This is a genomic window from Streptomyces albidoflavus, from assembly GCF_000719955.1.
GTDB lineage: Bacteria > Actinomycetota > Actinomycetes > Streptomycetales > Streptomycetaceae > Streptomyces > Streptomyces albidoflavus.
Genome location: NZ_JOII01000022.1, coordinates 114,775 through 156,715 on the forward strand (window position 1 = coordinate 114,775; position 41,941 = coordinate 156,715).

At 73.5% G+C, this 41,941-nt stretch carries 37 protein-coding genes and 3 tRNA genes (1 of these 40 cut by a window edge); 22 read left to right on the forward strand and 18 right to left on the reverse strand.

The features are described 5' to 3' along the window. From IF45_RS0121555 to IF45_RS0121580, 6 genes are all read right to left on the reverse strand, one after another. Window positions 1-58 carry the 5' end (the start) of an ATP-binding protein gene (locus IF45_RS0121555; RefSeq protein WP_030308997.1) on the reverse strand. 350 nt of this gene lie to the left of the window's left edge, so only the first 58 of its 408 coding nucleotides appear in the window; its start codon is at window positions 56-58; its stop codon lies off the left edge, out of view. Between the two features lie 225 nt (window positions 59-283). Then, a complete protein-coding gene (locus IF45_RS0121560; RefSeq protein WP_008405728.1) occupies window positions 284-721 on the reverse strand; it encodes a (deoxy)nucleoside triphosphate pyrophosphohydrolase in 438 nt (145 codons plus the stop codon). 38 nt (window positions 722-759) lie between these two features. Beyond that, window positions 760-927: a hypothetical protein gene (locus IF45_RS33145; protein WP_008405731.1), complete on the reverse strand. Its 168-nt coding sequence runs from the start codon at window positions 925-927 to the stop codon at window positions 760-762. A gap of 303 nt (window positions 928-1,230) precedes the next feature. After that, on the reverse strand, window positions 1,231-1,983 hold the full coding sequence (locus IF45_RS0121570) for a GntR family transcriptional regulator (RefSeq protein WP_030308999.1): 753 nt from the start codon (window positions 1,981-1,983) through the stop codon (window positions 1,231-1,233). Window positions 1,984-2,125: 142 nt separating this feature from the next. Continuing rightward, window positions 2,126-3,040 (reverse strand): DUF4190 domain-containing protein, encoded by a 915-nt coding sequence (locus IF45_RS0121575; RefSeq protein ID WP_226660239.1) that lies wholly within the window; start codon window positions 3,038-3,040, stop codon window positions 2,126-2,128. 208 nt (window positions 3,041-3,248) lie between these two features. After that, window positions 3,249-4,832, reverse strand: a complete 1,584-nt coding sequence (locus tag IF45_RS0121580; protein WP_030309002.1) for a S8 family peptidase — start codon at window positions 4,830-4,832, stop codon at window positions 3,249-3,251. 347 nt (window positions 4,833-5,179) lie between these two features. On the opposite strand from IF45_RS0121580, the gene IF45_RS0121585 reads away from it, so the two are divergent. Next, window positions 5,180-7,945 carry a discoidin domain-containing protein gene (locus IF45_RS0121585; protein WP_030309004.1) on the forward strand — a complete coding sequence of 922 codons (2,766 nt, stop codon included), beginning with the start codon at window positions 5,180-5,182 and terminating at the stop codon, window positions 7,943-7,945. On the opposite strand, the gene IF45_RS0121590 is transcribed toward IF45_RS0121585, so the two are convergent. Further along, window positions 7,883-8,680, reverse strand: a complete 798-nt coding sequence (locus IF45_RS0121590) for a ribonuclease FAU-1 family protein (protein ID WP_256671088.1) — start codon at window positions 8,678-8,680, stop codon at window positions 7,883-7,885. The two genes, IF45_RS0121585 and IF45_RS0121590, sit on opposite strands and share 63 nt — an antisense overlap. A gap of 355 nt (window positions 8,681-9,035) precedes the next feature. Here IF45_RS0121590 and IF45_RS0121595 point away from each other — a divergent pair, with 355 nt between their 5' ends. From IF45_RS0121595 to IF45_RS0121625, 7 genes are all read left to right on the forward strand, one after another. Continuing rightward, window positions 9,036-9,551 carry an SUKH-4 family immunity protein gene (locus IF45_RS0121595; protein WP_003950631.1) on the forward strand — a complete coding sequence of 172 codons (516 nt, stop codon included), beginning with the start codon at window positions 9,036-9,038 and terminating at the stop codon, window positions 9,549-9,551. A gap of 77 nt (window positions 9,552-9,628) precedes the next feature. After that, on the forward strand, window positions 9,629-10,822 hold the full coding sequence (locus IF45_RS0121600; protein ID WP_030309007.1) for a hypothetical protein: 1,194 nt from the start codon (window positions 9,629-9,631) through the stop codon (window positions 10,820-10,822). Next, window positions 10,813-12,492, forward strand: a complete 1,680-nt coding sequence (locus IF45_RS0121605) for a hypothetical protein (RefSeq protein WP_030309008.1) — start codon at window positions 10,813-10,815, stop codon at window positions 12,490-12,492. The genes IF45_RS0121600 and IF45_RS0121605 overlap by 10 nt, the downstream gene beginning before the upstream one ends. 115 nt (window positions 12,493-12,607) lie before the next feature. Beyond that, window positions 12,608-13,984, forward strand: coding sequence for an AAA domain-containing protein (locus IF45_RS0121610; protein ID WP_008405749.1), 1,377 nt, complete (start codon window positions 12,608-12,610; stop codon window positions 13,982-13,984). Window positions 13,985-14,253: 269 nt separating this feature from the next. Further along, the gene (locus tag IF45_RS0121615) at window positions 14,254-14,598 is read left to right on the forward strand and encodes a DUF8844 domain-containing protein (protein ID WP_010642606.1); all 345 of its coding nucleotides are present in this window, start codon (window positions 14,254-14,256) and stop codon (window positions 14,596-14,598) included. 228 nt (window positions 14,599-14,826) lie between these two features. Beyond that, complete coding sequence (locus IF45_RS32520) at window positions 14,827-15,450, forward strand: hypothetical protein (RefSeq protein ID WP_078842911.1); 624 nt, start codon at window positions 14,827-14,829, stop codon at window positions 15,448-15,450. Continuing rightward, window positions 15,441-15,514 (forward strand) — tRNA-Lys (locus IF45_RS0121625). Before IF45_RS32520 ends, IF45_RS0121625 begins: the two co-directional genes overlap by 10 nt. Before the next feature lie 68 nt (window positions 15,515-15,582). Here the strand turns inward: IF45_RS0121625 and IF45_RS0121630 are convergent. Next, entirely contained in the window at window positions 15,583-16,893 is a 1,311-nt protein-coding gene (locus IF45_RS0121630) for a M6 family metalloprotease domain-containing protein (RefSeq protein WP_010642610.1), read from the reverse strand. A 364-nt stretch (window positions 16,894-17,257) separates the two neighbouring features. Between IF45_RS0121630 and IF45_RS0121635 the strand changes: the two genes are divergently transcribed. After that, on the forward strand, window positions 17,258-19,195 hold the full coding sequence (locus IF45_RS0121635) for a putative bifunctional diguanylate cyclase/phosphodiesterase (protein WP_015507158.1): 1,938 nt from the start codon (window positions 17,258-17,260) through the stop codon (window positions 19,193-19,195). A 9-nt stretch (window positions 19,196-19,204) separates the two neighbouring features. On the opposite strand, the gene IF45_RS0121640 is transcribed toward IF45_RS0121635, so the two are convergent. Next, window positions 19,205-19,816 (reverse strand): TetR/AcrR family transcriptional regulator, encoded by a 612-nt coding sequence (locus tag IF45_RS0121640; protein WP_003950623.1) that lies wholly within the window; start codon window positions 19,814-19,816, stop codon window positions 19,205-19,207. Between the two features lie 65 nt (window positions 19,817-19,881). On the opposite strand from IF45_RS0121640, the gene IF45_RS0121645 reads away from it, so the two are divergent. Then, complete coding sequence (locus IF45_RS0121645; RefSeq protein ID WP_030309011.1) at window positions 19,882-20,715, forward strand: SDR family oxidoreductase; 834 nt, start codon at window positions 19,882-19,884, stop codon at window positions 20,713-20,715. A 100-nt stretch (window positions 20,716-20,815) separates the two neighbouring features. Here the strand turns inward: IF45_RS0121645 and IF45_RS0121650 are convergent, their stop codons facing one another. The 3 genes from IF45_RS0121650 to IF45_RS0121660 all read right to left on the reverse strand — a co-directional run bounded on the left by IF45_RS0121650 (window position 20,816) and on the right by IF45_RS0121660 (window position 23,742). Beyond that, entirely contained in the window at window positions 20,816-21,901 is a 1,086-nt protein-coding gene (locus IF45_RS0121650) for an LLM class flavin-dependent oxidoreductase (protein ID WP_003950621.1), read from the reverse strand. 99 nt (window positions 21,902-22,000) lie between these two features. Then, the gene (locus tag IF45_RS0121655) at window positions 22,001-22,732 is read right to left on the reverse strand and encodes a maleate cis-trans isomerase family protein (RefSeq protein WP_003950620.1); all 732 of its coding nucleotides are present in this window, start codon (window positions 22,730-22,732) and stop codon (window positions 22,001-22,003) included. A 170-nt stretch (window positions 22,733-22,902) separates the two neighbouring features. After that, window positions 22,903-23,742 carry a maleate cis-trans isomerase family protein gene (locus IF45_RS0121660; RefSeq protein WP_003950619.1) on the reverse strand — a complete coding sequence of 280 codons (840 nt, stop codon included), beginning with the start codon at window positions 23,740-23,742 and terminating at the stop codon, window positions 22,903-22,905. A 273-nt stretch (window positions 23,743-24,015) separates the two neighbouring features. Here IF45_RS0121660 and IF45_RS0121665 point away from each other — a divergent pair, with 273 nt between their 5' ends. Continuing rightward, on the forward strand, window positions 24,016-25,020 hold the full coding sequence (locus tag IF45_RS0121665) for a D-2-hydroxyacid dehydrogenase (RefSeq protein WP_003950618.1): 1,005 nt from the start codon (window positions 24,016-24,018) through the stop codon (window positions 25,018-25,020). A 118-nt stretch (window positions 25,021-25,138) separates the two neighbouring features. After that, window positions 25,139-26,626, forward strand: coding sequence for an amidase (locus tag IF45_RS0121670; protein ID WP_030309013.1), 1,488 nt, complete (start codon window positions 25,139-25,141; stop codon window positions 26,624-26,626). Between the two features lie 90 nt (window positions 26,627-26,716). Here the strand turns inward: IF45_RS0121670 and IF45_RS0121675 are convergent, their stop codons facing one another. Continuing rightward, window positions 26,717-27,220, reverse strand: a complete 504-nt coding sequence (locus tag IF45_RS0121675; RefSeq protein WP_003950616.1) for a DUF3830 family protein — start codon at window positions 27,218-27,220, stop codon at window positions 26,717-26,719. 96 nt (window positions 27,221-27,316) lie between these two features. Here IF45_RS0121675 and ehuB point away from each other — a divergent pair, with 96 nt between their 5' ends. From ehuB to IF45_RS0121700, 5 genes are all read left to right on the forward strand, one after another. Beyond that, window positions 27,317-28,198 (forward strand): ectoine/hydroxyectoine ABC transporter substrate-binding protein EhuB, encoded by an 882-nt coding sequence (gene ehuB / locus IF45_RS0121680; protein ID WP_003950615.1) that lies wholly within the window; start codon window positions 27,317-27,319, stop codon window positions 28,196-28,198. Next, a complete protein-coding gene (gene ehuC / locus IF45_RS0121685) occupies window positions 28,195-28,932 on the forward strand; it encodes an ectoine/hydroxyectoine ABC transporter permease subunit EhuC (RefSeq protein ID WP_003950614.1) in 738 nt (245 codons plus the stop codon). The genes ehuB and ehuC overlap by 4 nt, the downstream gene beginning before the upstream one ends. Beyond that, window positions 28,929-29,579 carry an ectoine/hydroxyectoine ABC transporter permease subunit EhuD gene (gene ehuD, locus IF45_RS0121690; protein WP_030309016.1) on the forward strand — a complete coding sequence of 217 codons (651 nt, stop codon included), beginning with the start codon at window positions 28,929-28,931 and terminating at the stop codon, window positions 29,577-29,579. The genes ehuC and ehuD overlap by 4 nt, the downstream gene beginning before the upstream one ends. Then, window positions 29,569-30,384, forward strand: a complete 816-nt coding sequence (gene ehuA, locus IF45_RS0121695; RefSeq protein WP_010642626.1) for an ectoine/hydroxyectoine ABC transporter ATP-binding protein EhuA — start codon at window positions 29,569-29,571, stop codon at window positions 30,382-30,384. Before ehuD ends, ehuA begins: the two co-directional genes overlap by 11 nt. Before the next feature lie 220 nt (window positions 30,385-30,604). Then, window positions 30,605-31,348, forward strand: a complete 744-nt coding sequence (locus IF45_RS0121700) for an IclR family transcriptional regulator domain-containing protein (protein WP_030309019.1) — start codon at window positions 30,605-30,607, stop codon at window positions 31,346-31,348. A gap of 12 nt (window positions 31,349-31,360) precedes the next feature. On the opposite strand, the gene IF45_RS0121705 is transcribed toward IF45_RS0121700, so the two are convergent. After that, window positions 31,361-32,353, reverse strand: a complete 993-nt coding sequence (locus IF45_RS0121705; RefSeq protein WP_030309024.1) for a GlxA family transcriptional regulator — start codon at window positions 32,351-32,353, stop codon at window positions 31,361-31,363. 52 nt (window positions 32,354-32,405) lie between these two features. On the opposite strand from IF45_RS0121705, the gene IF45_RS0121710 reads away from it, so the two are divergent. Beyond that, a complete protein-coding gene (locus IF45_RS0121710; protein WP_030309027.1) occupies window positions 32,406-32,801 on the forward strand; it encodes a cupin domain-containing protein in 396 nt (131 codons plus the stop codon). Between the two features lie 305 nt (window positions 32,802-33,106). Here IF45_RS0121710 and IF45_RS0121715 read toward each other — a convergent pair whose 3' ends face one another. Then, window positions 33,107-33,541, reverse strand: a complete 435-nt coding sequence (locus IF45_RS0121715) for a pyridoxamine 5'-phosphate oxidase family protein (RefSeq protein WP_003950608.1) — start codon at window positions 33,539-33,541, stop codon at window positions 33,107-33,109. 184 nt (window positions 33,542-33,725) lie between these two features. Here IF45_RS0121715 and IF45_RS0121720 point away from each other — a divergent pair. Then, window positions 33,726-33,799, forward strand: a tRNA-Lys gene (locus tag IF45_RS0121720). 215 nt (window positions 33,800-34,014) lie between these two features. Here IF45_RS0121720 and IF45_RS0121725 read toward each other — a convergent pair. From IF45_RS0121725 to IF45_RS0121735, 3 genes are all read right to left on the reverse strand, one after another. After that, on the reverse strand, window positions 34,015-34,617 hold the full coding sequence (locus IF45_RS0121725) for a lytic polysaccharide monooxygenase auxiliary activity family 9 protein (protein WP_003950607.1): 603 nt from the start codon (window positions 34,615-34,617) through the stop codon (window positions 34,015-34,017). Window positions 34,618-34,964: 347 nt separating this feature from the next. Further along, window positions 34,965-36,335: an SPFH domain-containing protein gene (locus IF45_RS0121730; RefSeq protein ID WP_030309029.1), complete on the reverse strand. Its 1,371-nt coding sequence runs from the start codon at window positions 36,333-36,335 to the stop codon at window positions 34,965-34,967. Window positions 36,336-36,346: 11 nt separating this feature from the next. Then, the gene (locus IF45_RS0121735; protein ID WP_242534276.1) at window positions 36,347-37,159 is read right to left on the reverse strand and encodes an NlpC/P60 family protein; all 813 of its coding nucleotides are present in this window, start codon (window positions 37,157-37,159) and stop codon (window positions 36,347-36,349) included. A gap of 236 nt (window positions 37,160-37,395) precedes the next feature. On the opposite strand from IF45_RS0121735, the gene IF45_RS0121740 reads away from it, so the two are divergent. The 3 genes from IF45_RS0121740 (at window position 37,396) to glxA (ending at window position 41,798) form a co-directional block, all read left to right on the forward strand. Then, window positions 37,396-37,469 (forward strand) — tRNA-Lys (locus IF45_RS0121740). A gap of 439 nt (window positions 37,470-37,908) precedes the next feature. Continuing rightward, window positions 37,909-39,858 carry a glycosyltransferase family 2 protein gene (locus IF45_RS0121745; RefSeq protein WP_030309032.1) on the forward strand — a complete coding sequence of 650 codons (1,950 nt, stop codon included), beginning with the start codon at window positions 37,909-37,911 and terminating at the stop codon, window positions 39,856-39,858. Then, complete coding sequence (glxA, locus tag IF45_RS0121750) at window positions 39,855-41,798, forward strand: radical copper oxidase GlxA (RefSeq protein ID WP_030309034.1); 1,944 nt, start codon at window positions 39,855-39,857, stop codon at window positions 41,796-41,798. The genes IF45_RS0121745 and glxA overlap by 4 nt, the downstream gene beginning before the upstream one ends. The last annotated feature ends 143 nt before the right edge of the window (window positions 41,799-41,941 follow it).

Sequence of the window (41,941 nt, forward strand, 5' to 3'; positions counted from 1 at the left end):
GGTCGGCGGGGAAGGTCCACGCGGCACAGTCGCCACGGGTGTCGATCACACCGATCACTTCCAAACACCGGCAGCCCTCTCCGCTGCCCGCGCGGAATGCCGCCGGGCGTGGGCGGGGGACGACTGCGGGACGAAGGGACGACGGACACGCCGGCACTTCCCGGACGAGGAGCACCGGGCGATTGCCGTGACTATTGCCCGATCGCTCCTCGTTCATAGCGATACGTCCGCTATTCGCGCCCCGGTGTCGCCCCGTCGGCCCAGCGGAACTCCCCGGCCCGGCTCAGTCCAGCGCCGGGCTCTCCATCCGCCGGGCGGTCTCCATCACGGCGGGCCGGTCCTGGGGCAGCCAGTCGACGTCCCAGATCTCCTCGGCGGAGAGCCAGCGCAGCTCGTCGTGGTCCTCCAGCGGCTCGGGCTCGCCCTCCACGAGGCGGGCGGTCCACACCTTCAGGACGTATCCGGGCTTCAGCTCCCAGGTGCCGGGGATGCGCTCCACCGGTTCCGCCCGTACGCCGAGTTCCTCGCGGAGTTCCCTCACGAGGGCCGCCTCGGGCTGTTCGCCGGGCTCGATCTTGCCGCCCGGCAGCTCCCAGCGGCCCGCAAGTTCCGGCGGGGCGCTACGGCGGGCCGCGAGCAGGCGCTCGGTCACGGGTCCGCCCCGGCCGTCGGCTCGCGCGTCCCGCAGTGCGGCGGCGACCACCACGATCTGTTCCGTCATGCGCGGGAGCCTACGCGGCGTCCGGCCCCCGGAGGAGGTCAGGCGGACTGCCGCTCGACCCAGTAGTGCTGTTCGTCGCGCGAGCCCAGCGACTCGACGACCTTCTGGGCCTCGGCGCGCGTGGCACAGGCGGCCACCCGGTACCGGTTGCCGTTGGCCTCCTGCCGTATGACGTGCCAGGGGAGCGCGGTACCGCCCTCACCCATCGCACGCCTCGCTTCCTGCACCCGGCTCACTTCTCGCTCCGTTCGTCGAGGAAACCGCACTCCGCATATGCCGGAGCCTACGCCCGACCTTCACTCAACGGATACGGAATGGCACAAAGAGGTAAGCAACCAGCCAAGCCGGAGGGGGCGCATCCGGATGGACGCGCCCCCTCGGGAACGAGTTGAGCCTTCAACCAGCAGCAGGGAAGCCCACGTTGACGACACGGAAGCAGTTCATCCGTCAGCCCCGGCGCACGCCCCCGGCATACGCGCGCCCCCTGAGGTCCCGCCGCGGCCCGGCGCTCACTTGACCGGAAGGTGGTACGCCACCCGGTAGCGGTCGGCCGGGACGACCACGTCGGCGGTCTCCACCGGACGGCCCGAGGCGTAGTAGGTGCGCCGGATGGTGAGGACGGTGTGGCCGGGGACGCCGCCGAGGGCGAGGAGTTCCTCGGCGAGGCCGGGGCGGCAGCCGACCTCCTCCGCCATGTTGTCCACGACGATGTCGATGGCGGCCATCCGCTCGACCACCCCCGAGCCGCCGAGCGGGCCCTCCTCGGGGAGCATCACCGGGGTGCGGCCGGTGAGCGCCAGCGGCTCCCAGGAGGTGGAGAGCATCATCGCCTCGCCGGCCTCGCGGAAGACGTACCGGGTGCGCATCACGCGGTCGCCGGGCTCGATGCCGAGCCGCTCGGCGACCTCGACCGAGGCGCCCTCCTGCTCGCTGCGCGACTCCCAGGTGCCGCGCACCCCGCTCAGCGCCTGCTCCTGCCGGAACGGCGTGGAGCCGCCGGGGTCGCGGTACCCGGTGCGGGCGATCCGGCGCGGCTCGGGCCGCTCGCGCACGTACGTCCCCGAGCCCGAGCGGCCCTCGACCAGCCCCTCGGCCATCAGGACCTTGCGCGCCTCCAGCGCGACCGTGTCCGAGACGCCGTACTCCTGCCGGATGCGGGCCTGCGAGGGGAGGCGGGTGTTCGGCAGAAGGGCACCGTCGACGATCTTCTTGCGGAGGTCGTCCGCCACGCGCAGATACGCAGGCCGCTCACCGAACGTCACTGGCCACTCCCATCAGGTTGACAGACAGCGACAGCCTGACAACCGTAGGTTGCCGCCCGCAACCTTGGGCCAGAGATTCACCTGAAGTGACGAATTCGCGGGTGGCCGGGAACTTCGCGCCGCGTCCCCCCGCTCACCCCGCTCATCCCGCGAGCGGGCGCGGCAGACCCACCGGAGAGATCTCCCCCGGCGGCTCCTCCTCCCCCGCACCGGCGCCGCCGTCCCCGCCCTGGCCGGACCCCGAGCCGGACCCGGCGAGGCTGCCGGTGAGCTTCCCGCCGTCCTTGCCGAAGAGACAGCTGACCTCGCGGTCGCCGAGGGCCCAGCTCTCGGCGGTCGGCAGGTAGTAGAAGACGAAGACGTCCGGGGGCAGTTCCTCGACGGACCGGCCGGCGTAGGCGTCGACCTTGGCCGTGCAGCGGCGGTCGGCCAGGGAGTCGATCCGGTCCTCGCCCGGGTACGTCCTCGCGTCGGCCAGCTGGAAGGCCCCGAAAACCTCGCCGTCGTGCGGACGGGCGCAGTCGACCTTGTCGACGTCGTACGCCTCGCCCTCCAGTTCCCCCTCGGGGGCGTTGAAACACTCGCCGACGCGCAGTGTGAAGGCGCTGTTGCCGGACTCGCGCATCCCCTCGCGGAAACCGTCCATGAAGGAGGAGAAGCCGCCGGTGGCGAGCATCAGCGTCCACAGGGCCAGCCCGCAGGAGGAGAGGATCATGCCCGCCACCGCCATCCCCTTGCCGCGCTCCCCGCGCCGCTTGAGGCTGGGCAGCGCGAAGAGGCCGAGGATCAGGCCGACGGCCGGAACGAAGAACAGGATGCCGGTCACCAGGGAGCCGACGGCCAGACCACTGACCGGCGGCTGCGGAGCCGGGTAGCCGTATCCGTAGCCGTACCCCTGCCCCGGCTGCCCCGGATACCCGCCGTACGGGCCCGGCTGCGGCTGCTGGTACGGCCCCGGGCCGCCCTGCGGCGGTACGTACGGCGGGGGCGGCGGCGCCCCCGGTCCCGGCTGCTGGGGCTGGCCCGGCGGCATCCCCGGGGTCGGCGGTGTGGACACGCTCGCTCGCTCCTTCGGTCCCCTCCCGCGGGCCGCGCGCCACCGGCGGCGAGGCGTGGCCCGCACGGCGCGCGGTGCGCGCGTCCGTGGAGCGCATCGTATGCGGCGGGAGGGACGAAGCCCGGGGGCCAGGGGCGGATTCCGCCCCTGGCCCCCGGTCGGTACCTGTCGGTGCCGGTCAGTGCCTGTCAGTGCCCGTCAGCGCCGGTCAGAACTGCAGACCCCAGGAGTTGATGCGCCCGGTGTCGTACGTGGCGTTGTCGGTGACGCGCAGCTTCCAGACGCCGTTGGCGGTCTGGCCGGAGGCGTTGACCGTGTAGGTGGTCTTGATGTCGTCCGCGCTGCCGCCGGTGCCGAAGGCCTTCAGCGTGTAGACGGTGCCCGAGGGGGCGACCAGCTGGACGCGGAGGTCACCGATGTAGGTGTGCGAGATGTCGACCTTGACGCCCAGGGTGGAGGGCGCCGCGCCGGAGACGCCGCTGACGGTCACCGGGGACTCGACGGTGGTGTTGTCCGGCAGGGTGTAGCCGGTCTTGTTCTCGAAGAGCGGGCCGGCGGGCGGGGTGGTGCCGCCGGAGCCGACGCGCAGGAGCAGGTTGGGCGAGCCGGTGCCCGGACCGGTGACGACGCCGCTGGTGGCGTTGGCCTTCAGCGCGGCCTGGACCTGGGCCGGGGTCGCCGAGGGGTTCTCCGCCGCGTAGAGGGCGGCGGCGCCGACCACGTGCGGGGTCGCCATCGAGGTGCCGGAGATGGTGTTGGTCGCCGAGTCGCTGGTGTTCCACGAGGAGGTGATCGAGGAACCGGGGGCGAAGATGTCGACGACCGTGCCCCAGTTGGAGAACGAGGAACGCGCGTCGGTGTTGGTGGTGGAGCCCACCGTGATCGCCTCGGTGACCCGGGCCGGGGAGACGTTGCCGGCGTTCTGGTTCTCGTTGCCCGCCGCGACGCCGTAGGTGACGCCGGAGGCGATGGAGTTGCGGACCGCCTGGTCGAGGGCGGCGTCGGCGCCGCCGCCGAGGCTCATGTTGGCGACGGCCGGCTTCACGGCGTTCTGGGTCACCCAGTCGATACCGGCGACGACCTGCGCGGTCGTCCCGGAACCGGCGTTGTTGAGGACGCGGACGCCGACGATCTTCGCCTTCTTGGCGACGCCGTAGGCGCTGCCCGCGACGGTGCCCGCGACGTGGGTGCCGTGGCCGTTGCCGTCCTGGGCGACGTTGTCGTTGTCGACGGCGTCGTAGCCGTTGGCCGCGCGGCCGCCGAAGTCGCTGTGGCTGATCCGGACACCGGTGTCGATGATGTAGGCGGTGACGCCCTCACCGGCCTTGTCCGGGTAGGTGTACTTGCTGTCCAGCGGCAGCGACGCCTGGTCGATGCGGTCCAGGCCCCACGACGGCGGGTTGGTCTGGGTGGCGTCGATGGTGAAGGTGCGGTTCTGGATGACCGACTCGACGGCCGGGTCCGCCGCGAACTTCTCCGCCTCGGCGCGGCTCAGCTCCACGGCGTACCCGTTGAGCGCGGCCTTGTACGTCCGCTCGATGGTGGCGCCGTACTCCTTGGCGAGCGCCTTGCTCTTCGCCGAGGTCGCCTTGCCGACCTGGTCGGCGTCGAGCGTGACGATGTAGCTGTCCTTGACGCGGTCGGGGGCGTCCGCGTTGATGATCAGGCCCGCGCCCGAGGGGTCGGGCGCGGCGCTCGCGGGGAGCGCGGCGACGCCGCCGAGGGCGAGAGCGGCCACGGCCGTCGCACTGATGGCGGCCATTCTTCGGCGGTTGTGACGGGTCACTGCCATCTGAGGGGTCCTCCTCGTCGATGGTGCACAGGTGGGGGCGGTGCGCGGCGGGTGCTTTGGGGCGCACCGGCCGCAGCAACGGTCAGGGTCATGACAACCCGGAGGGCGGAGTGCTGCCCGCGTCGCCGTCGAAAGATTGACCGATCCATAGGAATCCCACAAGAGGGCGACCACAGGGTTAACACTCCAGCCACACAAGGAAGTTGGCGTCCGGTCACGCTTTCTCCGCATCCTGGTGGCCGAAAGCCGGTACCCCCGCCGGGCCGCCCGCGCGCCGCTCCCCCATCCGTGGGAACCACCGCCGCGCCCACCCCGGCGGCCCGCGCCGGGCCCGCATCGTCTCCTGGGTGAGGATCACCCGCGCGACCCGCCTGACGACGGCCCCGCTCCTCGCGGCGGCCCTCCTGACCCCCGCTCATCCCGCGGCGGCCGCCCCCGGACCCGGCCCGTCCGAGCCCGCCGCCCGGCCCCGGTGCGCCCCCTCCCCCGGCTGGACCCCGACGGCCGGCAGCCGCGCGGAGGCCACGCCCCACGCGTACGTCGGCAACGGCTACCTCGCCACGCGTGTCCCCGCCGCCGGTGCCGGATTCCGGCCACCGGGCGAGGGCGGCGAGCCGGAGGTGAGGACGGGCTGGCCCCTCTTCACCCCGCGCTACGACGGCGCGTTCGTCTCCGGCCTCTACGCCCGGGGCCCGGAGAACACCACGGGCCGCCAGGCGGTCGCGGCCCTCCCGAACTGGACCGGCCTGGAGGTCACGGCGGGCGGCGAGACCTACGGCCCCGCCTCCCGCGTCACCGGCTACCGCCAGACCCTCCTCCTCCGCTGCGGCCTGGTCCGCACCGCCCTCACCTGGACCGGCTCCGACGGCCGCCGCACCGACCTGGTGTACGAGGTCCTCGCCGACCGGAACGCCCCGCACGGAGCGGCCGTCCGGCTGCGGATCACGCCGCACTGGTCGGGGACGGCCACCGTCACCGACCGGATCGACGGCCGGGCCGCGCGCCGCGTGACACAGACCGGGGGCGGCGCGGAACCCGGCGCGCCCGGCGCCATGGCGGTCTCCTTCCGCACCGAGGGCACCGGGGTGAAGGGCGCCGTCGCCTCGGTGCTGCGCACGCCCGACGGCACCGCCCGCCCCGCCGACGGGGCCCGCTCGCTGGGCGCCACCCAGTCCGCCTCCTTCCCGGTCCGCTCCGGCCGCACCTACGAGGCCGTCAAGTACGTCGGCGTGGACACCTCGCTGACCTCACGCGACCCGCGCGCCGGCGCCGTCTCCGCCGCCCGGGCCGGGGCGCGGCGGGGGTGGCGGGCCCTGTACGAGGCGCACGCCGGCGCCTGGCGCACCCTGTGGGAGTCCGGCGCCGACCTGGACACCGCCCCCGCCGACCCGCCCGGCCGGGGCGCGGCCCCCCAGCCGACCGCCCGCCAGGAGGAACTGCGGCTCTGGCTCCGCTCGGCCCGCTACGGCCTGCTCTCCTCCACCCGCCCCGGCGCCCGCGACTCCCTCGGCCCCACCGGCCTGACCAGCGACAACTACGCCGGGATGATCTTCTGGGACGCCGAGACCTGGATGTTCCCCTCCCTGCTCGCCACCGACCCCGACCTCGCCAGAACCGTCCTGGATTACCGGGTGCGCACCTCCCCCGCCGCCCGCGACAACGCCCGCAAACTCGGCTTCGAGGGCCTCTTCTTCCCCTGGACCAGCGCCTCCTCGGGCGACCTGTGGGGCGAGTGCCAGAGCTGGAACCCGCCGCACTGCGTCACCCAGAACCACCTCCAGGGCGACATCGCGCTCGCCGCCTGGCAGTACTGGCTCGCCACCGGCGACCGGGGCTGGCTGCGCCGCGACGGGGAGCCGCTGCTGCGCGGCCTCGCGGAGTTCTGGGCCTCCCGGGTCACCGCCAACCCCGACGGCAGCTACTCGGTGAAGGGCGTCGCCGGCCCCGACGAGTACAGCAACGGCGTGGACGACGGCGTCTACACCAACGCCGTGGCCGCCACCGCCCTGCGCCACGCGGCGAGCGCCGCCGAGGAGACCGGCGCCAACGCCCCTCCCGAGTGGCGCCGCATCGCCGACGGCCTGCGCATCCCCTACGACGCCGGCCGCAAGGTCTTCCTCCAGTACGACGGCTACGAGGGCTCCCGCATCAAGCAGGCCGACGCGGTCCTCCTCGCCTACCCCCTGGACTGGCCCATGCCGGACGGCGCGGCCGCCGCCACCCTCGACTACTACGCCGCCCGCACCGACCCGGACGGGCCCGCCATGACCGACTCGGTCCACTCGGTGATCGCGGCCGGCGCCGGCGAGCCGGGCTGCGCCGCCTACACCTACCTGGAGCGCTCGGTCCGGCCCTTCACCCGCGGCCCGTACGCCCTCTTCGCCGAGGCACGGGGCGACAAGGCGGGGGCCGACGACCCGCTCTCCGGCACCCCGGCCGAGGACTTCCTCACCGGCAAGGGCGGGTTCCTCCAGTCCTTCACGCACGGCCTGACCGGGATGCGGCTGCGCGCGGCCGACCGGCTCCACCTCGACCCGGTGCTTCCGCCGCAGCTGGCGCGGGGCGCCGACGGGGCCGAGTCGGGCGGGGTGGCCGTGCGCGGGCTGCGATGGCGCGGGCGCGCCTTCGACGTGGTGATCGGTCCCGGGACCACCGAGGTGCGGCTCACCTCGGGTGCGCCCTTCACGGTCGAGACCCCCGAAGGGCGCTCCGTCCTCTCCCCCGGTACGCCTCTCACCCTCAAGACCCGGCGCCCTGACCTGGCTCCCACCTCGGATCCGGCGCGCTGCGCCCCCGTGCGGGCCTCCTCCGAGGAGCCGGGCCTCTACGCGGAGGCGGCCGTCGACGGGGCCGGGGCCACCGTCTGGTCGCCTGCCGCCGACGCCACCAGGGCGACCCTCACCGCCGAACTGGGCTCGCCCACGCGGGTCGCCTCGGTCACCCCGGACTGGGCGGCCGAGCCCGCCTCGTACCAGGTGGAGGTCTCGGCCGATGGCCGTAGTTGGCAGGGGGTTGGCACTGGGGTGCCGGCGCGTCAGGTGCGGCTGACCTTACGTAAGGAGCCGGGTGGGGAGCTGCCCGCGCTGCGGGAGTTGGGGGTGCGGGTGGAGTAGGGGCCTTCGGCCGGGCTGTCCTTGTGGCTGGGCTTCGTTCTGGCCGTACCGGTTCAAGATGGCCTCAAACGCCGGCCGGGCTGGGGGTTCGCGGTGCGTTCGCCGTCTGGGGCGGGCGGGGCCGCACCGGGGTACCTCCTCACAAACTGCATGGTGCGGGGTCAGTCGCTTCAAGGCGGCCGTGTGTGCAGTTTGCTGCGGGGGCACCCCGGTCTCGGCCTCCTCGGCGGTCCAGAAGCGGGGGTGGCCGGTCCTGACCGCGAAGGACTCCTCGTCCTTCCAGCGCCAGTGGCGGTCTGGGCTCACCGTCAGGTCCAGCTCCAGGTCGTCCACGACGATGTCCGTGCCCTCCTCGTTGACCGCGCCCTGCTCGTCGTACCGCGTGCGCCGTTCGAAGTTGACGTACCAGCCGCCGAAAGTGCCGTCGCGGGAGAAGAACCACCAGACCGCGTACCCGGCGCCGGGCGGCTGGAGGATGAGCGCGCTCCCGTTGCGCCAGCGGTCGGGGCGCAACGGGAAGCCGCCGGGCGGCCACCGCTCGGGGTCCAGGTCCCGCAGGTGCGCCCGTCGCCCGCCCGGCAACCGGGCCCGCCACCCGGGCGAACCCGCCGCAAGCCAGAGCCACACCCCTTCCGGCCCGCGCCCGGCCACCCGCACCGGGCACCCCACGCTGACCTGCCCACCGATCCGCAGCCACCACCACAGCACCCGGCCCCAGCGGTCCATCCGGTCCATCCGCAAGCTCCCCTCCCGCACCGATCACTCGTGCGGCCAAGCATGGCGGACGCCACTGACAATCCGTAGACCATGCCTCACTCAGGGTGATGCGCGGTCGGCTCTGGCGGGTGTTTCTCTTGGCCATCGACGGAGCCCGGACGTGGGTTGGGTCCCGGACGCGTTCTCCGGGCCGCCCCCGCACAGACCGGGGATGCAGCCGCTCTCCGGAGCTGGAGACCCCGAAGCCGACCGCGCGCTGCGGACCTTAGGTCCGGGTACTGACAACGGGGAGGTGCGGAGGGCGTGTTCGGATGTTCCGCGCCGGTCGGGGAGGATCGGGGCCGGTGAGGAGTGGAGAGCTGGAGGTTGCCTGATGGTGGAAGAGTCGTGGCTGCCCTATGACGGCGTCGCCCTCGCGCGTCTGGTGCCGGCGGGTGGCGAGGTGGTGGACGCGCTGGTCGGGCGGGGGTTGCCGGTGGACTGCTGCCGGGTGTTCGTGCGGGATCGTGGGCGGGAGTTGGAGGTTCGGGAGCTTCCGGCGGGGCGGGCTGTGTTTCTCGGGGCGTTCGAGGACGGGGTGAACTCGTACTGGCTGGTTCTGGGGAGTGGGGCGGTCTGGATGGTGCGCGGGTACGACGACGGGGGCGGGGAGCAGGGGTACGAGCTGGTCAACTCGTCGGTTCTCGGACTGCAAAGGGTGCTGGCGGTGTGGGAGGAGTTCGTGCGGTCGGGGTGGAGTGATGAGGACGACGGTTACGAGGAGTACGTCGAGGGGGTGGTCGGGCGGGCGCGGGACGGTGATCCGGAGGCGTTCGGGGACGAGGAGGCGTGGTGGGCGCGGCATTTCGAGGAGGTGGAGTTGGGGGTGCTGGTGCCCGAGGGGGCGTAGGGGGGAATGGGGCAGGTCAGGGGGTACGGGGCGGGCGGGTCCCGTCGGTTGTCGGTGGGGGATGCCAGACTTTCCGGGTGAGCGAAGACCCGAACGGCGCCGCCTCCGCGGCTCCCGCACTCCGGCAGCGGCTGGCCCAGGTGCGGGGCGTCTCCGTACCGCCCCGGCCGCTCGACGCCCGTGCCCTGGCGGCGCTCGCCGCCAATCCGGGGTGCCACCGGCGTGCCCTGCTCGACGGTGCGGGGGTGGACAAGCCCAGACTCGCCGAGGCGCTGGGGGTGCCTTCGGGGTTCGGGCAGTCGCAGTTCGCGTTCATGCGCGGGCACGCCTTCGAGGCGCGGGTGAAGGCCGACGGGGGCGCTGAGCTGCTGCGGCTCGCCCATGCCTGCCTCGGCGGCGGGCCCGCGCCGGACGGCGGTGGCGAGGTGCCCCGCCTCGCGGCCCCCGGGCAGGCCGAGCGGGTCGCCCGGACCGAGGAGGCGCTGCGGGAGGCGGCCGGGCGGCGGGGTGGCTGGACGCTGCTGGACCACCCGATGCTCGCCCTGGAGGTGGCCGGGTCGGACGCCTTCCTGGAGCCGGACGCGATCGTGGTTCATCCCGACGGCGGCTGGTCGGTGGTGGAGATCAAGTCCTTCCCGATGCTGGACGGTTCGGCGGACGCCGCCAAGGTCGGGGCGGCCGCCCGGCAGGCCGCGGTGTACGTGCTGGCGCTGGAGGAGGCCGCCGGCCGGCTCGCGGAGCGGCTGGGCGGGACTCCGGCCGTCCGCCACCAGGTGCTGCTGGTCTGTCCCAAGGACTTCTCCAACCTCCCCACCGGCGCCGCCGTCGACGTGCGCAAGCAGCGGGCGGTGACGCGGCGCCAGCTCTCCCGGCTCACCCGGGTCGAGGACGTGGCCGCCGCGCTGCCGCCCGGCGTCTGCTTCGACCCCGACCGGCCCCCGGACGAACTCCTGCGCGCCGTCGAGTCGGTCCCCGCCTCCTACGCCCCGGAGTGCCTCTCCGCCTGTGAACTGGCCTTCCACTGCCGTGAGCGGGCCCGCGCGGCGGGTGACGTGACCGCGCTGGGCCGCTCGGTCCGGGGTGAGCTGGGCGGGCTGACCTCGGTCGAGGAGGTCCTGACGGCCGCCGCCTCCCCGGACGGGGCCGGGGACGGGGGCGACCCGGGTACGGACGCGACGGTGGCGGCGCTGCGGAGGGCCGCCCGGCTGCGCGCCGAGGCGCTGGCCACCGCGGGCGCCGGGGCGCCGGATCGGGGGCCGGGATGCCGCTGATCAGCACCCTCGCCCGGCTGGAGGCGGTGCGTACGGGCCGGGCGCAGCCCGCCGCGACCGTGCTCCACCGCCACCTCTCCGCCCGCCCGCTGGTCCTCGTCCCGCTCACCACGGCCGGTGAGGCCGGAGCCCCGCTCGGCGCCCTCGTCGGCACCGACCGGGACGCGCCCCGCCTGCTGGTGGTCCCGCAACCGGCCGACCGGGAGCTGCGCTTCGCCTTCCTCGCCCGCCTCGCCTCGGTGGTCCTGCCGCACATCGAGGAGTACGCGGCCCAGGTGGAGCCCGCCGAGCGCACCGAGGCCGACCCGGAGACGGGCAAGCGCGTCAAGGTCGTCACCGAGCTGTGCGCCGACGCCCCGCAGCTCGTCGTGCCGGGGCGGGCCGGGATCGAGCTGGTGCGGCTGCTGGGGCGGGCCAACCGCTTCCGCCGCACCGCCGAGGAGGACCCGGAGGGCCCGTATCCGGCGCCGGAGCAGGTGCCGCTGCTGGGCCGCTGGTTGACCCATCTCGGCGAGCGGGCCCGGGTGCCGGGCTCCTCGATGCTGGTCGCCATGACGGACCTGCTGGCCCGGCACTGGGCCACCGGCCAGAGCGCGCTGGAGGACCAGCACCTCGGGGCGCTGCTCGCCTGGATCGACCCGCCGTCCGGGGACGACGGCGACCGGGCCGCGCGCCACGCCGAGCTGGCCCGGGACGAGGAGGGCCAGTTGCTCTGCCCGCCCGCCGGTCCCGCCACCGACCCCGCCTTCGACAACAAGCTGCTGGCGCCCGCCGTCGAGCGGTACGACCGGGCCCGCCGCGCCCTGGCCGACGCGCAGGACGGCGAGAGCGCCGACCGGCTGCTGGTCGCGACCACGGCGGCCGAGCGGGAGCTGCGCGCCCTGGTGGAGAGCCGCACCCGGCCGACCTGGGACGCGGTCTGGCGCGGCATCGACCTGCTGCGGGAGCTGCCCGAGGGCGCCCACGTCACCGACCGCTGGACCCGCGACCGCTGGTCCTTCACCGCGCACCGCGACCGGCTGGCCGCCGGGGAGCCGCCGCAGCCGCGCCGCGACGACGCGGTGACCGCCGCCCAGAAGCTCGCCACGCGCGAGCGGGAGCAGGCCCGGCTCGACGCCCAGGAGGCGCTGGACGATCCGCTGGTGATGGCCGGGCGGCGGCTGGCCGGGGAGGCGTTCACCGCCGAGGTGCTGGACGTACGGATGACGTACACCGAGAGCAAGCGGCCCAGTCCGCGTCCGGTGCTCACGGTCCGCACGGAGGACGCCCCGCACGCGGCGCCCGGCGCCAAGGTCTACCGCGAGCTGGACGGCCGCCCGCAGTCCGCCGAGGTGCTGGCGCCTGAGGAGGCGGCGGAGGCCCACCCGGAGGCCGGGGCGGAGTGCGCCGCCGGGGACGGCACCGGGGACGGCGCCGGGCCCGGGGAGCGGCTGCTCCTGCTGCGGGTGCTGGACCGGATGGGCCGGGGCCGCGAGCCGGAGGAGGGGTCGGTCCCGGAGAAGGGTGACCGGATCTGCTGGACCCTCTTCGAGCACGACCAGCGGGGCGGCCCCAAGCTGCCCGACCCCGAGGAGACACCGTGGACCCACGGCGGCCCGCCGGAGCCACCGGGCGCCCTGCCCGGCCCAGCGACCGCCCCCGACCCGGTGACCCCGGAGGACCTGCTGTGACACGCCGGCCGGCGGAGACGGGGGCGGGGGCGGGGCCGGGCCAGGACGCCCCGGACGGAACGACAGGGACGACGGGAACGACAGGTACGACGAGCGTGACGAGGAAGAGCGGCGGATGACGGCGGTGGACGAGGCGGCGGGTGCGGGACCGGGCGGCCGGGAGCTGTCCCCGGGCGAACAGGCGACCCTGGCCACCGAGGAGATCCTGGCGCAGACGCTGCACGGCACGGCCCGTGGGGTCGTGGTGGACTCGCCGCCGGGTGCCGGGAAGTCGACGCTGGTGGTGCGGGCGGCCCGGGAACTGGCCGCGGCGGGGCGCCCGTTGATGATCATCGCGCAGACCAACGCGCAGGTGGACGACCTGGTGCTGCGGCTGGCGGAGAAGGACCCCGAACTGCCGGTGGGGCGGCTGCACAGCAGCGACCGGGACGCCTACGACAAGGCCCTCGACCCACTGCCCTCGGTGCGGACCTCCACCAAGGTGAAGGAGCTGGCGGGGCTGGACGTCGTGGTCTCCACGGCGGCGAAGTGGGCACACGTCAAGGACGTCGAGCCGTGGCGGCACGCCATCGTGGACGAGGCGTACCAGATGCGCTCCGACGCGCTGCTGGCCGTCGCCGGGCTCTTCGAGCGGGCGCTGTTCGTGGGCGACCCGGGGCAGCTCGACCCGTTCGCCCTGGTCGGCGCCGAGCAGTGGGCCGGGCTCTCCTACGATCCCTCGGCGAGCGCGGTGGCGACGCTGCTGGCCCACAATCCGGAGCTGCCCCAGTTGCGGCTGCCGGTCTCCTGGCGGCTGCCCGCGTCGGCGGCCCCGCTGGTCTCCGACGCGTTCTACCCGTTCACACCGTTCCGCAGCGGCACCGGGCCCGGGGACCGCGGCCTCAGCTTCCAGGTGGCCTCGGCCGGGACGCCGTACGACGAGGTGATCGACGAGGCGGCGCGCAGCGGCTGGGGGCTGCTGGAGCTGCCCGCGCGGCACACGCCCCGGACCGACCCGGAGGCGGTGCGGGCGGTGGCCATGGTGGTGCGGCGGCTCCTCGACCGGGAGGGGGCGGCCGTCTCGGAGACCGGGCCGGAGCCGGTGCCGCTCGGGGCGCGGCGGATCGCCGTGGGGACCGCCCACCGGGACCAGGCCGCGGCGGTGCGGGCCGAACTGGCGGCGCTCGGGGTCGAGGGGGTGGCGGTGGACACCGCCAACCGGCTCCAGGGGCGGGAGTTCGATGTGACCGTGGTGCTGCATCCGCTGTCCGGGCGGCCGGACGCCACCGCCTTCCATCTGGAGACCGGGCGGTTGTGCGTGCTGGCCTCGCGGCACCGGCACGCGTGCGTGGTGGTGTGCCGGGAGGGGGTGCAGGAGGTGCTGGACGCGCATCCCTCCACCGAGCCGGTGATGCTGGGGGTGGGGGTGCGGTTCCCTGACGGGTGGGAGGCCCATCACTCCGTGCTCGGAGTGCTGGGCGGGCACCGGGTTCGGCTGCCGGCCGGGGGGTGACCTGCGGTCGGCTTCGGGGGCTGGGCCGGTCTTCCGGGTTCCGCCGTCCACCGTGGCGGTCACTGATGGCCTCAAGCGCCGGCCGGGCTGGGACGTGGCCTCAGGCGCCGGCCGGGCTGGATTTCGGCCGGGCTGGATGTGTGACGCAGCGAGCGGATCGGTGCTGGGGGACGGCTCGGTAAGTGATCAGTGGTGGGGATGGACGGTCCGGTGGGTGGGGACAATGGAAGGTGGTTCTGGGGCGTGGGTCCTGGGTTTGGAGGCATGTGATGGCGGAGTCCGAGCGGGACGCGCCGAGGCTGCGGCCTGCGCCGTTGTTGTTCGAGCCGGCGGAGGCGGTGGGGGACCCGGAGCACTTCTTCGATCTGGAGTCGATGGAGGACCCGGGGGCCCTGCTGGACCGGGCGACCGAGCTGACGGTGGCGTTCCGGGCGGCGGCCGACCGGTCGGTGGAGTTCCAGGCGATGGCGGCGGCGCAGCTCGCGGACCCGCGGCGGTTCGACCGGCTGAGCGCGGAGGCGATCGGGGAGCGGGCGCAGTGGACCGAGGCGTACGCGCAGAAGATGATCGAGTTCGGGCGTGACCTGCTGCGGGCGCGGCCCGCCGGGGGCTGAGCGGGACTGTGGCATATGCCGACGGCGTATGTGAGGGGGCAAGGTACCTCATGGATGTCGCCGATGTCCCGCCTTTCGGCAACTCTGTGATACCGCTTGCTCACCACCGGTAGATCTGTCGACATGAGCAGCCGACATGTCACCGCCACCACGACCGCCCGCCACCGCCTCTCCGCCCCCGGGGGCCGGGTCTCCGGAATCCAGGACGGCCAGGACCAGTCGGCCCGCGTGACGGCGGAGGGAGCCGCGTGGCTCGCCTCGGCCGGGGCGTACCCGGGGGCGGCGGGGCCGGCGGTGCTGCGGTGCGGGATCACCTTCGACGTGGTGAACGTCCCGCCCGTCTTCGGCCACCGGATACTGGACCGCCTCTGGGAGGAGGGTCCGGGTTCGGGCCCGGCGGCGGTGCAGCGGGGCCGGTTACTCCTCTTCGCGGCGCCGGGCACGGCCCAGCGACTGCCCGCCCTGCTGCGCTGGGAGGAGTGCGGGAGCACCGTCCCGCCCCTGCTCTGCCACGGGGCGGGCGACGCGGTGACGGTGCCCGGACCCGACCCGGCGGGGGCGCCCGGGGCTCCCGTACCGGCGCTGCGGGCTGCGGTGGGGCATCCGCGGGACGGGGAGCGGGGGCGGGAGCACGCGGCGGGGGCGGGTGGCCCCGGCGAGTGCTCTGAGCTGCGGGGAGCCGGCGCCGGGGACCGGTGGCTGGTGGCGCCGGGGGCGCGGTACCCGTGGCTGCCGGGGGCGGACGTGCTGCGCTGGGCGTGCGTGCGGGCGGCGCGCGGTACGCGCCCGGTATCGATTTTTCCTCCGGTCCGTCCGGGTGCTAAGGTCTACGACGTCAGCAGGCGCCGCTAGCTCAGTTGGTTAGAGCAGCTGACTCTTAATCAGCGGGTCCGGGGTTCGAGTCCCTGGCGGCGCACAGACGATGAGAAAGCCCCTCGCGGAAGCGGGGGGCTTTCTCATGTCTCCGAGGGCTTTCGGTGCTGGTCAGAGCCGTGTGGTGAGGTTGACGGTCCAGCTGCCCGAGGGGGTGCGGTCCTCCACCTCGACGCGTACGCCCTCGCCGGGGGCGGTGCCGGGGACGGTGAAGGTCTCGCCCTCCTGGACGGGGGCGTCGGCGAGGTCGGGGTAGACCGAGCGGCCCCAGCAGGCAGCGGTGTCCGGGTGGGCGTCGAGGACCTCGACGGGGCCGGCGCCGGAGGGCAGGTCGGTGCGGACACGGTAGACGAGGATGCCTTCGCGGCAGACGTCCACGTCGTTGCCCTCGGCGGTACGCGCCTCCACGGCGATGACGGTGCCGGGCCCCTCGGGGACGACCGCGAGGCGGGTGCCGGAGCCGGGCAGGGGCGCGTCGGCGGCCACGGGCTCCAGGGAGAGGCGGTGCGAGCCCTCGCCCTGGACGCAGGTGATCTGCTGGTGGCCGAGCCAGCCGAGCTTCCACTTGTGCCAGGCGAAGAGGTCCGGGCCGAGTCCGAACTGGCTGCCCATGAGGTCCCAGTCGCCGACGTGGGTGTCCCAGTCGCCCTTGTTGTCGGTGGGCCGGTGGTAGAGGTCGGGCAGGTCGAAGACGTGGCCGGTCTCGTGGGCGAGGACGTTGCGGTCGGGCGGGTGGCGTTCGAAGAGGGTGACGACGCGCCGGATCGGGGTGCCGTCGGCCTCCAGGGGGCGGCTGAAGTTGACCACCTTGGTGGCGTCGGAGTCCACGCCGGGGGCGTCCGGGTCGGCGACGAAGTACACGATGTCGTAGCGCGAGAAGTCGACGACCGGGTCGGCGGCCTTCAGGGCGTCGCGGAGGTAGGCGGAGCGGCTCGCGGCGTTCCAGTCGCGCCGTATCTCGTAGGCCGTGGAGGGCTGCGGCATGGTCAGCCACTCCTTCTGCGGGTGCGGGCGCAGGGTGAAGCGGCCGTACGAGGAGCGGTCGAAGAAGTTGGTGGCGTCGGGGAAGTAGTCGGCGGTCAGCTCGGCGGGGGTGGTGCGCGGGGTGGCGTCGGGGAACGAGAGGAAGACGAGGACGGCGTCGAGGCTGCCGAGCGGGCGCGGGTAGGCGCCGTTCCAGGTGTCGAGCCCCTCGGAGTGGTGGGCCGGGGTGCGCGGCAGGGCGCACGGGCCGCCCGGGGGCGCGGCCGAGGCGGGGCCCGCCACCAGAGAGGTCGCCACCAGGGCGAGGAGCGCCACCGCGCCGGCGCCCAGCGCACGCGGCGTGACGCGCTCCGCGCCCGCGGCCCGTGCGGCCGGCGCGTGTTCCCGCGGGTCCTCCTGACGCGGCAAGGCGGCCTCCGGGTCGGTCGGGGACGGCACATCCCGGCCAGCCTGGTCGCTTTTCTGCCGCAACGCCTCGTTTGTCTCGCCCGGAGGAGTGATCTCCGCTCGAACTGGGCAACCCCTCGCGGGACTCGTTCGGGTGGAGGTGGTGTCCGGTGGGTGCGGCAGCCGTGCCTCGAAGGACCGCGCGGTGGTCGTTCTGCGCACCCCCGGCGCAGGCGTGATGCGCCTGAGCGCCGGGCGCGCGCCCCCACGCGCCGTGCTGGATGCCCTCTCCACGCGGCCTCTATGATCGGCACACTTCCCCTACGAGGACGCCGGAACGCCGACGCCAGCGCGGCCGGGCCCAAGGGCCGCGCACCCGGCCGGACGCGTCCCCCTCACGGAACGGGAGCGAGTGGTGAGCGGAACGACCGAAGGCCCGTCAGCCGCGACCGGGCAGGCACCGGCTGCGCCCCAGGAACACCGGCTCCACGAGACCAGGCCCCAGGAGCGGCCGCCGCACGACTCCCCGCCGTTCGACCCACCGGTCGCGGCCACGGGGTGCGAGCCGCGGCCGCCGGTGCCGGGCGCCCGCGCCCACTCCCCCGCCGACGTCCGCGCGGACGCCTTCCGGCGCGCCCCGATGGCGCTGGCGGTGCTGGACCGGGCGGGGCGGGTGGTGGAGGCCAACGACGCGTTCGCGGCGCTGCTGGGCACCGGTCCCGGCGCGGGCGCGCTGAGCAGGGTGGCGGCCGAGCTGCTGGGCCGGCCCGGCGACGAGACCGTACGGGCGGTGCTGGAAGGCCGGCGGGCCGGGCTCCGGCGCACCCGGCGGGTGCGGGACGCCGAGGGGCGCGCCCGGTGGTTACTGGTGGCCGTGGAGCCACCCCGGGCCGACGGGCCCGGGGGCGCGCTGCTGTCGGTGACCGACATCAGCGCCCGGCGGGAGCTGGAGGCGCGCGTGCGCGACCTGCGGATGCACGATCCGGTGACCCGGCTGCCCAACCGCGCGCTCTTCTTCGAACGGCTCGCCTCGGTCGCGGGGCCGTCCGGACCGGAGGGCGCGGCCGAGCACGGGGAGCACCCCGAGGACCGCTGGCCGCCGGAGGCCGGGCAGGCCAGGACGGGGCGGATCGGCGTCTGCTATCTCGACCTGGACGGCTTCAAGGCGGTCAACGACACCTTCGGCCACCGCACCGGCGACCTGCTGCTGACCGCGGTCGCCGAGCGGCTGAGCCGGGTCGCCGTCGCCGGGGCGCGGGGCGGGCGTACGCCGCTGGTGGCGCGGCTCGGCGGCGACGAGTTCGCCCTGCTCGTGCCGGACTCCTCGGGGACCGAGCAGCTCACCGCGCTGGCGGCGGCGGCGCTGGTCGCGCTGGAGGAGCCGTTCGACGCGGACGGGGAGCGGCTCTCCGTGTCGGCCTCGGTCGGCGTGGTGGAGCGGCCCGCCTCCGCGACCACCGCGACCGAGCTGATGCAGGACGCCGACACCACGCTGTACTGGGCCAAGGCCGACGGCGGCGGGCGGTGGACCCTCTTCGACCCCGAGCGCAACGCCCACCGGATGACCCGCCAGGTCCTCGCGGCCGAGCTGCGGCCCGCGATCGGGCGCGGCGAGTTCGTCCTCGACTACCAGCCGCTGGTGGACCTGGCGGACGGGACGACCAGCGGGGTGGAGGCGCTGGTGCGCTGGCGCCACCCGCAGTTCGGGACGCTGCCGCCGAGCCGCTTCATCGGGCAGGCCGAGGAGGACGGCTCCGTCGTCCAGCTGGGCCGGTGGGTGCTGCGCACGGCGTGCGCGCAGGCGCGGGCCTGGCAGGTGGCGCGCCCCGGCCGCCGGGCGATCTTCGTCAGCGTCAACGTGGCCGTGCGCCAGGTCTGGGACTCCGACCTGGTGGCGGACGTGGCGGCGGCGCTGGAGGCGACCGGGCTGCCGCCCGAACTGCTCCAGCTGGAGCTGACCGAGTCGGCGCTGATGGGCTCGGCCGGGCGGCCGCTGCGGGTCCTCCAGGCGCTCAGCGCGATGGGGGTGCGGATCGCCATCGACGACTTCGGCACGGGGTACTCCAACCTCTCGTACCTGAGCCGGCTGCCGGTCTCCGTGCTGAAGCTCGACGGGTCGTTCGTCCGCAGTTTCCGGGACGACGTGCCGCCGGGGGCGGCGGACGAGGTGGTGGTCGAGGCGATGGTCTCGCTCGCCCACCGTCTGGGGCTGACCGTCACCGCCGAGTGCGTGGAGACGGCCCAGCAGGCGCGCCGGCTGCGCGGGATCGGGTGCGACACCGGGCAGGGGTGGCTGTGGTCGCGGCCGGTCGGGCCGGAGCGGATCGCCGGGTTGCTGCGGCAGCAGGGGTGAGCCGGGCGTTCAGCCCGGCCTGCCGGGGGCGCGCAGCCCGGCCAGGAGGAGCTGGAGCAGGTGCTCGGCCCGCGCGGGCGCGGCCTGTTCCGTGCGGGTGAGCAACTGGTAGAGGACGGAGCCGATCAGGGCGTCGGCGACCGCCTCCAGGTCGGCGTCGGCGCGGAACTCGCCGCTCGCCACCCCGGCCCGGAGGTGGCCGACGAGGCTCTCGTACTGCCCGCGGGTGTGCTGCCGGTAGAGGCTCTCGGCGGCGTGCGGGCTCTCGGCGGCGGCCGCGGTCAGGGCGAGGACCATCGCGGCGTGGTGCGGGTCGCCCACCGAGGCGGCGTAGGCGCGGAACCAGTCGGCGAGCCGCTGGGAGCCGGTGGCGTGCGGGCCGGGCGCCGGCGAGCCGGGCACCGAGGCGAGGAAGCTGTGGAGCACCGCGTCGGCGACCAGGGCCGCCCTGGAGGGCCAGCGGCGGTAGAGCGTCGGTTTGCCGACCCCGGCGAGGGTGGCCACCTTCTCCATCGACAGCCCGGCGTACCCGTCCCGCAGGAGGACCTGCCGGGCGGCGTCCAGCAGGGCGTCGTCCCGCGCCGCGTCCCTGGGCCGCCCGGGCCGTCGTACCTCGTCCATGGCGCGATCCTACGAGTAGGCTGGCGTTACGGAACGTACCGTAACGTTATTGAGGGGTGTGTCGTATGGGCCGGAACGTGGTCGTCGTCATCGGTGTCGGAGGGATGGGCGAGGCCATCGCCCGGCGGCAGGGGCCGGGGAACAGGCTGCTGCTCGCCGACTTCGACGAGGCGACGCTCGCCGCCGTCGCGGAGCGGCTGCGCGGGCAGGGGCACGAGGTCGTCACCCAGGCGGTGGACGTCTCCTCGGCGTCCTCGGTCACGGCGCTCGCCGAGGCGGCCGCCGGGCTGGGGCCGGTGACCCAGGTGGTGCACACGGCCGGGCTCTCCCCCGTCCAGGCGTCGCCCGCCGCCGTCCTGCGGGTGGACCTGCTCGGGACGGCGCTGGTCGTCGAGGAGTTCGGGCACGTCGTCGCCCCCGGCGGCGCCGGGGTGGTGATCGCCAGCATGGCCGGGCACATGCTGCGGACCCCGCTCACCGCCGAGCAGGAGAGCGCGCTCGCCCACACCCCGGCCGGGGAGCTGCTGCGCCTGCCCTTCGCCGACCCCGAGGCGCTGGGGCAGGGCGCCTACGGGCTGGCGAAGTACGGGAACCGGCTGCGCGTCCAGGCGGCGAGCGCCGCCTGGGGAGCGCGGGGTGCGCGGATCAACTCCGTCAGCCCGGGCGTGATCGCCACCCCGATGGGACAGCAGGAGCTGGACGGCGTCAGCGGCCGGACCATGCGCGCCATGGTCGCCGCCTCGGGCACCGGCCGGCTGGGCACGCCCGAGGACATCGCGGAGGCCGCCGCCTTCCTGCTCGGCCCCGGCGCGTCCTTCATCACCGGGAACGACCTGCTGGTCGACGGCGGCGTCGTGGCGGCCCTGCGCTCGGGGCACCTGACCCCGGCCGGCGCTTGAGCCACCCTCCGAGCCCGGCCGGCGGTTGAGGCCCCCCGGGAGGGGCAGCCGGAACCGCGCAGGCCCCGTCGGGAGTTCGCCCCGCGAAGCGGGGCCGGGCTCAGCCCAGGTCGGGCATCCCGTAGGCGTCCGCGATGAGTTCGTAGGAGCGGACGCGGGCGTCCTGGGTGTGGGCGTTGGCGGTGAGCATGAGTTCGTCGGCGCCGGTGCGCTTCTGGAGGTCGTCGAGGCCGGCGCGGACCTCGTCGGGGGTGCCGTGGACGACGTTGGAGAGCCAGTCGTCGATGAAGTCCTGCTCGACGGCGGAGAAGGAGTGCGCCTCGGCCTCCTCGGGCGTCGGTACGAGCCCGGGGGCGCCCCGGCGCAGGCGGACCATGTTGAGGGCGCCGGTGAGCACCTGGCGCCGGGCCTCCTTCGCCTCGTCGGCGGCGAACGCGGAGACGCCGATCATGGCGTAGGGCGCGTCGAGGACGGCCGAGGGGCGGAACGACTCGCGGTAGAGGTCGAGCGCCGGGATGGTGTTGCGGGCCGAGAAGTGGTGGGCGAAGGAGAAGGGCAGGCCCATCATCCCGGCGAGGCGGGCGGAGAAGCCGGAGGAGCCCAGCAGCCAGATCTGCGGCCGGTGCGGGGACTGGACGCCGCCCGCGGTGGTGGCCTGCACCGGACCGGGCACCGCGTGGATACGCCGGTAGGGGTGACCGTCCGGGAAGTCGTCGTCGAGGAAGCGGATCAGCTCGGCGAGCTGCTCGGGGAAGTCGTCGGCGCCCTCGTGCAGCCGGTCGGTGCGGCGCAGGGCGGCGGCGGTGGCTCCGTCGGTACCGGGGGCGCGCCCGAGTCCGAGGTCGACGCGGCCCGGCGCCAGCGCCTCCAGGGTGCCGAACTGCTCGGCGATGACGAGCGGGGCGTGGTTGGGCAGCATCACGCCGCCGGAGCCGAGGCGTACCCGCTCGGTGTGGGCGGCGAGGTGGGCGAGGATCACCGCTGGGGAGGAGGAGGCGACGCCGGGCATGGAGTGGTGCTCGGCCACCCAGTGGCGGGTGAAGCCCCGGCGGTCGGCGGTCCGGGCGATCCGGACCGCCGCGTGCAGGGCGTCCGTGGACGTCTGGCCGGCGCCGACGGTGGCCAGGTCCAGTACGGAGAGGGGGGTCGGGGCGGTGCCCTGGACCTTTCCTCGGATGTCGTCCACGGGGGTGCCTCCTGTTGCTGGGGGTGCGAACCCCCGCTTAACGGGAGGGTGGCTCCGTTTTATTCCCGGGCCCGCTCTCCCAGGAGACCACCGGCCCGCTCAGGAGACCACCTGGGGCTTCTGGAGGAAGAGGGTGCCCAGGGCGGGCTCGCGGACCCGGCGCCCCGCCAGCCGCAGCCCCTCCCAGACCGTGACCTGGTTGGCGGTGAGGACGGGCTTGCCCAGCTCCTCCTCCAGCTCCGTGAGGTACGCGGCGGTGTGCAGGGCGGTGTCCGGCAGCAGGACCGCCTCGGCGTCGGGGTGGTCGCCGGAGCGGGCCAGTTCCAGGACCTCGTCCCGGCCCCAGGTGCCGACCTCGGCGGCGGTGATGATGCCGCTCGCCTTCTCCTGGACGACCTCGGTGCCGGAGGCCTTGAGGAAGTCGGAGAAGCGGCCCGCGACGTCGTCGGGGTAGGTCGCGGCGACCGCGACCCGGCTCGCCCCGATCTCCTTGACGGCGTGCGCGAAGGCGAAGGAGGTGCTGGAGGCGGGGAGTCCGGCGGCCTGGGCGAGGGCGCGGACCTGGTCGTGGGCGCCGTCCCAGCCGTAGACGAAGCTGCCGCTGGTGCAGGCCCAGACGACCGCCTCGGCGCCGGAGTGGCGCAGTTCCTCGACGCCCGCGCCGAGCCGGGCCGGGGAACCCATCTCCAGCAGGGCGTCGACGCGGTGGGCGTCCTCGCCGATGTCGGTGTGGATGACGTGCAGCCGGACGCTGCCGCCCATCAGCACCTCGATGCGCGGGTAGTCGTCCTCGGCGGAGTGCCCCGGGTAGAGAAAGCCGAGCGCTGTCATGTGTGCCCTTTCCCTTTCGACGTCGTCTCCGGGACCGCTGACGGTCCTCCGGTCCCCCAGACGGGCTTAACTGCTCCGATTCCCGCACATCGGGCCGCCATGTCCCGCGAGGCCCGCCCGGACGGGCCCGGTTTTTCCCGGCACGCCCGGCGGGCCTCCTTCCCCCCGCCCTACAGGAGCGGGGTGTCCGGCAGCACCGGGTGGTCGCTGCCGCCCTTGCGGGGAGCGGCCGGGCCGGGTGCCGTCGTGCCGAACTCGCTCGCGCCGGGGCGGGCGGACGGGTTGAGCAGCGCCTGGTACGGGCCGACCGCGCCGATGCCGAGATGGCGCAGGGCGGACCAGATGGTGACCTGGTTGGCGGAGAGCACGGGGATGCGCAGCTCCGCCTCCAGCTGGGGGATGACGTCGTAGGTGGGCAGGTTGGTGCAGCTGATGAAGAGGGCGTCGACCGGCTTGCGGCGGACGGCGCGGTGGGCCATGGCGGAGACGGACCGGTAGGGGACCTGCCAGATGTGGTGGGTCAGGCCCAGGTTGGCGCGGGCGGTGACCTCGATGCCGCCCCGGGCCAGGTACCGCTCCAGGGAGCGGGTGACCGACCGGGTGTAGGGGGTGACCAGGGCTATCCGCCGGGCGCCGAGTTCCGCGAGGGCTTCGAGGAGGGCGCCGGAGGTGGTGACGGAGGGGACCCCGCCGGCCTGGGTCATCGCCGCGCACATGGCGCGTTCACCGGTGTGGCCGCCGACGAAGCTGCCCGAGGTGCAGGCGTAGGCGAGGACCTGGGGCTCGGCGGCGCTGAGGGCGCGGACCGCCTCGTGGAGCGTGGCGTGTTCGCTGACCAGCCGGGCGAGGTCGAGGCTGACCTCGACGGGGACGTAGGGCGTCCGGGTGAGATGGAGCGAGACCTCGTCGGGTACCCATCGCCAGAGTTCCCGGTCGAGTGCGAAATCGAAGGGTGCGACCACACCGACACCGTGCTGCGGGTGCGGTCCGCCCAGAAAGGAGACGTCCATGAGCAGGCCCCAATTTTCGAAAATGGTGCTCGCGGAACCGGCCGGAGCCGGGAGGGGGGTGCGGATGCCGGCACGTGCGCCGGGACGTCGGGACAGAGCCTGAAGCGCGTGACCGGCCGAGAACTCTCCGTGACTTCGGCGATTCCCCGTGGCGAAGGGCTTCTGTTGACGACGGTAGTTTCGGGTGCCAGCGTGGTCAATCCGCACGTCCCGGACAGCTTCGGACCGGCTTTTCCGGCCGGTACCCACCACGGAAGCGGAAGCACGTTGCCCATGGGTTTCCCGCACGTATCCGACGAGGCACTTTCGCCTCACCCGACGCAGGGCCGGCCCTTCGAGCCGACCCTCCTGGTCCTCGACGCCGACCCGCCGCCACGGCTGGAATCACTCGCCGGACGGGCCCGCGTCCTGCACGCCGACGCCGCCTCGCTGGCCTCGCTGCTGCCCGAGGCGGACGTCCTGCTGGTGTGGGACTTCCTCTCCGACGCGGTCCGCGAGGCGTGGCCCGGACCGGGCGCCCGGCCCGGCTGGGTGCACACCGCGAGCGCCGGCGCGGACCGGCTGATCTGCCCGGAACTGGTCGCCTCGGACACCGTGGTGACCAACGCGCGGGGCGTCTTCGACCAGCCGATCGCCGAGTACGTGGCCGCGCTGGTGCTGGCCTTCGCCAAGGATCTGCCGCGCACGCTGGAGCTGGGGGCGGCCCGGGAGTGGCGCCACCGGGAGACCCGGCGGGTGGCCGGAACACGCGCCTGCGTCGTCGGTTCCGGCCCGATCGGCCGGGCGATCTCCCGGGTACTGACCGCGCTCGGGGTGCACGTCTCGGTGGTCGGCCGGACGGCCCGTAACGGAATCCACGGGCAGGACGAGCTGGACGGTCTGCTCGCCGCCTCGGACTGGGTGGTCTGCGCGGCCCCGCTCACCGACGAGACGCGCGGCCTCTTCGACGCCGGCCGGTTCGCCCGGATGAGGGAGTCGGCCTGCTTCGTCAACATCGGGCGGGGCGCCCACGTCGTCGAGCCGGACCTCGCCGAGGCGCTCGCCGCCGGGCGGATCGCGGGCGCGGCGCTCGACGTCTTCGCCGAGGAACCGCTCCCCGCGACCAGCCCCCTGTGGGAGGCGCCCGGCCTGGTCGTCTCCCCGCACATGAGCGGCGACACCGTCGGCTGGCGCGACGAACTGGGCGAGCAGTTCCTGGAGCTGTACGCCCTGTGGGAGGCGGGCCGGCCACTGCGGAACGTGGTCGACAAGGAGCGCGGGTATGTCCCGGGCGCCTGACGGGGAGAGCTTGCGGGACGGCCACCGCGCGACCGCCGCACGGACGCGCGGGACCGCCGTACGGAACTGATCGGCTGCACCCGGTCCCGCGCGGACCGGCGAACCCCAGGAGGGGCGGATGACCGACCGCATCGCACCGACCGACACCGAGGGCAACGCCGCCGCACCGTCCGCGCCCGGGGCGCAGATCCCGGCCCCCGGGACCGGGGCCTCCCCCGCCCCGGTGACCGCCACCGCCCTGCTGGCCGCCTACCGGGCGGGCACGCTCAGCCCGGTCGACGCCACCCGGGACGCCCTGGCCCGGATCGAGGCGACCGAGCCCGCGGTCAACGCCTTCGTGCGGGTGGACGCGGAGGCGGCGCTCGCCCAGGCGGAGGAGTCGGCGCGGCGCTGGGAGCGCGGGGAGCCGGCCGGGCTGCTGGACGGGGTGCCGGTGACGGTGAAGGACATCCTGCTCCAGCGCGGCGGCCCCACCTTCAAGGGGTCGCGGACCGTCCGGGCCGCGGGGCCGTGGGAGGAGGACGCGCCCTCGGTGGCGCGGCTGCGGGAGCACGGGGCGGTCTTCCTCGGCAAGACGACGACGCCGGAGTTCGGCTGGAAGGGCGTGACCGACTCCCCGCTGAGCGGCGCGACCCGCAACCCGTACGACCCGGCGCTCACCTCCGGCGGCTCCAGCGGCGGCGGGGCCGCGGCGGTGGCGCTCGGCGCGGGCCCTCTCGCGCTCGGCACGGACGGCGGCGGGTCGGTGCGCATCCCGGCCGCCTTCTGCGGGGTCTTCGCGCTCAAGCCGACCTACGGGCGGGTCCCGCTCTACCCGGCGAGCGCCTTCGGCACGCTCGCGCACATCGGGCCGATGACGCTGGACGCGCGGGACGCGGCGCTGATGATGGACGTGATCAGCGGGTCCGACGCACGTGACTGGTCGCAGCTGGGCCCGGTCGCGGAGAGCTTCCGCACCGGCCTGGACGAGGGGGTGCGCGGCCTGCGCGTCGCCTACTCCCCCACCTTCGGCGGCCAGGTCGCCGTCGACCCGGCGGTGGCGGCGGCGGTACGGGCCGGGGTGGAGCGGCTGGCCGCGCTGGGCGCCTGGGTGAGCGAGGACGACCCGGACTTCACCGACCCGGTCGACGCCTTCCACACCCTGTGGTTCAGCGGGGCGGCGCGGGTGGTGCAGCCGCTGGGGCCCGAGGCACGGGCGCTGCTCGACCCGGGGCTGCGGGAGGTCTGCGGGCAGGGGGCGCGGTACAGCGCGCTCGACTACCTGGCGGCGGTCGACACCCGGATGGAGCTGGGCCGCCGGATGGGCCGCTTCCACGAACGGTACGACCTGCTGGTCACGCCGACGCTGCCGATCACGGCGTTCGAGGCGGGCCTGGAGGCGCCGAAGGGCTCGGGCCACCGCCGGTGGACCGGGTGGACGCCGTTCACCTACCCGTTCAACCTCACCCAGCAGCCCGCCGCCTCGGTCCCGGTCGGCACCGACGCCCGCGGCCTGCCGGTCGGCCTCCAGATCGTCGGCCCGCGCCACGCCGACGCCCTGGTCCTGCGGGCGGCGCACGCCCTGTACGCGGCGGGCGCGGCCGGAATCGCACCCCCGGCGCTCTGACCAGGCGTACGCCCCCGGCGAGCCGGACACTCCGTAACGCCCCTGGGCCCGGCGGAGTCTCCGGCTCCCGGGGCGCGTCCCCGGGCGCGCTCAGGCGCGGCGGAAGCTCAGGGCTTCACCTAGCGCCCCCGCGCGCCAGAGGTCGTTGCAGGCGGCGGCCATCTCCTCCAGGCCGTCGACGACCGTGCCCCAGACGATGCCGGGGATCCAGCCCATGTCGCCGTTGATGAGCAGGTTGTTGCGCTCGTAGAAGAGGGCGAGGTCGACGAGGGTCGCCCCGGCCCGCACATCCGCCCCGGTGGTGTCGTAGCCGTAGGCGCGGTTGCCGAGCTGGGTGCCGTTGAAGGTGAAGTAGCAGAGGTCCCCGGGGATGGGGGTGACCGTGGGGTTCTCCAGCGGGGGTTCCTGGGCGGCGAAGGGTTCGAAGAGGGCGTAGATCTCGTTGCGGGCGTACTTCGCGTGGTAGACGTCGCCGCTCAGGGGCAGTGCCTCCCACACCGCCGCGCAGGTGACCGGGGCCTTGTCGTCGAGGAGCCGTGCGGTGCAGTGGACGCCCCGCTTGGGCAGGGAGATGTCGATGAAGCGTTCGGTCATGCACCCATGGTGCCCACTGGTCCCCGCTGCTATCTCCCGCGACATGGGCGCAAATTCATCCGCATACCTCGCTTGAGTTCGGGTAGCCGCGCGCCCATGGTTCCGAGTAGACGACGAGGCATACGACGAAGGTCGCTCCTCGCCGGCGCGGCCGTGCTGGGCACGGCCGGGGCGGTGGGGGCGACGGGCTGCTCACGGGTGCCGGAGGGCAGCACGCTGGAGCGGCTGCGCTCCGCGGGCACGGTCCGCCTGGGCATCGCGGGCGAGGTGCCCTTCGGGTACATCGACGAGAGCGGCGAGTTCACCGGGGAGGCCCCGGAACTCGCCAAGGTGATCTTCAAACGGCTGGGAATAGCCAACGTCCAGCCGGTGGCGACCGAGTTCGGCTCGCTCATACCGGGGCTGGGCTCCCAGCAGTTCGACGTGGTGTCGGCCGGCATGTACATCAACAAGGAACGGTGCGGCCAGGTCCTCTTCGCCGACCCGGAGTACCAGATGCTGGACGCCTTCATCGTCCGCAAGGGCAACCCGAAGAACCTCCGGAACTACGAGGACGTCGTCAAGTCCAAGGCCAAGTTCGCCACCGGCGCCGGCTACGCCGAGATCGGCTACGCCATGGAGGCGGGGATCGCCGAGAGGGACATCGTGATCCTCCAGGACCAGGTCGCCGGCCTCAACGCCGTCGAGTCCGGCCGCGTCGACGTCTTCGCGGGGACCGCGCTGACCACCCGCTCGGTGGTGACCAAGAGCCGCAAGGCCGAGACCACGGAGCCCTTCCCGCCGAAGGTCGGCGGCAAGGAGAAGATCGACGGCGGCGGCTTCGCCTTCCGCCTCAACGACACCGAGCTGCGGGACGCGGTCAACAAGGAGCTCCACAAGATGAAGAAGAGCGGTGAGCTCTTCCGCATCCTGCGCCCCTTCGGGTTCACCAAGGACGAGATGACCACCATGACGGCGAAGGAGCTCTGCGCCGTATGACGACCGGTCTGTGGGAAAACTGGGTCCTGCCCGGCATCTGGGTCACCGTCCAGCTGACGTTCTACAGCGCCGCCCTCGCCACCGTGGTGGCCTTCGGGGTCGGCATGGCGCGGACGCACCGCTCGAAGTTCGTGCGCTTCCTCGCCGGCTTCTACACGGAGATCTTCCGGGGCACCTCGGCACTGGTGCTGATGTTCTGGCTCTTCTTCGTGGTGCCGCCGCTCTTCGGCTGGCAGTTCGTGCCCATGTACGCCGCCGTGCTGGCCCTCGGTCTCTCCTACGGCGCGTACGGCGCCGAGGTGGTGCGGGGCGCGCTCAACTCGGTCACACCGGCTCAGCGCGAGGCGGGGGTCGCGCTCAGCTTCACGCCCTGGCAGCGGATGCGTCTCATCCTGCTGCCGCAGGCCGTGCCCGAGATGATCCCGCCCTTCAACAACCTCCTGATCGAGCTGCTCAAGGGCACCGCGATCGTCTCGCTGCTCGGCGTGGGTGACGTCTCCTTCGCCGCCTACCTGGTGCGGCTGGCCACCCAGGAGAGCGCACAGATCTACACGATCTCGCTGCTCATCTACTTCGTCATCGCCTTCGTGCTGACCCGGGGCATGCGCGCCCTGGAGGCCAAGACCAAGGCCGGCATCGGGCAGAAGCCCGAGAAGGGGCCGGGCCTCATGGCCAAGCTGGGCCTTCGGCAGCAGACCGAGCTTTCCGACAAGCCCGGGGGTGCCGGCATATGAACTGGGACTGGTCCGCTGTCACGGACTTCATGCCGCGCTTCTGGGACGGGGTGCTCGTCACCCTCCAGGCCACGGTGATCGGCTCGCTCATCTCCTTCACCCTCGGGCTCGTCTGGGCCATCGCCTTCCGGGCGCCCACGCGGTTCGTCCGCTGGCCTGTCACGATCGTCACCGAGTTCATCCGGAACACGCCGCTGCTGGTGCAGCTGTTCTTCCTCTTCTTCGTGCTGCCCGAGTGGGGCATCCAGTTCTCCGCCCTCACCACCGGCATCATCGCCATCGGCCTGCACTACTCGACGTACACCGCGCAGGTCTACCGCGCGGGCATCGACGCCGTCCCCGTCGGCCAGTGGGAGGCGGCGACCGCGCTGAGCCTGCCCGCCCGCCGCACCTGGACCGCGGTGATCCTGCCGCAGGCGATCCGCCGTGTCGTCCCGGCCCTCGGCAACTACGTCGTGTCGATGCTGAAGGACACGCCGCTGCTGGCCGGTATCGGTGTGCTGGAGATGCTCCAGCAGTCCCGTCTGGAGGGCGCCGCGACGTTCCAGTACACGGAACCGCTGACCGTCGTCGGTATCGCCTTCATCCTCATCGCCTACCCGGCGTCTCTTCTTCTGCGAGCCCTGGAGCGTCGTCTTGTCCGCTGACACCACCCCCAGCAACCAGGAAGCCAACCCCCCGGTGGACGGGAAGGAGCTGATCCGCTTCGACAAGGTCACCAAGCGGTTCGGCAGCAACACCGTCCTCGACGACCTGACCTTCGGCGTCGACTCCGGCAAGCACGTCACCCTGATCGGGCCCTCCGGTTCGGGCAAGACGACCATCCTCAGACTGCTGATGACCCTGCTCAAGCCCGACGAGGGCACGATCAGGGTCAACGGCGACTACCTCACCCACGAGGAGCGGGGCGGCAAGCTCGTCCCGGCCGGGGAGAAGCACATCCGCGAGGTGCGCAAGAACATCGGCATGGTGTTCCAGCAGTTCAACCTCTTCCCCAACATGAAGGTGCTGCGGAACATCACCGAGGCGCCCGTCACCGTGCTCGGCCTCTCCAAGGACGAGGCGGAGTCCCGCGCCCGCGACCTGCTGGAACTGGTCGGGCTCACCGAGCACCTCGACAAGTACCCCTCGCAGCTCTCCGGCGGCCAGCAGCAGCGCGTCGCCATCGCCCGCGCGCTGGCCATGCGGCCGCAGGTGCTCCTCCTCGACGAGGTCACCTCGGCGCTCGACCCCGAGCTGGTCGCGGGCGTCCTCGACGTGCTGCGCGACATCGCGCGCAGCACCGACATCACCATGCTCTGCGTGACCCACGAGATGAACTTCGCCCGGGACATCTCGGACCAGGTGATGATGTTCGACGAGGGCCACATCATCGAGACCGGCAGCGCCGAGAAGATCTTCGGCGACCCGGACCACGCCCGGACCCGCGAGTTCCTCAGCGCGGTCCTCTGACACCCCGCACCCCCCGAAGGGCCGGTACGCCACCACGGCGCACCGGCCCTTCGCCGTGCGCCCCCGTGCGCGCACGGGTATGCCCCTGGCAAGTGCCAGGGTGGCGCGTTCCTGACCAGCGGGACGGCCGATCGGCCAACACCCCGGCGCACAGGGGAGCTTGGCGGCTATCGTGACGACGAGCCCAGCGATCCGCGTCCGGTCCATGCAGGGGGAATCCGTGGCACTGACGTACGAGTCCGCCGCCCCGTACCGCTCCGTACGCAAGGCGCTGCGTGTCCTGGAGACCGTCTCCCGCCACTCCTCGGGCGTCACCGAACCGGCCATCGCCGCCGCCACCCGCCTCCCCCGCACCGAGGTCGCCGCCCTGCTGCGGATGCTCCGCGCGGAGGAGTACGTACGCCGGCTGCCCGACGGCGGGTATGTCGCCGGGGCCTACGGCGGGGAGCCGGGGCGGGTCGTGGTGCGCGGACGGCTCCAGCGGCAGCTGGAGCGACTGCGGGACACCATCGGCGCGGCCGTCTACGTCAGCCGGTACGTCGACGGGGAGATCCGGGTCACCGACGTCGCGGACGGACCCGGGGTACCGCGCGTCAACGAGTGGGTCGACTTCCGGTCGGCGGCGCACGCGAGCGCCATCGGCAAGAGCCTGCTGAGCCAGCTCGACGTCAACGGACGGCGCGACCACCTCGCCCGCCACCGTCCGGCCCGGCTCACCTCGCGGACCATCACCAGCGAACGCGCCCTCTTCACCCGCCTGGAGGCGCACGTCCCGAGCGTGCCCGTCCTCGACCTCCAGGAGTACGCCGTCGGCACCGTCTGCGCGGCCGTCCCGCTCACCGCCGGCGCCTCCGCCAACTGCCTCGCCCTCTCCCTCCCGGTCGAGCACGCCCACCGCCTCCACGACGCCGCCCTCGCGCTCAACCGCAACGCCACCCCCGTCCTGCTCTCCCTGGCCCTGTGAGGCGTCGGCGGGTCACGCGGCCTCCGGCCCGAACCGGCTCCGGTACGCCGACGGCGTGATGCCGGTCTCGCGCCGCATCAGGGTGCGCAGATGGGCGGCGGTGCCGATCCCGCTGCGCCGGGCGACCATCTCGAAGCGGGACTCGCCCCGCTCGATCAGCCGGCACGCCAGGGCGAGCCGCTCCCGGGTGAGCCAGGTCAGCGGGGTCGTGCCCAGCTGCGCCTGGAAGCGCCGGTGCAGCGTCGCCGGGCTGACCGCCGCCCGCGCCGCGAGACCGGCGACGGTGAGCGGCGCGTCCAGCCGTTCCTGGGCCCAGGCCAGCACCGGCGCCAGGGACTCGTCCGGCAGGTCGGGCATGGGGCGCTCCACGAACTGGCGCTGCCCGCCCTCCCGGTGGGCCGCGAAGACCAGCCGCCGGCTCACCGCGTTGGCGACCTCCGCGCCGTGGTCGCGGCGGACCAGGTGCAGCCCCAGATCGAGCGCGGCGGCGCTCCCCGCCGCCGTGAGGATGTCCCCGTCGTCCACGAAGAGCACCTCCGGTTCGAGCCGGACGGAGGGGAAACGGGCCCGGAAGTCGTCCGCCCACTGCCAGTGCGCGGTGGCCCGGCGTCCGTCGAGGACCCCGGCCTCGGCCAGCGTGAAGGCCCCGCTGCAGAAGCCGACCAGCCGGGCGCCCCGGGCGTGCGCCCGGCGGACGGCGTCCAGCACGGCGGGCCGCCGGGGCACCTCGGTGTCCGGACGGTTGGGGACGATCAAGGTGTCCGCCGCGTCGGCCGCCTCCAGCCCCGCGACCCCGGTGAGGGTGAAGAAGCCGTCCCGCATCAGCGTGCGGGGCTCCGGCGAGCAGAGCCGGAAGTCGTAGAGCTGCCGCCCCAGCTCCGGCCGGCGCAGCCCGAAGACCTCGGTCGCGCAGCCCAGCTCGAACGGATTCGAGTGCTCGTCCACCACCACGACGACCCGATGCGGCTCCGCCCCTTGCCGCTCCTGCGAGGATTCTTTCGCCATGTGCGATTCCTAGCACTCACGACGCCCCGGCGGAACGCCCCAGGATGACCCCATGAGCAACGACCCCGTCGCCCTCGCCCAGGCCCTGGCCTCCTTCGACGCCCTGTGGAGCCCCCGCATCGTCACCCGCGTCAACGACTACGACGTCCGCGTCGCCAAGGTCAAGGGCGAACACCTCTGGCACGCCCACGACGACACCGACGAGTTCTTCCTCGTCCTCACCGGCGACCTCCACATCTCCCTGCGCGAGCCCGCCGGAGAACGCACCGTCCACCTCCCCCAGGGCTCCGTCTTCACCGTCCCCCGAGGCACCGCACACAAGCCCCACGCCCCCACCGGCGCCACCATCCTCCTCTTCGAACCCACCGGCACCCCCACCGTCGGCACCCACCACGACCCCGTCCCCACCCACGTCGACGCCACCACCGGCCACCCCCTGAACCTCTGAGCCGCCCGACATAGGCCCGACCGGCCCTTGAGGCCATCAATGACCGGCACGGCACAACGAACCCCGGCCAAAACCAGCCCGGCCGGCGCTTGAGGCCATCAGTGACCGGCACGGCACAACGAACCCCGGCCAAAAACAGCCCGGCCGGCGCTTGAGGCCATCCGTGACGGGCACCGCACAACGAAGCCCGGCCAAAAACAGCCCGGCCGGCGCTTGAGGCCACCCCACCGGGACCGGGGAACGGCCCGCACCCCGAAAAGAACAGCCCGGCCGGCGCTTGAGGCCCCGGCTGCGGCCCGGCCCCGCTACCCCCAGCCGAGATCGGCGGAAAGCCAGTGCTCGGGCCGCATGGCCAGAGTGAGCAGCCCGGCCGAGTCGCTCTCGGTGACCCCGCTCCCGGACACGTAGTCACCGACCCCCTCGGGGTCGAGATACCGCGACGCCTCGGTGACCATGTCGGTCACGGTGGTCGGCGTGGCCGACACGACAGGCCCGTCCACACTGACGTACAGATACGTGGGCGCCGTCTGCTGCACCAGCAGACTGAACCGCCCCGCGGCCGAGATGAACCGGGCCTTGACGGAGTCGGCCCCCGTGATCACCCGGACCTCCCCACCGGGCACGTACCAGTACCAGAGGGGCACCGTCAGCGGCGCCCGCCCGTCCCCCCGCTCCACCGCGAGGGCGGCCACATGCCGGCCGGCGAGGAATTCCTCGCGCTCCTGTACGCCGAGTGCCATGGGGAGGGCTCCTTTCCTCGCGCCGCCCGGTGCGCCGCCTCCCAGGGTTGATGCCAGGCGGGGCAGCCGCTCTCGCGCCCGGACGCCGCCTCTCCCCCGATCGGACCACCGGTCCCTGTGAGGCGGACCACGGCCGCGTGGTCGGGAGCACCCCTGGGGCCAGGTATTATTTTGTTGTCAGCAGGCGCCGCTAGCTCAGTTGGTTAGAGCAGCTGACTCTTAATCAGCGGGTCCGGGGTTCGAGTCCCTGGCGGCGCACAGACAAGGAGAAGCCCCTCGCGCGAGCGGGGGGCTTCTTCCGTGTCCGGACAGCGGTGTGGCCCCGGAGAGGGCCGTCTCCGGGGCCACACCCGATCCGCGGTCCGGCCTGCTCACGGGGCGCGGCCGGGCGGCGGGGCGGGTGGCGGCGGAATGCCGCGAGAGTGGGGGGTCACCGCCGGGGTACGGCGGTGCCGACCGCTACGGGCGTCGGATCAGAACTTGACGTCGGCGCAGGAGTAGAAGGCGTTGGCGGTGTCGTGGACGTCCCAGACGGCCAGGATCACGTGCTTCCCGGACTTCTGGGTGGGCATGGTGCCCTGGTGGGCGAGGGTGGCCGGGGGCTGCTGGCCGCCGTAGGGCAGGGTCAGGAAGGGCTGCGACTCCAGGGAGGCCCTGGTCAGCGGCTTGCTGGAGTCCCAGCCGTCCTTGGTGATGTAGTAGCGGAAGTCCGTGGTGCGGTGGCGGGCGGTGAACTGCCACTGGAAGGTGTAGCCCTGCCCGCCGCTGACCTGGGTGGCGGGCCAGTCGGACCCGTTCGGCGCCTTGGCGGCGTCGAGCTGCTTGAAGCCGGCGTTGCCGGCGGAGCAGAGCGAGCCGTCGGCGGGGCCGGCCGCCGGGAAGCCCTTCGGGCCCTCGACGCTCTGCGGCTCCCACTGGATCGAGCCGCAGTTGCTGACGGTGCCGTTGGCACAGAGCTTCGCGCGGCTGATGGGCTTGTCGACGTAGCCGTGGCTGCTGGCGCCGCCGGTGGAGAAGGCGAGCGCGCCGAGCGTGGCAGCGCCGACGAGGGCCGCGTATGTCTTCTTGTTTCGCATGGTGCCGCTCCCTGGGGGACGTGGGGGAACTCCGGTGAGGCGTGCGCACTGCGGTCTAGACCAACGCCGAGATTAGAGGCGCCACATCACCATGTCCATACCAATCGCGGAACTGGGACAGCAGCACCTCTGACGTGGTATTACCTTCCGGCCACCGCCTCACCGGCCAGTGGTCTCTACCTCCGGATCTCACCCGCCCCAGGAGTAAGCGCAGGTCAACGGGGGTCCCCCGAAATCCCCTCGCCGGGCAGCTCCCTCACAGGTACAGGGACCGGTATCGAGCGCTTTCGCCCGATCCGGCCCCTTGACGCGAACCGCCCCCCGGTTTCCGGGAGTTGCCCGTCCGCTCACCCTCCGGCGGTCCGCCCGGCGCAGAACGCCACGGTCAGGTCGCGCACCAGCGCCTTGTGCTCGCGGGCGTCCAGCTCGACCAGACCGCGCGCCGTCAGCCGCCGGACCGTCTCCTCCACCGCGTCGACCGCCTCCGCGAGGAGCGCGTCCCGGTGGAGGGCGTCGAGCGCGGCCAGCCGCCGCCGCCCCATCGCCTCCGCCACCTCGGGCGCGTAGGCGATCCGCACCGGCTGCACCGCGAACACCTCCAGCCCGGCCACGGCCGCCGCCCCCGCCACCAGCCCGGTCAGCTCCTCGGCCACCGCCTCGGTGTGCCGCAGCGTCGGCACCCCTGGGCGGAAGGCGTCCACCGGCCGGCGCGAGACCACCCGGGCCAGCGCCGCCTCCGCGCACTCCCCGAGGTGGCGGGCTACGTCGTCCACGGCGTGCGCGGCCCGCGCGGTGTCGGCCACCCGCCACACCACGTGCAGCACCACCTCCACCGCCACCCCGTCGGCGTCCACGGCGGGCAGCGGCGCGCTGCGCCAGTGCCGCGGCCGCAGGTCCATCCGGCACCGGCCCGCCAGCGGATTCAGCCAGACCAGCCCGGTCCGGCGCACCGTCCCCCGGTAGCGGCCGAAGCGGCCCTGCACCCAGGCCCACCCGGTCCTCCCCCGGGCCAGCCCGCCGAGCGACACCGCCGTCACCGCCCCGGCTCCGGCGGCCAGCACCCAGGCCACCGCCCCGCCGGACTCCGCCCCGGCCGGGGGCAGCCAGGCCACCGCCGGGAGCAGCCCGCCCCACCACAGGGCACCCCCGGCCCCGGCGGCCCCGCCCGCCGCGACGGCCACCGCGAGGGAGCCGGGGAGCGAGGGCGCCGCATGCTCGGCGGGGACCGACTCGTCCAGGGCGGGCGGACAGAGCAGCGGGCCGCGAGGGGCGTCCGGCCCCGGGCGGTGCGCTCCGGCGGAGCCCCGGTGCGGGGCGGCCACCGTGCGGAACGCGGCCTCGGGTGCGGGCCGGGGCGCGAACGGATCGGCCGGCCGCCCGCCGTCCCGCACTCCCTCGCCCCCGTCCGCCTCCTCGCGGAAGAGGAGGTGGACGGGGATCTCCATGGTGTCGGCGTTACGGATGACGCGGACGGCCCGGCGCGGGGGCGCGGAGTTCCCCGCGTCGTCGGCGGCGGGGGCGGCCACCGGGGCCGAGCCGGTGGCCGATCCCGTGGCGGAACCGGGTTCGGGGGCCGGCGGACCGGCGGGCGGTGCCGCCTCCGGGGACGCCGGGCGTTCCGCCGGGGCCGGGGAGGCCGGTTCGGGGAGGCCGGTGCGCGCGACGGGGTCCGCGAGGGCGGCCCGGTCGCGGCCGGTGTCACTGCTGGTGGTGCCCATCCGTGCCTCCGTCAAGAGAAGAGTCGCCGCCAGGTCTCGCGGCCCGGATATCCGTCGGCGTTCCGGCCGCCGCCCTCGGCGAGACCCCGGTACCGGTACGGAAAAAACTGCGCGCTGTTGGTCCAGTAGGCGTACGGGGTGGCCTGTTTGCGGGTGGCGGGGCGGGTCTGCTCGTACGCCGTGTACCGGGTGCGGGAGCTGTCGGTCCAGCCGCCGAACAGCGTGACGTGCGAGCCGTTCTCCGGGTCCTTCGCGTTGTGGAAGAGGAGAATGTCGCCGGGTTCCAGCTGGTCCTTGGAGATGCGTTCCGCGACGCTCGTGAGGCTTCCCGTCCATTCACTGCGGTCCAGGTTCCAGGCCATCGAGACGAATCCCGAACAGTCCTGCCGGTAACCGTCGGACCAGTACCCGCTCATGGCGTACGGGACCTTCGCGCGAATCCATTTCTCGGCCCGGCCGATGATCGCCTCGCGCGTGGTCGGCGGGACGGCGGGCGGGCCCGCGGGCCGGCCGGGCGGGCCGTACAGCGGGGCCGGGGCGCCCTGCGGACTGCCTGGCGTCTCCGCCCTGAGCTGCGACGGAGTCCCGAGTGAGGGGGAGGGCCCGCCGGCGCGGGCGGAGGCGGGGTGCCCGCAGGCGACAGCGGCCGTGGCGACGGCCAGCACGAGGGCCCGGCGCAGCGCGTTCCCCCGCTTCTGACGTACCGCCAGGAATTCCCCGCCGGAGAGCCGGAAACGGGTGCGCCCGGCTCCGGGGCGGAATTCTTCGCGCACGAAGGCCCGCAGGCCGTTTCTCTCGCGGGCGGTGGTGAATGCGGCACACATCTGCACGGGCGTCAGTTTCGCAACCGGCGGGAAAGGGCGCATGTCGGCGATCCGGCGGACGGAGCAGCTCCGGCGCCCGCCGAAAGGGGGTACTTCCGGGTCCGGCAGTCGCCGGCGGACCGGGCCCCGGCGCACCGCCACGCCCCACCTCCTGTGGCGCGGGTCACTCTCCGCCCCGGCCGGTGCGGGCGTCCGGAGCACCCTCCGGCATCGGGTAGAGTTGTGCAGGTCAGCGCGCGCCGCTAGCTCAGTTGGTTAGAGCAGCTGACTCTTAATCAGCGGGTCCGGGGTTCGAGTCCCTGGCGGCGCACAGACACGAAGAGGCTCCCTGCAGCGCAGGGGGCCTCTTCTGTTGCGCCCGCGCCTCCCCAGGGGCGCATTCCGCCGCGAACGCGCCCCCCGCTCACCCTTCGAGCCCCGCCCCGGGGACCCTCTTGCGATCATGCGGGGAGGCGTAGAACCCTGACCTGGAGCCGCGGGCTCGGACGAGACGGGCGTCACAGGAGACCGGGGGACCGGACGGCCGTGCGGGGGGAGGCGGGGAGGGGGCCCCGTTCGAAAACGGGCGCGGCTGAGGGCATCATGCAACCGGAAGGCCGCCCGGACTGTCTGAGGTGAGGGACACCGCACCGCACACACCCGCGAGTGCGCCTCCCAGCTGACGCGTCCGCGAGGGTTACGGGGAGACCTTCGCCGGGCGAAAGGACCAACGACCACGCGGGCGTGCCCGCGTGCGGGGGGAATGACACATGACGTCGAGCCCGACGGGTGGGCGGAGCCAATCCGACCCGTCACAGACGAGCGACCCGTCACAGACGACCCAGCTGCGGACGGTGTCGGCCCGCACGGGCGGCGCGCGGCGCATCAAGAAGACGCTGCCACGCTACGACTACGAGCACTACAGCAGACTCGCCGGGCCGCTCACGCAGCCGGACCCGTCCAAGCCGTACAAGGTGCGCTACCGCTCGCTGCTCTCGCAGGAGCCGCACCGCATCCGCGCGGCCGCGCTGCTCTGCGCCGCTCCCCTGCTCTCGCTCACCCTCTTCGTCTGGCTGATGCAGCCCGAACACTGGACCGAGCGGGACTACCCGGCGTACGACTTCCTGCCCGCGCTGGACACGGTCATGCTCGTCTCGATCGGACTGATCGAGTTCTTCCGCTGCATGAACGTGATATCCAACGCGCACGCCACGCTCGTCGCCCGGGACCCGATACCCGTGGTGCCCGAGACGGGCACCAAGGTCGCCTTCCTCACCTCGTTCGTGCCCGGCAAGGAGCCGATCGAGATGGTGACGAAGACCCTGGAGGCGGCGGTCAAACTGCGCCACCGGGGACTGCTCCACATCTGGCTGCTGGACGAGGGGAACGACCCCGAGGTCCGCCAGGTCTGCGAACGCCTGGGCGTGCACCACTTCTCCCGCAAGGGCGTGGCCCGCTGGAACCAGGCGAAGGGCCCGCACCGCGCCAAGACCAAGCACGGCAACTACAACGCCTGGCTCGACGCGCACGGCGACGACTACGACTACTTCGCCTCCGTCGACACCGACCACGTGCCGCTCCCCAACTACCTGGAGCGGATGCTCGGCTTCTTCCGCGACCCGGACGTCGGCTTCGTCATCGGCCCGCAGGTCTACGGCAACTACGACACCTTCGTCACCAAGGCCGCCGAGTCGCAGCAGTTCCTCTTCCACGCGCTGATCCAGCGGGCCGGCAACCGTTACGGCGCCCCGATGTTCGTCGGCACCTCCAACGCGGTCCGCATCAAGGCGCTGAAGCAGATCGGCGGCCTGTACGACTCGATCACCGAGGACATGGCGACCGGGTTCGAGATGCACCGCGCCAAGAACCCGGAGACGGGGAAGAAGTGGCGCTCCGTCTACACCCCGGACGTGCTGGCCGTCGGTGAGGGCCCCACCGCCTGGACCGACTTCTTCACCCAGCAGCTGCGCTGGTCGCGCGGGACGTACGAGACGATCCTCAAGCAGTACTGGAAGGGCTTCTACTCGCTGCCGCCGACGAAGCTCTTCAACTACACGATGATGATCATCTTCTACCCGATGTCGGCGCTGAACTGGATTCTGGCCGCGCTCTCCTGCGCCCTCTTCCTCGGCCTCGGCGCCTCCGGCGTCAACATCGACCCGACGATCTGGCTGATGCTCTACGGCAACGCCTCGGCGCTCCAGATCGGCCTGTACATCTGGAACCGCCGCCACAACGTCTCCCCGCACGAGCCCGAGGGCTCCGGCGGCGTGGCCGGCATGGCGATGTCGGCGATGTCGGCGCCGCTGTACGCGCGCTCCCTGATGGACTCGGTGCTGCGCCGCAAGAGCAAGTTCGTGGTGACGCCGAAGGGCGACTCCTCCAGCCCCGACACGCTCTTCGGGACCTTCCGCATCCATCTCTTCTTCATCTTCGTCTTCGCCGCCTCGGTGGTGGTGTCGTTCTTCTTCGGCAACAACCACCCCGCCATGATCGTCTGGGCCACGCTCGCGCTGATGATCACGGCCGCGCCGATCGTCGTCTGGCGCCTGTCGATGCGCCAGGAGCGCCGCGGCAGGGCCGCGCACGCGGCCGGCCGCCCCCTGCCCGCCGCCCCGCCGGGGCCGGACGGCCGCCCGCCGGAGCAGGGACAGCCCCAGCCCGGCTGGGCCGCGAACGACCAGACGATGCAGATCGCCCTCGGGGGACGTAAGAAATGACCGACCGCTCCACCAGCCGCCGCCGGGCCCGCCGTCTCGCGATCGGGGGTGCCGTGGTCCTGGCGCTCGCGGGGATGAACGGGCCCGCGCTGTACCGTTTCGGCACCGCCCAGTACCACGAGTACAAGATCAACCAGCCGGAGTACAAGGCGGAGAACGGGCACTGGGACTTCGTCGACATCCCGGCGAAGTACCGGCTCAACACCATCCACGCGGCGCTGCTGCGGACCGGGAAGGTGCTGCTGGTCGCCGGGTCCGGGAACAACCAGGCCAACTTCGACGCGAAGAAGTTCGACACCGTCCTGTGGGACCCGGTCGAGAACACCTTCAAGAACATCCCCACGCCCAACGACCTCTTCTGCACCGGCCACACCCAGCTCGGCGACGGCAAGCTGCTGGTGGCCGGCGGCACCAAGCGGTACGAGAAGCTCAAGGGCGACGTCACCAAGGCCGGCGGCCTGATGGTGGTGCACAACGAGGACCCGGACGCGCCGAAGACCATCAAGGCCGGGACCAAGTTCACCGGCAAGGAGAACGGCAAGACCTTCGTCGCCAAGGACAACATCACCGTCGAGCGCGCCGAGAAGATCTTCGACAAGGAGACCGGCGCCTTCCTGCGGACGGAGGCGGGGCTCGGCCGGGTCTACGTCGAGGCCGAGCGCAGCGGCCGCAAGCACGAGACCGGCGCCGAGGACAACTACCGCATCCAGGGCCTCAAGGGCTCCGACACCCGCAACCTCTACGGCATCGCGCAGAAACTCGCCCTGGACAAGAAGGACTTCCAGGGGATCAAGGACACCTACGAGTTCGACCCGGTCGCGGAGAAGTACATCCCCGTCGACCCGATGAACGAGGCCCGCTGGTACCCGACCCTCACCACCCTCTCCGACGGCAAGGTCCTCAGCCTCTCCGGCCTGGACGAGATAGGCCAGCTGGTCCCGGGCAAGAACGAGGTCTACGACCCCGAGACCAAGAAGTGGACGTACGCCCAGGGCATCCGGCAGCTGCCGACCTACCCGGCGGTCTTCCTGCTCCCCGACGGCAAGCTCTTCTACTCCGGCTCCAACGCCGGGTACGGCCCGGCCGACGTCGGCCGCGACCCGGGCATCTGGAACTTCGAGACCAACACCTTCCGCAAGCTGCCGGGGCTGAGCGACCCCAAGCTGATGGAGACCTCCGCGACGGTGCTGCTGCCCCCGGCGCAGGACGAGCGGTTCATGGTGGTCGGCGGCGGCGGGGTCGGCGAGTCCGAGCGGTCCAGCGAGAAGACCCGGATCATCGACCTGAAGGACGACGCCCCGCGCTTCACCGACGGGCCCTCCCTCGACAAGGGCACCCGCTACCCGCAGACCTCGGTCCTCCCCGACGACAGCGTGCTGATCACCGGCGGCTCCGAGGACTACCGCGGACGCGGCGGCTCCGACATCAAGGAGGCCCGCCTGTACGACACCGCCGAGAACACCCTGCGCCGCGTCGCCGACCCGGCGGTGGGCCGCAACTACCACTCCGGCTCGATCCTGCTCCCCGACGGCCGCGTCGTCGTCTTCGGCTCCGACCCGCTCTACGCCGACGAGGGCAACACCAAGCCGGGCACCTTCGACCAGCGCATCGAGATCTACACGCCGCCCTACCTCTACAAGGACGCGCGTCCGACGCTGAGCGGCGGCCCGGAGAAGATGGCCCGGGGTGAGAGCGCCGTCTTCGACTCGCTGCACGCCGCCTCCCTCAAGGAGGCCCGGCTGATCCGGCCGAGCGCCTCCACCCACGTCACCGACGTGGACCAGCGCTCCATCGCGCTGGACATGGAGAAGACCGACGACGGCATCGAGGTGACCATCCCGGAGAACCGCAACCTCGTCCAGGACGGCTGGTACATGCTCTTCGCCGTGGACGACGCGGGCACCCCCTCGAAGGCGGTCTGGGTCCACATCGACAGCTGAGCCGCACGGCCCAGCCGTACGCGAGAGGGCGCCCCCACCGTGAACTTCCGTTCTAGTGGTCGTTGCAACACCCCAGTTGAAGGGGTGCGATGGACTTCGAGATCCGGGGGAACCGGGGGCGTCCGCAGGGGCGAAAGGCTCTG

Coding starts and splice junctions, on each gene's coding strand:
- IF45_RS0121655 (WP_003950620.1), bottom strand. CDS start 22,732: ATGACAGCGCTCGGCTTTCTCTACCCGGGGCACTCCGCCGAGGACGAC.
- IF45_RS0121645 (WP_030309011.1), top strand. CDS start 19,882: ATGGGCCGGAACGTGGTCGTCGTCATCGGTGTCGGAGGGATGGGCGAG.
- IF45_RS0121730 (WP_030309029.1), bottom strand. CDS start 36,335: ATGGGCACCACCAGCAGTGACACCGGCCGCGACCGGGCCGCCCTCGCG.
- IF45_RS0121590 (WP_256671088.1), bottom strand. CDS start 8,680: ATGGACCGGATGGACCGCTGGGGCCGGGTGCTGTGGTGGTGGCTGCGG.
- IF45_RS0121665 (WP_003950618.1), top strand. CDS start 24,016: ATGGGTTTCCCGCACGTATCCGACGAGGCACTTTCGCCTCACCCGACG.
- IF45_RS0121610 (WP_008405749.1), top strand. CDS start 12,608: ATGACGGCGGTGGACGAGGCGGCGGGTGCGGGACCGGGCGGCCGGGAG.
- glxA (WP_030309034.1), top strand. CDS start 39,855: ATGACCGACCGCTCCACCAGCCGCCGCCGGGCCCGCCGTCTCGCGATC.
- ehuC (WP_003950614.1), top strand. CDS start 28,195: ATGACGACCGGTCTGTGGGAAAACTGGGTCCTGCCCGGCATCTGGGTC.
- IF45_RS0121705 (WP_030309024.1), bottom strand. CDS start 32,353: ATGGCGAAAGAATCCTCGCAGGAGCGGCAAGGGGCGGAGCCGCATCGG.
- IF45_RS0121725 (WP_003950607.1), bottom strand. CDS start 34,617: ATGCGAAACAAGAAGACATACGCGGCCCTCGTCGGCGCTGCCACGCTC.
- ehuD (WP_030309016.1), top strand. CDS start 28,929: ATGAACTGGGACTGGTCCGCTGTCACGGACTTCATGCCGCGCTTCTGG.
- IF45_RS0121670 (WP_030309013.1), top strand. CDS start 25,139: ATGACCGACCGCATCGCACCGACCGACACCGAGGGCAACGCCGCCGCA.
- IF45_RS33145 (WP_008405731.1), bottom strand. CDS start 927: ATGGGTGAGGGCGGTACCGCGCTCCCCTGGCACGTCATACGGCAGGAG.
- IF45_RS0121605 (WP_030309008.1), top strand. CDS start 10,813: ATGCCGCTGATCAGCACCCTCGCCCGGCTGGAGGCGGTGCGTACGGGC.
- ehuB (WP_003950615.1), top strand. CDS start 27,317: ATGGTTCCGAGTAGACGACGAGGCATACGACGAAGGTCGCTCCTCGCC.
- IF45_RS0121745 (WP_030309032.1), top strand. CDS start 37,909: ATGACGTCGAGCCCGACGGGTGGGCGGAGCCAATCCGACCCGTCACAG.
- IF45_RS0121710 (WP_030309027.1), top strand. CDS start 32,406: ATGAGCAACGACCCCGTCGCCCTCGCCCAGGCCCTGGCCTCCTTCGAC.
- IF45_RS0121615 (WP_010642606.1), top strand. CDS start 14,254: ATGGCGGAGTCCGAGCGGGACGCGCCGAGGCTGCGGCCTGCGCCGTTG.
- IF45_RS0121675 (WP_003950616.1), bottom strand. CDS start 27,220: ATGACCGAACGCTTCATCGACATCTCCCTGCCCAAGCGGGGCGTCCAC.
- IF45_RS0121660 (WP_003950619.1), bottom strand. CDS start 23,742: ATGGACGTCTCCTTTCTGGGCGGACCGCACCCGCAGCACGGTGTCGGT.
- IF45_RS0121560 (WP_008405728.1), bottom strand. CDS start 721: ATGACGGAACAGATCGTGGTGGTCGCCGCCGCACTGCGGGACGCGCGA.
- IF45_RS0121640 (WP_003950623.1), bottom strand. CDS start 19,816: ATGGACGAGGTACGACGGCCCGGGCGGCCCAGGGACGCGGCGCGGGAC.
- IF45_RS0121595 (WP_003950631.1), top strand. CDS start 9,036: ATGGTGGAAGAGTCGTGGCTGCCCTATGACGGCGTCGCCCTCGCGCGT.
- IF45_RS0121735 (WP_242534276.1), bottom strand. CDS start 37,159: ATGTGTGCCGCATTCACCACCGCCCGCGAGAGAAACGGCCTGCGGGCC.
- IF45_RS0121715 (WP_003950608.1), bottom strand. CDS start 33,541: ATGGCACTCGGCGTACAGGAGCGCGAGGAATTCCTCGCCGGCCGGCAT.
- IF45_RS0121580 (WP_030309002.1), bottom strand. CDS start 4,832: ATGGCAGTGACCCGTCACAACCGCCGAAGAATGGCCGCCATCAGTGCG.